59 protein-coding genes, 4 tRNA genes and 3 pseudogenes (2 of these 66 cut by a window edge) are annotated in these 54,391 nt (G+C 58.0%); 48 read left to right on the forward strand and 18 right to left on the reverse strand.

Annotated elements, in window-relative coordinates:
* A protein-coding gene (locus FCH38_RS08780; RefSeq protein ID WP_174373516.1) for a GGDEF domain-containing protein crosses the window boundary here: on the reverse strand, window positions 1-1,552 show its 5' portion. Its footprint begins 188 nt before the window's first position; only the first 1,552 of its 1,740 coding nucleotides appear in the window; it begins with the start codon at window positions 1,550-1,552; its stop codon lies off the left edge, out of view.
* A gap of 210 nt (window positions 1,553-1,762) precedes the next feature.
* Here FCH38_RS08780 and FCH38_RS08785 point away from each other — a divergent pair.
* Window positions 1,763-1,838, forward strand: a tRNA-Thr gene (locus tag FCH38_RS08785).
* Window positions 1,839-1,898: 60 nt separating this feature from the next.
* Here the strand turns inward: FCH38_RS08785 and FCH38_RS08790 are convergent.
* Window positions 1,899-2,252 (reverse strand): nuclear transport factor 2 family protein, encoded by a 354-nt coding sequence (locus FCH38_RS08790; protein WP_174373517.1) that lies wholly within the window; start codon window positions 2,250-2,252, stop codon window positions 1,899-1,901.
* Window positions 2,253-2,649: 397 nt separating this feature from the next.
* Between FCH38_RS08790 and FCH38_RS08795 the strand changes: the two genes are divergently transcribed.
* Entirely contained in the window at window positions 2,650-3,252 is a 603-nt protein-coding gene (locus FCH38_RS08795; RefSeq protein WP_149900255.1) for a J domain-containing protein, read from the forward strand.
* Between the two features lie 7 nt (window positions 3,253-3,259).
* Here FCH38_RS08795 and FCH38_RS08800 read toward each other — a convergent pair whose 3' ends face one another.
* A complete protein-coding gene (locus FCH38_RS08800) occupies window positions 3,260-3,829 on the reverse strand; it encodes a DUF922 domain-containing Zn-dependent protease (RefSeq protein WP_153515139.1) in 570 nt (189 codons plus the stop codon).
* Between the two features lie 202 nt (window positions 3,830-4,031).
* Window positions 4,032-4,487: a PRC-barrel domain-containing protein gene (locus FCH38_RS08805; protein ID WP_174373518.1), complete on the reverse strand. Its 456-nt coding sequence runs from the start codon at window positions 4,485-4,487 to the stop codon at window positions 4,032-4,034.
* A gap of 163 nt (window positions 4,488-4,650) precedes the next feature.
* Here FCH38_RS08805 and FCH38_RS08810 point away from each other — a divergent pair.
* Window positions 4,651-5,065: pseudogene (locus FCH38_RS08810) on the forward strand (DUF1801 domain-containing protein).
* Window positions 5,066-5,093: 28 nt separating this feature from the next.
* Here the strand turns inward: FCH38_RS08810 and FCH38_RS08815 are convergent.
* Both FCH38_RS08815 and uvrB read right to left on the reverse strand, forming a co-directional pair.
* A complete protein-coding gene (locus FCH38_RS08815; protein ID WP_174373519.1) occupies window positions 5,094-6,062 on the reverse strand; it encodes an alpha/beta hydrolase in 969 nt (322 codons plus the stop codon).
* Window positions 6,063-6,115: 53 nt separating this feature from the next.
* Window positions 6,116-9,076: an excinuclease ABC subunit UvrB gene (gene uvrB / locus FCH38_RS08820; protein WP_174373520.1), complete on the reverse strand. Its 2,961-nt coding sequence runs from the start codon at window positions 9,074-9,076 to the stop codon at window positions 6,116-6,118.
* 256 nt (window positions 9,077-9,332) lie between these two features.
* Here uvrB and FCH38_RS08830 point away from each other — a divergent pair, with 256 nt between their 5' ends.
* Window positions 9,333-9,686, forward strand: a complete 354-nt coding sequence (locus FCH38_RS08830) for a DMT family protein (RefSeq protein WP_003495099.1) — start codon at window positions 9,333-9,335, stop codon at window positions 9,684-9,686.
* Between the two features lie 106 nt (window positions 9,687-9,792).
* Window positions 9,793-10,215 carry a GNAT family N-acetyltransferase gene (locus FCH38_RS08835; protein ID WP_149900308.1) on the forward strand — a complete coding sequence of 141 codons (423 nt, stop codon included), beginning with the start codon at window positions 9,793-9,795 and terminating at the stop codon, window positions 10,213-10,215.
* A 36-nt stretch (window positions 10,216-10,251) separates the two neighbouring features.
* On the opposite strand, the gene FCH38_RS08840 is transcribed toward FCH38_RS08835, so the two are convergent.
* A complete protein-coding gene (locus tag FCH38_RS08840) occupies window positions 10,252-10,635 on the reverse strand; it encodes a winged helix-turn-helix transcriptional regulator (RefSeq protein WP_142840194.1) in 384 nt (127 codons plus the stop codon).
* A 155-nt stretch (window positions 10,636-10,790) separates the two neighbouring features.
* On the opposite strand from FCH38_RS08840, the gene FCH38_RS08845 reads away from it, so the two are divergent.
* Window positions 10,791-11,402 carry an NAD(P)-dependent oxidoreductase gene (locus FCH38_RS08845; protein ID WP_174373521.1) on the forward strand — a complete coding sequence of 204 codons (612 nt, stop codon included), beginning with the start codon at window positions 10,791-10,793 and terminating at the stop codon, window positions 11,400-11,402.
* Between the two features lie 12 nt (window positions 11,403-11,414).
* Window positions 11,415-11,891 carry a nuclear transport factor 2 family protein gene (locus tag FCH38_RS08850; RefSeq protein ID WP_149900261.1) on the forward strand — a complete coding sequence of 159 codons (477 nt, stop codon included), beginning with the start codon at window positions 11,415-11,417 and terminating at the stop codon, window positions 11,889-11,891.
* 75 nt (window positions 11,892-11,966) lie between these two features.
* Here the strand turns inward: FCH38_RS08850 and FCH38_RS08855 are convergent, their stop codons facing one another.
* From FCH38_RS08855 to rlmB, 5 genes are all read right to left on the reverse strand, one after another.
* Window positions 11,967-13,331 carry a PepSY-associated TM helix domain-containing protein gene (locus tag FCH38_RS08855; protein ID WP_174373522.1) on the reverse strand — a complete coding sequence of 455 codons (1,365 nt, stop codon included), beginning with the start codon at window positions 13,329-13,331 and terminating at the stop codon, window positions 11,967-11,969.
* A gap of 45 nt (window positions 13,332-13,376) precedes the next feature.
* On the reverse strand, window positions 13,377-13,778 hold the full coding sequence (locus FCH38_RS08860) for a DUF2946 family protein (RefSeq protein ID WP_174373523.1): 402 nt from the start codon (window positions 13,776-13,778) through the stop codon (window positions 13,377-13,379).
* 70 nt (window positions 13,779-13,848) lie between these two features.
* Window positions 13,849-14,442: a hypothetical protein gene (locus FCH38_RS08865; RefSeq protein ID WP_174373524.1), complete on the reverse strand. Its 594-nt coding sequence runs from the start codon at window positions 14,440-14,442 to the stop codon at window positions 13,849-13,851.
* A 5-nt stretch (window positions 14,443-14,447) separates the two neighbouring features.
* Complete coding sequence (locus tag FCH38_RS08870) at window positions 14,448-14,840, reverse strand: acyl-CoA thioesterase (RefSeq protein WP_149900265.1); 393 nt, start codon at window positions 14,838-14,840, stop codon at window positions 14,448-14,450.
* Between the two features lie 76 nt (window positions 14,841-14,916).
* A complete protein-coding gene (rlmB, locus tag FCH38_RS08875) occupies window positions 14,917-15,804 on the reverse strand; it encodes a 23S rRNA (guanosine(2251)-2'-O)-methyltransferase RlmB (RefSeq protein ID WP_153515109.1) in 888 nt (295 codons plus the stop codon).
* A 209-nt stretch (window positions 15,805-16,013) separates the two neighbouring features.
* Between rlmB and FCH38_RS08880 the strand changes: the two genes are divergently transcribed.
* The 6 genes and pseudogenes from FCH38_RS08880 to FCH38_RS08905 all read left to right on the forward strand — a co-directional run bounded on the left by FCH38_RS08880 (window position 16,014) and on the right by FCH38_RS08905 (window position 20,148).
* A tRNA-Tyr gene (locus FCH38_RS08880) sits at window positions 16,014-16,098 on the forward strand.
* Window positions 16,099-16,123: 25 nt separating this feature from the next.
* Window positions 16,124-16,197, forward strand: a tRNA-Gly gene (locus FCH38_RS08885).
* Between the two features lie 162 nt (window positions 16,198-16,359).
* A pseudogene (locus tag FCH38_RS08890) lies at window positions 16,360-16,608 on the forward strand (Arm DNA-binding domain-containing protein); the annotation flags it as partial.
* Window positions 16,609-16,635: 27 nt separating this feature from the next.
* A pseudogene (locus tag FCH38_RS08895) lies at window positions 16,636-16,818 on the forward strand (POTRA domain-containing protein); the annotation flags it as partial.
* A 40-nt stretch (window positions 16,819-16,858) separates the two neighbouring features.
* A complete protein-coding gene (locus FCH38_RS08900) occupies window positions 16,859-17,224 on the forward strand; it encodes a hypothetical protein (protein ID WP_153515110.1) in 366 nt (121 codons plus the stop codon).
* Between the two features lie 1,073 nt (window positions 17,225-18,297).
* The gene (locus tag FCH38_RS08905; RefSeq protein ID WP_174373525.1) at window positions 18,298-20,148 is read left to right on the forward strand and encodes an ABC transporter ATP-binding protein; all 1,851 of its coding nucleotides are present in this window, start codon (window positions 18,298-18,300) and stop codon (window positions 20,146-20,148) included.
* A 68-nt stretch (window positions 20,149-20,216) separates the two neighbouring features.
* Here the strand turns inward: FCH38_RS08905 and FCH38_RS08910 are convergent, their stop codons facing one another.
* Complete coding sequence (locus FCH38_RS08910) at window positions 20,217-20,543, reverse strand: BA14K family protein (RefSeq protein WP_174373526.1); 327 nt, start codon at window positions 20,541-20,543, stop codon at window positions 20,217-20,219.
* A gap of 336 nt (window positions 20,544-20,879) precedes the next feature.
* Here FCH38_RS08910 and FCH38_RS08915 point away from each other — a divergent pair, with 336 nt between their 5' ends.
* Together FCH38_RS08915 and FCH38_RS08920 are read left to right on the forward strand one after the other, a co-directional pair.
* On the forward strand, window positions 20,880-21,329 hold the full coding sequence (locus FCH38_RS08915) for a hypothetical protein (protein ID WP_149900269.1): 450 nt from the start codon (window positions 20,880-20,882) through the stop codon (window positions 21,327-21,329).
* Between the two features lie 690 nt (window positions 21,330-22,019).
* Window positions 22,020-22,388, forward strand: coding sequence for an MliC family protein (locus FCH38_RS08920; protein ID WP_174373527.1), 369 nt, complete (start codon window positions 22,020-22,022; stop codon window positions 22,386-22,388).
* 533 nt (window positions 22,389-22,921) lie between these two features.
* On the opposite strand, the gene FCH38_RS08925 is transcribed toward FCH38_RS08920, so the two are convergent.
* Window positions 22,922-23,554, reverse strand: a complete 633-nt coding sequence (locus tag FCH38_RS08925) for a TerC family protein (protein ID WP_149900272.1) — start codon at window positions 23,552-23,554, stop codon at window positions 22,922-22,924.
* 404 nt (window positions 23,555-23,958) lie between these two features.
* Between FCH38_RS08925 and tuf (FCH38_RS08930) the strand changes: the two genes are divergently transcribed.
* Entirely contained in the window at window positions 23,959-25,134 is a 1,176-nt protein-coding gene (tuf, locus tag FCH38_RS08930; protein WP_174373528.1) for an elongation factor Tu, read from the forward strand.
* A gap of 67 nt (window positions 25,135-25,201) precedes the next feature.
* Here the strand turns inward: tuf (FCH38_RS08930) and FCH38_RS08935 are convergent, their stop codons facing one another.
* Window positions 25,202-25,789, reverse strand: coding sequence for a histidine phosphatase family protein (locus FCH38_RS08935; protein WP_149901710.1), 588 nt, complete (start codon window positions 25,787-25,789; stop codon window positions 25,202-25,204).
* Between the two features lie 194 nt (window positions 25,790-25,983).
* On the opposite strand from FCH38_RS08935, the gene FCH38_RS08940 reads away from it, so the two are divergent.
* The 9 genes from FCH38_RS08940 to rpoC all read left to right on the forward strand — a co-directional run bounded on the left by FCH38_RS08940 (window position 25,984) and on the right by rpoC (window position 38,375).
* Window positions 25,984-26,059: transfer RNA gene (locus FCH38_RS08940), tRNA-Trp, on the forward strand.
* A 184-nt stretch (window positions 26,060-26,243) separates the two neighbouring features.
* The gene (gene secE / locus FCH38_RS08945) at window positions 26,244-26,444 is read left to right on the forward strand and encodes a preprotein translocase subunit SecE (protein WP_003523719.1); all 201 of its coding nucleotides are present in this window, start codon (window positions 26,244-26,246) and stop codon (window positions 26,442-26,444) included.
* A gap of 33 nt (window positions 26,445-26,477) precedes the next feature.
* Window positions 26,478-27,008, forward strand: coding sequence for a transcription termination/antitermination protein NusG (gene nusG, locus FCH38_RS08950; protein WP_149901711.1), 531 nt, complete (start codon window positions 26,478-26,480; stop codon window positions 27,006-27,008).
* Window positions 27,009-27,150: 142 nt separating this feature from the next.
* The gene (rplK, locus tag FCH38_RS08955; protein ID WP_045024949.1) at window positions 27,151-27,582 is read left to right on the forward strand and encodes a 50S ribosomal protein L11; all 432 of its coding nucleotides are present in this window, start codon (window positions 27,151-27,153) and stop codon (window positions 27,580-27,582) included.
* 2 nt (window positions 27,583-27,584) lie between these two features.
* Entirely contained in the window at window positions 27,585-28,280 is a 696-nt protein-coding gene (gene rplA, locus FCH38_RS08960) for a 50S ribosomal protein L1 (RefSeq protein WP_149901712.1), read from the forward strand.
* A 357-nt stretch (window positions 28,281-28,637) separates the two neighbouring features.
* Entirely contained in the window at window positions 28,638-29,156 is a 519-nt protein-coding gene (gene rplJ / locus FCH38_RS08965; protein ID WP_003507705.1) for a 50S ribosomal protein L10, read from the forward strand.
* Window positions 29,157-29,214: 58 nt separating this feature from the next.
* Window positions 29,215-29,589, forward strand: coding sequence for a 50S ribosomal protein L7/L12 (rplL, locus tag FCH38_RS08970; RefSeq protein ID WP_149901713.1), 375 nt, complete (start codon window positions 29,215-29,217; stop codon window positions 29,587-29,589).
* A gap of 262 nt (window positions 29,590-29,851) precedes the next feature.
* Complete coding sequence (rpoB, locus tag FCH38_RS08975; protein WP_149901714.1) at window positions 29,852-33,988, forward strand: DNA-directed RNA polymerase subunit beta; 4,137 nt, start codon at window positions 29,852-29,854, stop codon at window positions 33,986-33,988.
* Window positions 33,989-34,166: 178 nt separating this feature from the next.
* Window positions 34,167-38,375, forward strand: a complete 4,209-nt coding sequence (rpoC, locus tag FCH38_RS08980; protein ID WP_174373529.1) for a DNA-directed RNA polymerase subunit beta' — start codon at window positions 34,167-34,169, stop codon at window positions 38,373-38,375.
* 133 nt (window positions 38,376-38,508) lie between these two features.
* Here the strand turns inward: rpoC and FCH38_RS08985 are convergent, their stop codons facing one another.
* The 3 genes from FCH38_RS08985 to FCH38_RS08995 all read right to left on the reverse strand — a co-directional run bounded on the left by FCH38_RS08985 (window position 38,509) and on the right by FCH38_RS08995 (window position 40,343).
* Entirely contained in the window at window positions 38,509-39,591 is a 1,083-nt protein-coding gene (locus tag FCH38_RS08985; protein ID WP_174373530.1) for a helix-turn-helix transcriptional regulator, read from the reverse strand.
* Window positions 39,592-39,689: 98 nt separating this feature from the next.
* Window positions 39,690-40,040, reverse strand: a complete 351-nt coding sequence (locus FCH38_RS08990) for a VOC family protein (protein WP_174373531.1) — start codon at window positions 40,038-40,040, stop codon at window positions 39,690-39,692.
* A gap of 9 nt (window positions 40,041-40,049) precedes the next feature.
* Entirely contained in the window at window positions 40,050-40,343 is a 294-nt protein-coding gene (locus FCH38_RS08995) for a transcriptional regulator (RefSeq protein WP_149901718.1), read from the reverse strand.
* Between the two features lie 528 nt (window positions 40,344-40,871).
* Between FCH38_RS08995 and rpsL the strand changes: the two genes are divergently transcribed.
* From rpsL to rpsE, 23 genes are all read left to right on the forward strand, one after another.
* On the forward strand, window positions 40,872-41,243 hold the full coding sequence (gene rpsL / locus FCH38_RS09000) for a 30S ribosomal protein S12 (protein ID WP_003507760.1): 372 nt from the start codon (window positions 40,872-40,874) through the stop codon (window positions 41,241-41,243).
* 78 nt (window positions 41,244-41,321) lie between these two features.
* A complete protein-coding gene (gene rpsG / locus FCH38_RS09005; RefSeq protein WP_149901719.1) occupies window positions 41,322-41,792 on the forward strand; it encodes a 30S ribosomal protein S7 in 471 nt (156 codons plus the stop codon).
* Window positions 41,793-41,826: 34 nt separating this feature from the next.
* Window positions 41,827-43,926, forward strand: coding sequence for an elongation factor G (fusA, locus tag FCH38_RS09010; RefSeq protein WP_174373532.1), 2,100 nt, complete (start codon window positions 41,827-41,829; stop codon window positions 43,924-43,926).
* A gap of 64 nt (window positions 43,927-43,990) precedes the next feature.
* A complete protein-coding gene (gene tuf / locus FCH38_RS09015; protein ID WP_174373528.1) occupies window positions 43,991-45,166 on the forward strand; it encodes an elongation factor Tu in 1,176 nt (391 codons plus the stop codon).
* Window positions 45,167-45,476: 310 nt separating this feature from the next.
* The gene (gene rpsJ, locus FCH38_RS09020; RefSeq protein ID WP_003495158.1) at window positions 45,477-45,785 is read left to right on the forward strand and encodes a 30S ribosomal protein S10; all 309 of its coding nucleotides are present in this window, start codon (window positions 45,477-45,479) and stop codon (window positions 45,783-45,785) included.
* 168 nt (window positions 45,786-45,953) lie between these two features.
* Window positions 45,954-46,595: a 50S ribosomal protein L3 gene (gene rplC / locus FCH38_RS09025; RefSeq protein ID WP_149897259.1), complete on the forward strand. Its 642-nt coding sequence runs from the start codon at window positions 45,954-45,956 to the stop codon at window positions 46,593-46,595.
* 12 nt (window positions 46,596-46,607) lie between these two features.
* Window positions 46,608-47,228, forward strand: a complete 621-nt coding sequence (gene rplD, locus FCH38_RS09030; protein WP_010971963.1) for a 50S ribosomal protein L4 — start codon at window positions 46,608-46,610, stop codon at window positions 47,226-47,228.
* The gene (locus FCH38_RS09035; RefSeq protein ID WP_003495178.1) at window positions 47,225-47,518 is read left to right on the forward strand and encodes a 50S ribosomal protein L23; all 294 of its coding nucleotides are present in this window, start codon (window positions 47,225-47,227) and stop codon (window positions 47,516-47,518) included. Before rplD ends, FCH38_RS09035 begins: the two co-directional genes overlap by 4 nt.
* A gap of 43 nt (window positions 47,519-47,561) precedes the next feature.
* Complete coding sequence (gene rplB / locus FCH38_RS09040) at window positions 47,562-48,398, forward strand: 50S ribosomal protein L2 (protein ID WP_174373533.1); 837 nt, start codon at window positions 47,562-47,564, stop codon at window positions 48,396-48,398.
* Window positions 48,399-48,413: 15 nt separating this feature from the next.
* Window positions 48,414-48,692, forward strand: a complete 279-nt coding sequence (gene rpsS / locus FCH38_RS09045; protein ID WP_149897260.1) for a 30S ribosomal protein S19 — start codon at window positions 48,414-48,416, stop codon at window positions 48,690-48,692.
* 2 nt (window positions 48,693-48,694) lie between these two features.
* Entirely contained in the window at window positions 48,695-49,084 is a 390-nt protein-coding gene (rplV, locus tag FCH38_RS09050) for a 50S ribosomal protein L22 (protein ID WP_149897261.1), read from the forward strand.
* Window positions 49,084-49,815 carry a 30S ribosomal protein S3 gene (gene rpsC / locus FCH38_RS09055; RefSeq protein ID WP_003516138.1) on the forward strand — a complete coding sequence of 244 codons (732 nt, stop codon included), beginning with the start codon at window positions 49,084-49,086 and terminating at the stop codon, window positions 49,813-49,815. Before rplV ends, rpsC begins: the two co-directional genes overlap by 1 nt.
* 38 nt (window positions 49,816-49,853) lie before the next feature.
* On the forward strand, window positions 49,854-50,267 hold the full coding sequence (rplP, locus tag FCH38_RS09060) for a 50S ribosomal protein L16 (protein ID WP_006313973.1): 414 nt from the start codon (window positions 49,854-49,856) through the stop codon (window positions 50,265-50,267).
* A 12-nt stretch (window positions 50,268-50,279) separates the two neighbouring features.
* Complete coding sequence (gene rpmC / locus FCH38_RS09065; protein WP_003495193.1) at window positions 50,280-50,480, forward strand: 50S ribosomal protein L29; 201 nt, start codon at window positions 50,280-50,282, stop codon at window positions 50,478-50,480.
* Window positions 50,481-50,491: 11 nt separating this feature from the next.
* Window positions 50,492-50,728 carry a 30S ribosomal protein S17 gene (gene rpsQ / locus FCH38_RS09070; RefSeq protein ID WP_006313974.1) on the forward strand — a complete coding sequence of 79 codons (237 nt, stop codon included), beginning with the start codon at window positions 50,492-50,494 and terminating at the stop codon, window positions 50,726-50,728.
* A 234-nt stretch (window positions 50,729-50,962) separates the two neighbouring features.
* On the forward strand, window positions 50,963-51,331 hold the full coding sequence (gene rplN / locus FCH38_RS09075; RefSeq protein WP_003495199.1) for a 50S ribosomal protein L14: 369 nt from the start codon (window positions 50,963-50,965) through the stop codon (window positions 51,329-51,331).
* Window positions 51,332-51,343: 12 nt separating this feature from the next.
* Complete coding sequence (gene rplX, locus FCH38_RS09080; protein ID WP_149897262.1) at window positions 51,344-51,652, forward strand: 50S ribosomal protein L24; 309 nt, start codon at window positions 51,344-51,346, stop codon at window positions 51,650-51,652.
* Window positions 51,645-52,199 carry a 50S ribosomal protein L5 gene (gene rplE, locus FCH38_RS09085; protein ID WP_149897263.1) on the forward strand — a complete coding sequence of 185 codons (555 nt, stop codon included), beginning with the start codon at window positions 51,645-51,647 and terminating at the stop codon, window positions 52,197-52,199. Before rplX ends, rplE begins: the two co-directional genes overlap by 8 nt.
* A 33-nt stretch (window positions 52,200-52,232) precedes the next feature.
* Window positions 52,233-52,538, forward strand: coding sequence for a 30S ribosomal protein S14 (rpsN, locus tag FCH38_RS09090; RefSeq protein WP_003495202.1), 306 nt, complete (start codon window positions 52,233-52,235; stop codon window positions 52,536-52,538).
* Between the two features lie 12 nt (window positions 52,539-52,550).
* Window positions 52,551-52,949 carry a 30S ribosomal protein S8 gene (rpsH, locus tag FCH38_RS09095; protein WP_149897264.1) on the forward strand — a complete coding sequence of 133 codons (399 nt, stop codon included), beginning with the start codon at window positions 52,551-52,553 and terminating at the stop codon, window positions 52,947-52,949.
* A 42-nt stretch (window positions 52,950-52,991) separates the two neighbouring features.
* Window positions 52,992-53,525 carry a 50S ribosomal protein L6 gene (rplF, locus tag FCH38_RS09100; protein WP_006313979.1) on the forward strand — a complete coding sequence of 178 codons (534 nt, stop codon included), beginning with the start codon at window positions 52,992-52,994 and terminating at the stop codon, window positions 53,523-53,525.
* Window positions 53,526-53,537: 12 nt separating this feature from the next.
* On the forward strand, window positions 53,538-53,900 hold the full coding sequence (gene rplR, locus FCH38_RS09105; protein ID WP_046798170.1) for a 50S ribosomal protein L18: 363 nt from the start codon (window positions 53,538-53,540) through the stop codon (window positions 53,898-53,900).
* Between the two features lie 120 nt (window positions 53,901-54,020).
* A protein-coding gene (gene rpsE / locus FCH38_RS09110) for a 30S ribosomal protein S5 (protein WP_149897265.1) crosses the window boundary here: on the forward strand, window positions 54,021-54,391 show its 5' portion. It continues 199 nt past the right edge of the window; only the first 371 of its 570 coding nucleotides appear in the window; it begins with the start codon at window positions 54,021-54,023; the stop codon falls past the right edge of the window.

Here is a 54,391-nt window from a genome sequence, read left to right on the forward strand (position 1 = left end):
CTTCGATCAGGCGGCGAAGACGGTCGGCGGTTGCCGTCGCGGTGGCGTGGCTGACGTCCTGCAGCACGACGACGAATTCCTCACCGCCGTAACGAGCCAGAATATCGTTCTTGCGCAATGCGCTGCGCAAAAGCCCCGCGGTCTTTTGCAGCGCGAGGTCGCCCATGGCGTGGCCATAACGGTCGTTGATCGATTTGAAGTGGTCGATATCGACAATCATCACGCCGAGCGACTGATACTGTTCCTCGCCGCTCAATATGGCACGAACGGCCCTTTCCAGCGCACGGCGATTGAAGACACTCGTCAAGGCATCGGTTTCAGAGAGCGTGCGCAGCTGTTCTGCCAGTGCGCGCTGCTGGTTTTCCATTTCGCCCTTCTGGCGAAGCTGCTCACGCAGGAAATCAAGTTCCTCGAACATCTTCTTCACTTCCGGGGCAACCCTGTCTTCACAACGGGTTTCGGAAAGGTCACCGGCGGCGATCGCGGCGATCTGCGCCCGGACGGATTGCATGGGCTGGAACAGCATCGTTCGATAGACCGATGTGAGCCGCAGCAGAACCAGAACCGCGAAGGCGGCGAGCAGAAGGGATGCTCCGCCAAAGACCAGAGCCTCGTTCTTCCTTTTTTCGAGCCTTGCCCGGGTTTCGGAGAGGATGAGATCGCGCAGGGCATCGGACGAGCGCATGCCGGCAATATAGTTCCTGGAGAATTCAAGAATGCCCGGCTGGGCGGAGGGTATGGCTATCACGATCGTATTCTGCGCGTAACGCAACGCCTGACCGAAATAATAGGTCTCCATATCCTGAAACGCCTTGTCCAGTTGCGGCGTCGACAGATAGGCGGCGGTGTAGTTGATCAGCGACGCTTTCAGCGACAGCAGGCTCTGCATCTCATTATCGAATTTGGCGCGATAACCCAGCTTTTCCTGCCTGTTTGCCCGCAGGCTCATCACCACATAGGAGCCGAGTCGGCCAATCCTGTCACGCATCACGCCGGCGGTGCCGGTCATCGCGATGTCGATCGCCACGTCGGGCGTGACCTTGATGACGGCACGTGCCACTTTGCCGCGCAGCAGGTTTACGCTATCAGCCGCCTTGAACATCGATAAAATCGCGTTGGACATGGCGCTTTGGCTGCGTGTGGAAGGGGGGGACGCGGCAACGCGATCCACCGCTTCGCGGGATTGCGCCAGTTTCTGGCGGGTTTCGGCAAGTGATTTGGCGAATTCAGGCTGGGCCTTGATTTCCTCGGTGAAGGAAACTTCAAGTTCCGACAACTTGTCATCCGTCGCCTTGCGTGCAGCTGCAAGTCCCTCGACCAGCTTCGGATCGGGGGCGGGTGCGCCCATCAGATTGTTTGCAGGGCCGCGCTCGGCCGAGATCAGCCATGCGGACTGAAGGGCGGTTTCGAAACGGGTGAGCTGGGCGGCATTGGTGCGGTAACGCAGATAATTGGAGACACTTGGCACCGCGGCGAGAGTGGCCAGCAGGATTGAACTCGCGGCGATGACGATCGTGCCTGTCAGCTGTATTTTCTGTATGCTCGCGCGCATCTGAGGCGTAATTCTCACTGCAATGGTTATGTTTCATCGCCATCTTACCGGCGCTGCGTAAATACTTCGCTTATTTTCCGGGCCTTTGCCGTGATGATGGTCTTCGGACCGATGGGCGCATGTGATGTGGAAAAGATATGCACTGGTGCCGTGTCATCAGTTTTCGCTTTACACCAAGTCAGAATCTGATAGTTGGCAAGGCACTGGATTGCCCTTGTAGCTCAGTTGGTAGAGCACCTGATTTGTAATCAGGGGGTCACGAGTTCGAACCTTGTCGGGGGCACCAGTATTTTCAATAGCTTGAACCTGCCCCCATCCGCACTTTAGTTGCTTTTCCGGACCGCATTTACCGCTTGATGTGGTAAAGCTTGTGCACGATCGACCAGTTGCCGTCGTGTTCCAGCAGGGACAGGTATTCGTAAAAATCCATGCCATCGAAACTTGTCGTCAGCTTCACCGAGGCGCTGTCGCCCTCCTTGTCGATGCCGAGGATTTCGAAGGTGGGGTCGTGGTCGGGCAGGCCGCGTTCGCTTTTTCGCATCTGGTCAACGAAGTCTTCCAGAGACAGCCATTCGGTTTCGCCTTCGAAGGTGCCGACGATGTTGGCGCGTGGATCGAAAACGTCACGCATCAGGCCCTCATCGGCATAGGCCATGGCGTGTACATAGTCCGTGACGGTCTGGGTAATGGTTTGCGGCATCGGATCATCCCTCCCTTCAGATCCAAAAGCCGAGCTTACACCCGTTGGTGAGTTTCCACCATAACCTCCTGAAAACGCGCTCCTTACGCCTTCGCAAAAGTGTTTTACGGTGGCCTGCCACAAAGGCGACGCGTGGAGTGGCGGCATGTTTTGCGGTCGCTTTCCACAATTTTGTCCCGCCTGTCATTATAGTCGCCTTGGGTCCGACAAATTTCGGCATCATGGGCTTTTCCGCCGGTCGTCCTGCGGTGCGCCATGAGGCTTTTATGTGGGCTTTGCCGGTTTAACCGCCGGTGCGGGGTGCCGCGCGGGGTGGATTTGGCCTATGATCCGCCCGCAGGTCCTGTGACGGTGGTATCAGGCATGCGGGTAACAGTTTGCGTTTGAAGGTGGTTTTGTGATCGATCCCTATGTTTTGCTTGGCGTGGAGCGTGATGCCGACGAGGCGGCGATCAAGTCGGCCTATCGCAAGGTTGCCAAGGCCGCCCACCCCGACAGCGGTGGCGATACCGATCAATTCGCCCGGCTGCAGACGGCTTACGAGCTATTGAAGGACCCGGTGCGGCGCAGGGTGTTCGACGATACCGGTTACGACCCGCAGCTGGCCGACGCCAAGGACCTGAAGGGCCTGCTGATGCTGGAAACACTGGTCAACGAGTTCATTCTGGATGAGCGCGAACCGGGAAGTTTTGATCCCGTGGCGGCCATGCGCCGCAAGCTGACCGACGATATTCTCAAAAGCCGCTTCCATATTCTCGAACTCGAACGGCACCGCACGCGGGTTCGCAAACACATGGATCGTCTCGGCCGCAAGCCGGAAACCGATGTGCTGAGTTCCATGCTGCGCGCCCGCAGCCAGTCGATCGCCGAAGCCATCCGCAATGCGGAAGCTCAGATCGAGGCAATCGAGCAGGCCTATACGATGCTCGAGGGTTATTCCTATGAGCTGGAGACCATGGTGCTTTCCGAACCGCTGCTGAAAGGCGAGGCGGCGGAATAATCGCTCTTCAGGGGCCGTTGACCAGTGCGAGAATGAGCTTGTGCACCCGCCCGCCGGGGGAAAGCTCGTCGCGGTCGAAATCACGGCCGCGCTGGCGTTGCTCGTTGGAAAGCTCACCCAGCCGTTGCTGCAGGACAACGCGCACCTTCTGGCATTTCGGATCGTTTTCTGCCCTCAGACCAGTGCTGAATGCTTCGATTTTCTGCACCATGTCGAGAATATGGTCGCCATGGACGCGCTCATGGGTTTCGACGCCGGAAATGAAGGTTTTCCAGCTGGCGGCAACGGCGGATGGCAATTGCGCCGGTGCTTTCGGCCAGGTGTAGATGATGGTGAGATTGGGCCTTGCTGTGGCCAGCACACAGGCGCCATCCGGCTGCGGACGATAATCCCGACGCCAGGTCAGCTTGAAGGTCGTGTGGGCGATCGCCTGTACGCCGGCGGTCGGGCCGCGTTCGCCGATCGACTGGTACAACGCACCGCCGGTATTGCCGCTGATGGCATAGGTTTTTATCTGCTCTGCGGGTTTCCAGCCGGTCGATTGCGCGGACAGCGGAACGGCGCTTAGCAACATCATAACGGTGCTGGTGGCGAGGGCGGAGACGGTCTTGGCGGGCACGCATGGATCCTTGGTGATTTGCGAGCCGAAGATAGGCGAGAGGCGGGCTGTCAGGCAAGGGTCTGTGCGATGGGAGTGCCAGATGCCTGGGCGGAATATAACGCATGAAAAACCCCCGCGATGACGGATCGCGGGGGCAAGCTTGCGACTGCAGGGGTAATCAGTCGTCCAGCTTGTCGTAGTCGAGCTTCGGCGCGTTCTGCAGCGCTTCCTTGGTGGTGTCGACATAGGCCTTCCATGTGCCGTTGTCGTTGTGAACCGCGACGGAGGCCGGGTCGAGCACCACATAGCTCTTGTCGATGCCGAGGAAACCGCCGACGCTGGCCACAAGGCCAATCACCGACTTGCCGTCGCCAATGACGACATCCTCGATTTCGCCGATGTTTTCGTTCTGGGCGTTGTAGATGTCGAGACCGTCGAGCTGGGAGGCGGTGAGATCGGTCTTCTGGACATTCACGAACTTCAGCGGGCCGGTGGCCTTGGTGCCCATGGTGATGCCGGGGCCGGACAAAGTCGCATCCGCGCCGACGGCAGGGGCCGTGGTTGCCGTCTGGGCAAAAGCCACGGAAGAAGAGAGCACTGCCGCGGAAGCGAGCGCGATGACTTTGATTTTCATGATGTTTCTTCCCTTTGTATGCTGAACATTGCGTTCGGGGAGGAAACGGTGAAGCGCGAATTTGGTTCCGCGTGGGAGGACGTGAAAATTTGGTCTATGCTGAAAGATGAAACAGTCGCGAGGCAGGCCGGGAGCGGCGGCGCGGTGAAATCGGGAGGGTGTCATGGCAAAAACGACGGTGGCGATAGCTGCGGAGGAGATTGCAGCATCGGACTTCATTGACCGGAAGATCGTGGAGCTTGGCGACTGGCGGGGCGACATGCTCGCGCATGTCCGCGCGCTGATCAAAAAGGCTGACCCGGAGGTGATTGAAGAAGTGAAATGGCGCGGCGTGCCGGTCTGGTCGCATGCGGGCCGGTGAAACCTACAAGAATGCAGTGAAGATGACCTTTGCGAAGGGGGCTTCACTCGCCGACCCGGCGGGTCTGTTCAATTCGAGCCTTGAGGGCAATATGCGGCGGGCAATCGATTTTCACGAAGGGGACGTGGTGAATGAGGAAGCGCTGATGGCGCTGATCCGGGCGGCGGTGGAGTTGAACCTGTCGGTAAAAACCGGGAAAAAGCGGGCTGGGAAATGATCAGGCAGTAAGAAGACAAGCGGGTTCCTCAATCTTGCGCGACATCCGCCGCCTTGTCCCATTCGCTATCGATGAACTTCAGCGCGTCGATGATGGAGACCTTCCACACCGACCAGACGTGATCGCCATCGGTCACCCGCAGCTCGGATTTGCGCTTGTCGGCCTGTAGTGTCTCATGCAGGGCGATAGCGCCGCGCCAGAGGAAGAAGCCGTCATCGTCGCCGACGGTCAGATAGGTGGCGGGCAGATCCTGGCTTTCGGCGACGTGTTGTGCGACGAGGGTGAAGACGTTCTTTTCATTAAAGAGCCTTGCATCGAAAGGCGTGCCGAAGGCGCCGGAGAAATGGTCGCCGGTGGAGGGCAGCACGATGCCGCTGGTGACGGTGGTGCGGTCGATGCGATGAAAGAAGGCACTGTCCTGAATGAGCTTGAGTTCAGCGGGTGTCTTGTCGAGATCGGAGGCGGGCACGTTCTGCCAGATCGCGCCCGACAGGCTGGCGACGGCGCCATAGAGGTCTTCGTGACCATAGGCCAGATGCAATGCGCCGAAACCGCCCATGGAGAGGCCGGCAATGGCGCGGCCTTCTCGATCCTTGCGCACCGGCAGGGTTTTTTCGATCTGGTGGCGCAGATCGCCGGTCAGGGCAGTTTCGTAGTCGCCCGGACCGCCAACGGCGGCGGAATCGACATACCAGCTGTTTTTGACACCGGGCATGACAACCACCAGCGGGCGGATGGCGCCTGCCGCGATCAGGGTATCGAGCGTCTTTTCGATATTGCCAAGATCGCGCCAGCTGTTCTGGTCGCCATCATGGCCGTGCAGGAGATACAGCACCGGCCAGCCGTTTTCCGGCGGCGCGCCATCCGGGCGGTAGATGTTGACGGCAAGCGGTGCGTTGAGGGCGGCGCTGTGGAAAGTGGCATCCTCGATCTGTCCAGCAAAGGTAGGGCCGCAGAAAAGGAAGAGGCAGATGGCCGCAAGGCGTTCTCCATACATGCGCTGCTCTCCTTTGGCATTCAAATAAGATCGCTAAAGGTGGGTCGTCCGGGTCAGCGTCCCGGTCGCCCCGTCTTCCCCTTGGTCCGGCTTTTGCGTTTCTGTTCGCCGGCATCCTCGTAGGAGCCAGCGCCGATCTTGCCGCGTACCAGCGGCCTCGGATCGTCCGTCGCGCGCTCCGGCTGGCCTTCCAGCAGGGGTGAGAAACGTTTGCCGGCTTCGGTCTCGGGCTTGCCGGGAACCTCGCCGCGCATGGGTTTTTCGGTGCGGCCGACGGTCATTTCGTCCAGCGTGTTTCTGCGGAACAGCGGCTTTCCAGCGTCCGAGCCGGGACCCATCTCGTCCAGTTCGGGTTTGGCGAAGAGGGAGGTTGCGGCGCGTGGCTCATCCCCCTCTGTCCTGCCGGACATCTCTCCCTCAGGGGGGGAGATCGGCAAGCGGCTGCGTCTGTTGTTTTTTCCGCCGCCTTCAACAGCGCGCGCTTCTTCCTTGGCCATGGGGTCATCCATGGTGGCCAGTTCGGCGGCCTTGAGGCGTTTGATTTCGTCGCGCAGGCGGGCGGCTTTTTCGAAGTCGAGGTCCGCGGCGGCATCGCGCATGGATTTTTCCAGCGCGTTGAGATGGGCCTGCAGATTGTTGCCGACGAGGTGGCCGCCATCGGCGAAGCCCTTGCCGGAAACGCCTGAAATATCGGCCCTTACGTGGTCGCGCTCATAAACTGAATCAAGAATATCCGAGATCTTCGCCTTGACCGATTCCGGCGTAATGCCGTGTTCGGTGTTATAGGCCATCTGCTTTTCGCGGCGGCGGGAGGTTTCCTCCATCGCCCGCTTCATCGAGCCAGTGATGTTGTCGGCGTAGAGGATGACCTTGCCGTCGACGTTACGGGCAGCGCGGCCGATGGTCTGGATCAGCGAGGTTTCCGAGCGCAGAAAACCTTCCTTGTCGGCATCGAGGATGGCGACGAAACCGCATTCGGGAATGTCGAGGCCTTCGCGCAACAGGTTGATGCCGACGAGAACGTCGAAGGCGCCAAGGCGCAGGTCGCGGATGATCTCGATACGCTCAAGCGTGTCGATATCCGAGTGCATGTAACGCACACGCACGCCCTGTTCGTGCAGATATTCGGTGAGGTCTTCGGCCATGCGTTTGGTCAGCACGGTGCAGAGCGTGCGATAACCCTTGGCGGCGGTCTCGCGGATTTCGCCGAGAACGTCGTCCACCTGGCTGCGGGCGGAACGTACCTCTACGGGCGGATCGATGAGGCCGGTCGGGCGGATGACCTGTTCGGCGAAGACGCCGCCCGACTGCTCCATTTCCCATGAGCCGGGGGTGGCGGAAACCGCGACGGTGAGCGGGCGCATCGCGTCCCATTCCTCGAATCGCAGCGGCCGGTTGTCCATGCAGGAGGGCAGGCGGAAGCCATATTCGGCCAACGTCGCCTTGCGCCGGAAGTCGCCGCGATACATGCCGCCGATCTGGCTGACCGAGACGTGGCTTTCATCGATGAACAGCAGCGCGTTGTCAGGGATATATTCGAACAAAGTCGGTGGCGGCTCACCGGGGTTGCGGCCGGTGAGGTAACGCGAATAGTTCTCAATGCCGGCGCAGGAGCCGGTCGCTTCCAGCATCTCTATATCGTAACGGGTGCGCTGCTCCAGTCGCTGGGCTTCCAGCAGGCGACCGGCTTTCTCCAGCTCGGCGAGACGAACCCGCAGCTCTTCCTTGATCGACTTGATCGCGCCGTTCAGCGTCGGCCGCGGGGTGACATAGTGCGAATTGGCGTAAATCTTGACGGATTGCAGGTCGCCGGTCTTCTGGCCCGTCAGCGGGTCGAATTCGGTGATGGAATCGATCTCGTCGCCGAACATCGAGATGCGCCAGGCGGCATCTTCAAGGTGGGCCGGGAAGATTTCGATGGTATCGCCGCGCACGCGGAACGAACCGCGCTGGAAATCCATGTCGCGGCGCTTGTATTGCTGGGCCACCAGGTCGGCCAGAAGCTGGCGCTGGTCCAGCCGGTCGCCCACCTGCATCTGGAAGGTCATGGCGGTGTAGGTTTCCACCGAGCCGATACCGTAGATACAGGAGACCGAAGCGACGATGATGCAGTCGTCGCGCTCTAGCAGCGAGCGGGTGGCGGAGTGGCGCATCCGGTCGATCTGTTCGTTGATCGAGGATTCCTTCTCGATGAAGGTGTCGGAGCGCGGCACATAGGCTTCCGGCTGGTAATAATCGTAGTAGGAAACGAAATATTCCACAGCATTGTCGGGGAAGAAGTTCTTGAATTCGGAATAGAGCTGCGCCGCCAGCGTCTTGTTGGGGGCGAGGATGACGGCGGGGCGCTGGGTTGCCTCGATGACCTTGGCCATGGTGAAGGTCTTGCCGGAGCCGGTGACGCCGAGCAGCACCTGGCTGCGCTCGCCGGAATTGATGCCTTCCACGAGGTCTGCAATCGCGGTCGGCTGGTCGCCGGCCGGCAGGTACTCAGAGTCCATGCGGATTGTAACACCGCCTTCCGATTTCGGCGGACGGGCCGGCCGGTGCGGCGTCCACATCTTGCCGTCCTTGAACAGCGGATTGCCGCTCTCGATCAGCGCCGATAGCGCCTCGACGGTAGCCGTGACGGCGCCGGGCGCGAGGTTGGCGGCCTCCTCCAGCGACACGTCCATGCCCGCCACCGGATTGAGACCGGCCGCCGCGCGGGTTTTCGGATCACTCGATGCGCCGATGGAAACGCCGCGTGCGGTTTTGGACGCGGTGGTGTTCTTGGCGGTCTTGGAGGCTGCCTTCTCGGCTTCCTTTCGGGCCTCGATCTCGATCTTCTTGCGGTGCTTGCCGGCTTTCGAGGCGACTTCGCGCTGGGTTTCCACCGAACCCGCCTCGGCTTCCGCCTCCAGCTGCTTCACCCAATCGGCGACGCTGCCGCTGAGCGGTGCGCCTTCGAACGACGATTGCGGGGCTTCCTCAAAGCCGGAGGGCGAGGACGGGGGATTTTTCGGTGATCTGGCCATGGGCGAAATATGGAGGGAGTCACGCGCAAAGGGAAGGGGAGGCCGCGAAAAAATGAGTACAAAAAGGAAACGAAGTCCAAGGAACAAAATTCGGGCGGATGCGTTGCGTAGCGGCTGAATGCAGCTTTATCGGAACATGCCGAAAATCGATTCCGGTTTTCGCTGCGATGCGCTAGAGCAAATCCCTACCGGCAGAATGATGGTTGCGTTTTCAAACTGCCTTTCATGACATCCCTCCATATTTTCAGGAATCATCATGCCGTTCTCGATCAGTCCCGCCCACATCTGGCCTGTCCTGATGCTCGTCGCCTCAAACGTTTTCATGACTTTCGCCTGGTATGGCCACCTCAAGCACAAGGGCAGCGCGCTCTTCCTGGCGATCATCGCAAGCTGGGGCATCGCGTTCTTCGAATATATGCTCGCCGTCCCGGCGAACCGCATCGGCTCGGAGGTCTATTCCACCGCGCAGCTCAAGACCATTCAGGAAGTCATCACGCTCGCGGTTTTTGCGCTGTTCTCGATCTTCTGGCTGAAGGAGAGCATCACCATCAATCATGTGATCGGTTTTGCCCTGATCGCTTTTGGTGCGTCCTTCATTTTCCGCTCCTGATCCCGCATGGTGAGGCTGCGGCCCTGGACAATATACCAGCAGTCGCAAGTAGGAGGTTGATACATCGATGAAGATACGCCCTGCGAGAGACGATGATGCGGCTGGAATGGCGGCGGTCCAGAACGAGATATTCTCGGCAGGCCTCCGAAAGGCACCGACTGATATCGGTGAGGTGCTGGAAAATTACATCCGGCATGCCGACCGTATCGAGTGTTCGGTCGCCGAGGACGGGGACGGGCGTATTCTGGGCTTCCAGTCGCTGCGTTACGCACGGGCGGACAATCCCTACGGCGTAGCGGAAGGCTGGGGTATCATCGGCACCCATGTCAGCCCGCATGCGGCGCGAAGGGGCGTGGGGTCCGCGCTCTTTACGGCTACCGGAAAGGCGGCGGAGGCTCGTGGCCTGAAAAATATCGATGCCAGCATCGGCGCGGATAACAGGCTCGGGCAGAATTATTACGAGGCTATGGGCTTCACGACCTATCGTCAGCCGGAAGGGCTGGTCTGCAAGGTCTATCGTCTGGCCTAGGTACGGTTTGCGACCCCGCCCGTGCCGGCAATCCGATCAGCCGCGATTGTCGTTTTCGGAATATTGCAGGCGCGCCTTGCAGATACGAACGTGGTTCTCGTCGGCCCATTGCACCAGCAATTGCATCGGCACCAGAAATGAGCGGCCGAGATTCGTGAGTTCGTATTCCACACGCGGCGGCACTTCGGCATAAAGCGTGCGGCGGATGAAGCCGTCTTCTTCCAGCCGCTTCAGCGTGCGCGACAGCATCTGTTTGGAAATATCGTCGATCCTGCGATTCAGTTCGTTGAAGCGCAGCACGCCGCCCTGCAGGGCTTCCAGAACCAGCAGGCTCCACTGATCGCCGATGCGGTCCAACACGTCGCGGATCGGGCAGGGCTGCTCGAAGGTGAAGATTTCCTTTGTTTGCGTGTCCGACACTGTTCTACCCCTTGCCCTTTTTCACCCTTTAAGGTCATCGCCATGTGACCAGATCAGCCGCCGCTGACTTCTTGCGGCTATGGTTGCGATATCATAGCTCTCTGTCGCGGTCTATTATCTAGACCGTTAACGATTGTGACGAAAGGACAGAAGCCATGGCTAAAATCGCGCTCGTCGGCGCTTCCGGCAATGCCGGCTCCCGCATTTTGAAGGAACTTTCCGACCGAGGGCATCAGGTAACGGCGATTGCCCGCGCTCCTGAGAAGATCGCCAGCCTGCCGAATGTGGTGGCCCAAAAGGGCGATGTCTTCGATCAGGCGGCGCTTTCTGAGCTGCTGAGGGGTCACGATGCTGTGATAAGCTCGGTGCACTTTACTGCCAGCGATCCCTTGAAGCTCATCGAGGCGGTACGCGCTTCCGGCGTTCAGCGTTATCTCGTGGTCGGCGGTGCCGGCAGCCTTGAAATCGCGCCCGGCCAGCGCGTGGTCGATCTTCCGGATTTCCCGGCCGCCTACAAGGCCGAGGCAACCAAGGGCGCGGAATTTCTGGATCTGCTGAAACAGGAAAAGCAGCTCGACTGGACCTTCCTGTCACCCTCAGCCGAATTTGTGCCGGGGGAAAGAACCGGCAAATTCCGCATCGGCAAGGACAGCCTGCTCAGCAATGACGAAGGCAGCCGTATTTCCTTCGAAGATTATGCCATCGCGCTTGTCGATGAAATCGAGAAGCCGCAGCATTCCCGCCAGCGTTTCACCGTCGGTTATTGAGAGGTATCACCCATGAATTTCGTAACACGTCGTCTTGCCATCGCCGCTTTCGCCCTCGTGCCCGCTTTGGTGGCCGCGCCGGTTCTGGCGCAAACAGCAAACCGCGATCTGGCTCAGGAAGAAGCCAACCGCAAGCTGGTGATCGAATTTTACGACACCGTCTTCAACAAGCACGAGGTGGAGAAGGGTGCTGCCGTTGTCGTCGACAGCTACAAGCAGCACAACCCCAATGTACCTGACGGCAAGAAGCCGTTTGTCGATTATTTTACGGGGTTCTTCAAGGAAAACCCGCAGTCGAAAGCACGGATTGTCCGCAGCGCCACGGATGGCGATCTCGTCTATCTGCATATTCATTCGACGGAGAGCGACGGTGATCGCGGCAGGGCAATTGTCGACATCTTCCGCGTCACTGATGGCAAGATTACCGAGCATTGGGATGTGATCCAGCCGGTGCCGGAGACGGCGGCGAACAACAATACGATGTTCTAGATCGGGCTTTCTTTGATGTCGAGGGAAACAGCCGGGATTTTTCGCCCGGCTGTTTTCATTTTAGAGGATGCCTTTTTAAACGGCCCGCCGCTTCTGGCGAGACTGCACGATCAGGTCCAGCGCCAGCATCACCAGCAGGCTCGCACCCACCAGCGGGAAAAGGATGCCGCCGATGGCGAGCACGGCGAGGAGCCCGCGCAGCACACGTTTTTCCTGCGGCAGGGGCGGAACGCCGAGCGAGCCTTGCGGGCGGCGTTTCCACCACATGATGCCGGCGGACACGGCAAGCAGCACAATGCCGATACAGGCCACCAAAAGCACGATCTGATTTGCGACCCCGTATTGCTGGCCCAGATGCACGTTGATGCCCCATTCCAGCGCCTTGCCGAGCGGACCGTAATCGGCGTAGCTCATATCGATCAGAGGTTCGCCGCTATATTGATCGAGGTGGACGACGCGTTGCTTCGTCAGATCGTCGGGATAGGCGGAGCCGCTATAGACACCGGACGATTTGGTGGGCAGTGCGACGGCGTAACCGGCAGCGAGGCCCAAGGCGTCGAAACGCGCCATGGCCGTGTCGATCCCGATCGGTTGACCGGTGCCGGACGCACTGGATTCGGGTATTTTTGCCTGTTCCAGCGACCAGCTTGTTTTGGCCACATGATCGAGGTGGTCGCCGGACATAGGAACATCGGTGCGAACGCCGGCCGGATATCCGAAATTGCTGCCATTCGCCCATTCATTGACCTTCGCGCCCCAGACGCCCGACCAGGGCATGCCGGTGACGGCGAGGAAGACGATGAAAAAGCCGACGAAGATGCCGGTGACGGCATGGGTATCACGCCAGAAGACCCGCTTTTTCGGCGTACCGCGCACCGTTAAGACACCGCCCGTCTGTTTTCGCGGCCACCAGAGATAGATGCCGGTGGCGACGAGAAGAATGGACCAGCCGGCGGCGATCTCGATCAGATAGCGGGCATAGGTGCCGAAATATTTGAGGCTGTGGAGATAGCGGATCGTCCACATGACGGTGCCGCGATCCGGCAGGGAGCCGGCGACCTCAGCCGTATGGGGATTGACGTAGACGGCGCGCTTGCCATCCGCCGTATTGACGGTGATTTCCGTCGACGCGCCGGGATCGGCCGGGGTCGTATATTTGACGGCCGTGCCGGGAACGGCAGTCAGCGCAGCGGCAACAATTTCGGAAGGCAGCGCTTTCGGTGCGTCTTGTACCACCTCTATCCGCTTCAAATCCGAATGGATGAGGTTATCGAATTCGTCCCGGAAGAGATAGAGGGCGCCGGTGACGGCGAGCGATATCATAAAGGGCAGGACGAAGAGACCGGCATAGAAATGCCAGCGCCACACGGCGCGGTAAAGATTGATGGACGAGGAATGCGCAGGCGCGCGCTCGCCCTCGAAAGAGGTCGTAACGGACATGGATGTCTCCGCAAGAAGAGTGATTTCCGGCAGGCCGGGAGTGTTTCAGTTCTGCGGAGGGAGGGGCGGTGCGCGTGGGCGCGATTCCAGATTGGGCGGCGATGGCGGCAATGCCGCATCGAAGTTCAAAAAGGCGACTTCGTCCGTCGTAAGGATCGTGTCTGCGCGTTCGACAGGCGTAACCGGAAGAGTGGCAATGGTGGCCGATGCCAGCCGGCACAGCGTTCCGCAGCAGTCGGCGGCAATTTTGCCCGCCGGGTCCTGCTTTGCGGGGCCTTCCGGCATGTGGCTGGAACAGATGACCTCATCCGCCGCGAGCGCGGCCATCGCCATGTTGCCGCTGGTCAGGCCATTGGCAAGACCCTGCAAAAGGAAAAGCAGGACGGCCAGCGTGGCGATGGCGCCAGCTGAGCTTCGGTCCTGCATGATCCTGCGAATGTATCCCATACGGCTGGAATGCCATAGTCGCGGCGAAATGTCACCGCGACACAATGACGGCATCAGGGCGTTGTGGTCTTCAGGCCAGCAGGTCGTAGGTGCGGAAAATCCAGGCGATCTGGTAGATCAGCGCGAAGACGACGAGGAGCCGGTGGAAGCGGCGGTTGCCGATGAAGGCGGCGGACGTGAAAAGAACGACGTAAATCGCGGTACGGATGAGATATTCCGGGCCGAGCGTTGCGAGGTAGGCCTGTCCCTTCAGCAGCGTGTCACCGACATCGGTGACGAAAAGCGCTGCCAGGAAACCGAAGAACCAGCTTTTGCGGGAAAAGAAGTAGTCCTCATATCCCTTGTATTCCTTCATCTCAGTCGGAAACAGCAGCACGCAGAGGAAATAAAACAGCGAGCAGAACAGGATGAGGAACAGGAAGGCGCCGAAGCCCAGCACGTGGCCGGTGGCGGAAAGCCGGTGTTCCCACCACCAGAAATGCACCAGCATCAGAAACAGGAACGCCACCCAGCCGAGATGCAGCGGATAGATGTGTTCCTTTTTTGGATGTTGCACGAAACCGGCAAGGCCGGTCAGCAGGCGGGCGAGGCTGAGGCCGACCACCATGCCCATGACGGCACGGATGTGCGAATAGGCTTCTGCGGCGTTGACGGCGGCCTCCATCGTGCCTACTCCCCCGGAGGAATGGGCGTCGGCTGCCCGTTTTCGTCCATTGCCACCATGATGAAGGTGCCGGCGGTGACCTTTTCCAGCTTGTCGAAACGCGACCGCTGCGCCCAGGCCTCAACCGTCAATGTGATGGAGGTGCGGCCGACGCGGGCGATATCGGTATAGATGGACAAAGTATCGCCGATCTTTACCGGCAGTTCGAAGGCCATCTCCTTGACCGCCGCCGTAACCACGCGACAGCGCGAGCGTTCCGCTGCGCGGATACCGCTCGCCAAGTCCATCTGCGACATGACCCAGCCGCCGAAAATATCACCGGCCGGATTGGCGTCGGCCGGCATGGCGAGCGTCCGCAGGGTTAGCTCGCCGGTCGGTTTGATGGGCAGGTCGGTCATGTCGAGATTTGCTCCTTGCGAATGAGAAAGGCGCAGCATGCGTTGCGCTTTGCGATTTCGCAAGGAAGGGCAAGCGTCAGGACGACGCTTTGCCCAGAAATTGCTGCGTTGCGTAAAGGGCGATGGCCGCCGCATTCGACACGTTGAGCGATTTGATCTCGCCGGGCATATCGAGACGGGCGAGCGCCGAGACGGTTTCTCGCGTCTTCTGGCGCAGGCCCTTGCCTTCGGCTCCCAGCACCAGCGCAATTTTTGCGCCGCTGAAAGTCTGTTCGATGGGGCCGGGGCCTTCCGAATCCAGCCCGACCGAAAAGAAGCCAAGCTTGTGCAACTCGCCCAGCGCATCGGCCAGATTGGTGACCTGGATATAGGGAATGAGTTCCAGCGCGCCGGATGCGGATTTCGCCAGTACGCCTGACTCGGTCGGGCTGTGGCGCATGGTGGTGATGACGGCGCCGGCGTTGAAGGCGACCGCCGAGCGCATGATGGCGCCGACATTGTGCGGGTCGGTGACCTGATCGAGCACGAGGATCAGCGGGCTTTTCTTCAGCGCATCGAGCTTCTTGACCGGCAGCGGCCTGGTTTCCAGCATCACACCCTGATGGATCGCCTCGGGGCCGAGGACCTTGTCGATATCCTGTGGCGAAACCATTTCGACCGGGAAGGGCTGGGCATCCGCCTCGCCGATATCCAGACGCGCAAGCGCGTTCTGGGTGACGGAGAGCTTGACGATCTGCCGTTCGGGATTGGACAGCGCCGCACGCACGGTATGCAGGCCGTAAAGATGCACCTGATCCGGCGCAAGCTGCGGCGGCTTCCAGTCGTCCGCGCTGCGGCTTCTGCGCCTCTGCTGTGGCGGAGTGGGGATTTCGCCCCTTTCGCGTTTGGCGTCGCGCACGGCACGGCGCAGGGTGGCGTAGTGCGTGTCACGGGTGGATTTGTCGTTGGGATCGTCTTTGCTCATGCCGCCTTATATCTCCGGGAAGAGGCGCGCACCAGCCCCCGCGATAATCCACAGGGCTGTAAAGATGTTTGAATTTTTTCCCGAAAATTCGTGAAAGGGCGTGTTGACAGAAACGAACGAGGCCGTCATATACGCGCCACAGACGACGCAACGGCGCTTCGCCGCAGCGAAATCTGAAGAGCTTGGTAGCTCGATCCTAGCAGAAAGCTGGAGGGATGCCCGAGTGGTTAAAGGGGACGGACTGTAAATCCGTTGGCTACGCCTACGTTGGTTCAAATCCAACTCCCTCCACCATTCTGCACGGATCGAAATCACCACCGCGGGTATAGCTCAATGGTAGAGCAGCAGCCTTCCAAGCTGAATACGCGGGTTCGATTCCCGCTACCCGCTCCAGCGACCTTTCCAACAAGATCAATGACGTCAAAAAGCGTTGATTTTTCAGCGTTTTTGCCTCGCGCGTGCGTAAGGTCGTGCAACGGTATGCAGTGACATCCAGCACTTTTGTCGGTAAAAATTACGGTATTCGTCATCGTGGTGGAAAGCCGATACCGTAAAATGGCACTGACAGACTTTCAGGTTAAGAACGCCAAAGCCGACAGCAAGCCGCAGAAGCTATCTGATGAGAAGGGGCTTTACCTCTATATATCGGTTGCTGGCGGAAAGTCTTGGCGGTTTGATTATGATTTTTTCGGGAAACGAAAAACGCTGACGATTGGGGCGTGCCCGACGGTGGGGCTGGCGGATGCCCGACGACTGCGTGACGAGGCCAAGAAAAAACTGGCTGAGGGTTTGGACCCGTCGTTGGCTAAGAAACGCGATCACCTTACTGCCATCTCGGATATCTACCTTAACGGTCAACCGGCCGGGCGAAACGGTTCATTCGCTGCGGCTTTTCCCGGCATGAAGGGTGAGGTCGCCAATATTCGCGATATTGAGCAGGGCTTGGACCAGATCAACCGCCTGTCATCGAACGACGCGAAGACCTCGATGTTACCGGGTAAGGAAGATGGAACACAGTTCTAACTGTTGGATCGAGTAGAGAAAGGCTGGGCCGATGTTAAGCCACTATAACAATTTAGAATCGCTCATTGCTCCTGCGGATTGCAAACAATCTGTGGAGTTGGATTACGGTTCCATAGAACTCTACACAGGCAAATCGGCAGACAGGCTTTCGGCTGCAGGTCTCCTGAATTTGGTGCTACGTGAACCGACGGGTTGTCTATTAGCATGCACTCTGGCTTCAATTAAGAATACTAATCTGACGATTAAGTATCAAGAGGCAGTAAAAGAGCCAAATACCAGCGTGGTGATTGAAATTTGGTTGGAAGGGCCGGAGCTTCGTGCTCAGCATTGGGACGGATTTACATCGCGGTTTGATAAGAAGAGTATGAAACTTCTTTCACAAGAATTCACAAAATAGCCGGTCGTACACCCGGGCACCGAAACCTAGTTCGGATAGCCGGAGCGGTGTCAGCTTGATTGTTCCTGCAGTCTTCTTCCGTCTTCTTGGAACGAGCTGCGGCAGTCCGAGGAAAATGCACTTATCCGTGCTGGGCCGTTCACGGCTAAAGGGAGGCCTGTCAAGTGAAGTACAAATCGCCAGAAAACAGAACGGAAAAAGAAGTTATCGCGATTTTGTCGCGTATTGACAATGATTCAGAAGAAAGAATATCGGCATTTTTGTCTACTGTTTACTATGGAAAAACGATAAACGTTTCAGGATATATTTTGATAGAATAGTTTAAAAAGGCAAAATGTGGTAAAAGTTATGGTTAAAAAATATTTTTGAAACATTCTATGGAATGTGTCGGACAAATTATTGTATTGATGATAGTATTATTGTTTTGATGGATTTTGAAAGGCAGAATCCAGAATATAATTTGGATATTAAATCCACTATCGAAGCGCTTGTTGAGTACAAATCCATATTTAATGACGATCATAGCGAAGGGCGGTTTTGATGAAGGTTGGGGTAATTCCAATTCATTGTAGAAGACACTGCTGTAATTAATGAAGATGTTGAAATCATTCTCCTCCATTATTTTCGGATCTCTGTTCCTGACTGGACGCACCGCATTGAATCAGACATCGTCGGCCATCAACAACGCGAATGATGGTGTCGTTACTGCGATGCTGTCACCATACCGAAAACTTGCCTCCCAATGGCGAGGCAAGACACTCGCAGACTTTCAGAGCAGGTTCGGGGCACCCGCTCCATTTACTCTTCCCAGCATTATGTATCGCGTACAAAGCTTAGATTTTTAAGCGCTTTTATCGTATGTGCGGATACGCGCAGTCGTAGCCATCGGCATTTGTTTTACCGGCCGATGATCCGCATCGGCTCATCCGCACATTTGACGTTAAGTTCTGGTGCCTGGCCGCGAAGGCAGCGCCGGCCATTCTTTGCAATTGAGATCAAGGGCCGATCATGGTTCGATGCCGGGCGCGTAGCTGATTCCTCCCCGTCGATGCCAAGCTTGATCCGAGAGGCCCATGTCGATTTCAGATACGATCTTCCGCCCTTTCGAGAGGCTGATACGGCCGCTTGACATTCCTTTCCGCCCGTTGCCGTCGAAAGGCCCCGTGGCGGTGCTGCTGCATTTTATTGCGATGTTTCGCGGCGTCCTCATCGCACTTGCTTTGTCCTCCATGGCTGTGGAAGCCATCAATCTCTCCATCATCTGGGGATTGTCCGTCATCGTCGATGGTGTGACGGCGCAGGGAGCGGAGGCTTTTCTGCGCAATGAATGGCTGCTGCTCGCTGTCCTCGGACTGCTGATTTTTCCCGCCATGCCGATCGCGTCATTTCTTCTTAACACGCTCAATTCGCACACCCTTGGCATCGCGATGCCGGCGGCCATTCAGTGGCAGGGCCACAAGGCCGTGGAGCGGCAGGATCTGGCATTTTTCCATGAGCTTTATGCGGGGCAGGTCGCCTCGCGTCTTTCACAGGTGTCGTCGGCGGTCCAGCAGCAGATCATCAATGCATTCCAGACAGGACCGCGCTTCCTGTTGCAGATGGTCGGCTCTCTGGTTCTGCTGGCCGCACTATCCTGGCAACTGGCTCTGCCGGTGTTGGTCTGGATCGTGCTGAATGTGGTTCTCGCCGTTAAACTGGCTCCCGTCTTCACGGAGCGGTCACGCCGTTCGGCCAAACAAAAGAGCCTTGTCTCGGGAGCGATCACCGATCTCTACAGCAATATGCAGATGATCAAGCAATTCGCCGCTGAAGATAGCGAGGCGGGCGCAATCCGCCGCATCCTGATCAAGGCGGTGCAGACGCAGCACAGGGAGCAGCGTGTCTACCGCGCGTCCGAACTGGTCGTCGTGGCGCTCAATATGGCGTTATGGCTGGCGATTTTGTCGGTCGGTTTTTCCGGTTTGGTGAAGGGCTTCCTCACGGTCGGTGAATTTGTCGGTGCCGTCTATATTCTGCAACGCCTGTCTGGGCACACATTCACCTTCCTGCAGATGGGGCAGCAGATATTTCAGGCGATTGGCACCATCAAGGACGCCATGCCTGTCATGACGACGCCGCCCACCATCACTGACAGGGCAGGCGCTGCGGAACTGAGTGTTTCGCATGGGAACATTGATTTCGACGATATCCGCTTTGCTTATAAGTCAGGCAGGCCGGTGATTGATGATCTGTCACTGACCGTGCGCGCGGGGGAGAAAGTCGGCCTTGTGGGCCTGTCGGGAGCGGGAAAAACGACGCTGGTTAATCTGCTCCTGCGGTTTTACGACATTCAGGAGGGTGCAATTCGCATCGACGGTCAGGATATCCGTGATGTCACGCAGATGAGTCTGCGCCGTAATATCGGGGTTATCGCCCAGGATGTGGCGCTGCTGCACCGTTCCGTCGGCGACAATATTCGCTACGGGCGGCCGGAGGCGAGGCAGGAAGATATCGAGCGGGCGGCGAAAGTGGCCAAGGCCGATGCTTTCATCGCTGATCTTGCCGATAGCGAGGGGCGAAAAGGGTATCTGGCGTTTGTCGGGGACCGCGGCATCAAGCTTTCCGGCGGGCAGCGTCAGCGGGTCGCCATCGCTCGGGTACTCTTGAAAGATGCGCCCATCCTGATCCTCGATGAGGCCACATCTGCGCTGGATAGCGAGTCCGAAGCCGCTATTCAGGAAAAGCTCAATCTTGTGATGGAAGGCAAAACCGTGATCGCGATCGCGCACCGCCTGTCTACCATCGCCAGAATGGATAGGATCATCGTGCTGGATCACGGCCGGATTGTCGAAGAGGGGCGGCCGGAGGATCTGGTCGAGCGGAACGGGCTGTTTGCCCGGCTCTGGAAACGCCAGATCGGCGGCTTCATGCCGGAAGATGAGTGATCAAATCCTGCTGCCGACAACGCGTGAGATGTCACCCGTCATTTTAGGGGGCTGTTCTTACGGCCAAGTCAGTAGGGAGAAAGACATTGGGTGCGTGTCCCCGCAGGGGCCATGTAGCTGTTATCGGTCGGATGGTAGGAGGTGTATCGCGCCGCACACCATTTGACGTGGTTTATCTCCGCCTGTGACAGGGCGTAACCGTTGGACGTAGCTTCTTCACCTTTTCCCGCGGCGAAGGCGGATGCGGGGTAGCCGCGCTGGTTTGAATCCTGCGCTTGTTCCGGCGGTTCATAGGCCGGCTGTATGAGGCTCAGCGCGTGGGCGGGCATGACGGAAGCGCCAGATAATGCGACGCCAAGAGCGAGTGCGGAGATAGTCTTCGGCATCCTCAACATCGATAAATCCTCGTTATTCGTTCGGGATGCTAACGAAAATTTAGGAGATTCGTTCCCTGAGAGGGTTGACGCCACACGAACACGTGATTCTTCGGGATTGGGAAAAAGGTGAGGCGGCAGGATTGGAGAGGTTGCCTGCGACGGCTGTTGGGCATGACGCGTCCACGCGCAAAATGTGAGCCGGCATGATGCCGTCTCCATCAGGAAGATGCCGTGTCCCGTGAACGCGTTTCATTCCCTCATCAATTTGACTTTTCGTCCTTCCCGCACTGCTCGTTGACAAGCGGAAAATCCGGTCGGATAGTCGGCCGGCAATCATGCAAACGGGAGTCTTCAATGTTTAACAGGGTTGTCATTCTCTCATCCTTTGCGCTGCTGGCATCTGCAGCGTTCGTCTCCCCCGCAGCCGCACTCACCATGAAAGAGTGCAGCGTGAAATATCAGGCGGCGAAAACCGACGGGTCCGCGAAGGACGTCAAGTGGAACGACTATCGCGCCAAGTTCTGCGGCAGCGACGCGGCGGCTGAAGATGCCGCTGACAATAAGCAGGTCGCGGCCACACCCGACAAAGAACCCGAAAAAGCGACGATAAAGGCCCCGAAGGGCGTCGCTTTTCCGAGTGCTGTCGATAAGAAATACTCAAGCGAAACGCCCGGCAAGGCTCGCCTGAAGACCTGTGTCGATTCCTATCACAAGAACAAGGATGACGGCACGCTCGGCGATCTGAAGTGGATTCAGAAGGGCGGCGGCTACTGGAGCCTGTGCAACACGGCGCTGAAGAGCTGACAAGGGGCGGGGCGGCGACTGACTGCCGTCGCCCGACCATCAGGATGATTCCAAAATCATACCGGCAGGCGGGGTGCCGTTTCAGCCGGTGAGGCCGTGTTTGCGCCACCTCCGAAGTTGTGCGCCCTTATCGCTTTTTGCAGACCCTGCCGGTAATGGCGGGGTTTTGTTCGTGCACTGTCCATCGCCATCACCAGGTGGGGCAATGCCCGCATTATGATCGTGCGTAAAGGCGGGTGACTTCTTGCAGGCGGGTGCAAATCCTGGGCATCGGACAACCCCGTTTTCGGGCGGGTAAAATCTGCGAATAGTCCGTGATTCAGTATCTTGGTAGAAAGAGTTGATCCTGCGGTTCGGCCCGCATCCAGCAATTCAACGGTGAAGGCTGTCCCATGACGGCCGACCGGCAATGTGGGCGGATGACCAGACGATTTCGAAACTATCTCGCGGTGCTGACCATATCATTGCTGATGTGGGCGGTGATTCTTGGCGTCGCTTATTGGATGTATTGGTAAGGGCGGCTGTTGCGACCGCCGGCACGAACGGGCAGCGGATTGACATGTGTCGCCGATAGCTGCGGTGTGTCTCCGTCGTTTATATTCCCGGACATTCCAAAAGTGAGGACGGTTGGCCCAATTTTGGCTTTGCTGTCGTGACCTTATGTTTCGACCGGATCAGGAAAGGGTCGTCATGAGAAAATCCATCGCCGTCACGTGTCTTGCAATCTTGTCGTCACCGGTAGCTTCCAGCGCTCTGGCGGAAGATCTGGTGATTCCGCTTCCGAAGGACACGACGATTGAGAAGGTCGAGGCTGTCTATCAATGCGCTGCCGACACGGTGGAGGCCGTTTATTTTAATGCCGGCGACATCAGCCTCGTGCGACTGGGTTTGAAGGATGGCGTCATTGTTGCAGCGAATGTCATTTCAGGATCGGGGGCCAGATATCAGGGCGGCGTCCATGTCTGGTGGTCGAAGGGTGAGGAGGCCGATCTTTACGATCTGATGGCGGATCCGGAGATGAAGAAGCCGGTTCATTGCGTGGAAAAGAAGAAATCCTGATCGCCGTCGGCTGTCCTTAAAGGAGCGGCGGCAGGGCGGTCATAAAACCTTGCCATGCCGCCGGTCAGCGTTGAATTGCGCGCGCGGCGCGTTCAGCCAAGAACGAGCGACGCAAGAAGCGCCAGCAGGATGAGAGAGCTTGCGACAACGCCAAGCTTCACCCGTCTAAGGCGGCGGGTACGACCGCCGCTCCAGTCATAAGCCATTGGCAGCTTTACCTTTCTTTTTATTATTATGACTTATTACTAGCTCCCTAGGCTTGCTCGTGGCTGACCTCAATTGCCAAAAGCCATAGGCGAGAAATCATGATTTCCCTGTCTTGTCCGTATGTTGCAGCACGCGCGGTGAGTGATTCCCGTCGCTGCCGATACCTCTCGCGGTAAGTGGTTCTCAGGGCGGACGGTGCGGTGTCACGGGCGGCGAGGGCGGCTTGCGCCGTTGTGCGATTGAGGAGGTTTGATGCCCACATGTCAAAAAAAGGCCCGAAAACTTGTGTTTCCGGGCCTTTCGATAATGCGCTGCTTTAGTGGATTTCAGCCGAAATAAGGCTTGATGTATGGCAAGACTTCGATCACGCCGTGGTAGAGCATGTTAAGTGCCACGTAGATGATGACTATCAGGCCGATATAGGAAATCCAGCGATAGCGGTGCAGCAGTTTGGCGACGAAGTTGGCGGCAAGACCCATGAGGGCGATCGAGACGATAAGCCCGATCACCAGTACCGTCACATGTTCCTGTGCGGCGCCGGCAACGGCAAGAACGTTGTCCAGTGACATGGAGACGTCGGCGATGACGATCTGGATCGCGGCCTGCAGGAAGGTCTTGTGGCCTTTGGTCAGATCGGCTTCCTCGTCGGTCACCTCGTCTTCGATGGAGCCGGCCGCCTCGCGCAGTTCGGACCACATCTTCCAGCATACCCAGGCGAGCAGCAGGCCGCCGAACAATTGCAGACCGACAATGGCGAGAAGCTGTACGGTGACGGCGGCAAAGGCGATGCGCAGAACGGTGGCGGCGATGATGCCCACCAGGATCGCCTTGCGGCGAAGATGGGCGGGAAGCCCCGCAGCGGCAAGGCCGATGACGATGGCATTGTCGCCCGCCAGAACGAGATCGATCGCAATGACCTGTAAGAATGCCGTGAAACCGGCGGCTGTGAAGATTTCCATGGGATGGTCCTGAAACGGATAGACAAGGTCGCGAGGGAAAGCGACGGATCGAGATATGGCATGGGGTGGCGCCTGGCGCCGCGTTCCAATCGCCTGTCTCCCCCGGGCGATGGACTGTCCTTAAGCCATCATGGCGGTGCAGGTAAAGAAGTTGTGATGAAAATACCTTAATTAGTGATCGGCAATGGCGGGAAAGCGTTCGCCCGCGCCTCGCGTCGGTGTCCTCCTCCCGAGGGTTTAAATGTCGCAAACAACACACCATATACGGGCCTCAGGGCACGCTTGAAGCGCGTACGCAGACGCTTTCACAATTAAGTCTTGCGCATTCGCTTACAAAGCCTTAAACGGCGACACCAAACCGGTTCGCCGGGGAACCTACTTCACGTTCACAGGAAGCAATTCACATGGCAAAGAGCAAGTTTGAGCGCAATAAGCCGCACGTCAACATTGGCACGATCGGTCACGTCGACCACGGCAAGACGTCGCTGACTGCTGCGATCACGAAGTATTTTGGCGAGTTCAAGGCGTATGACCAGATCGACGCTGCGCCTGAAGAAAAGGCTCGCGGCATCACGATCTCGACGGCCCACGTCGAATATGAAACGCCTGCCCGTCACTACGCGCACGTCGACTGCCCCGGCCACGCCGACTACGTGAAGAACATGATCACCGGTGCTGCGCAGATGGACGGCGCGATCCTGGTTTGCTCGGCCGCCGACGGCCCGATGCCGCAGACCCGCGAGCACATCCTGCTTGCCCGTCAGGTTGGCGTTCCGGCAATCGTCGTGTTCCTCAACAAGGTCGACCAGGTTGACGACGCCGAGCTTCTCGAGCTCGTCGAGCTTGAAGTTCGCGAACTTCTGTCGTCCTACGACTTCCCGGGCGACGATATTCCGATCGTCAAGGGTTCGGCACTTGCCGCTCTTGAAGATTCTGACAAGAAGATCGGTGAAGACGCAATCCGCGAGCTGATGGCCGCTGTTGACGCCTACATCCCGACGCCTGAGCGTCCGATCGACCAGCCGTTCCTGATGCCGATCGAAGACGTGTTCTCGATCTCGGGCCGTGGTACGGTTGTGACGGGTCGCGTTGAGCGCGGTATCGTCAAGGTTGGTGAAGAAGTCGAGATCGTCGGCATTCGTCCGACGTCGAAGACGACGGTTACCGGCGTTGAAATGTTCCGCAAGCTGCTCGATCAGGGCCAGGCTGGCGACAACATCGGTGCGCTGGTTCGCGGCGTAACCCGTGACGGCGTCGAGCGTGGTCAGATCCTGTGCAAGCCGGGTTCGGTCAAGCCGCACAAGAAGTTCATGGCAGAAGCCTACATCCTGACGAAGGAAGAAGGCGGCCGTCATACGCCGTTCTTCACGAACTACCGTCCGCAGTTCTACTTCCGCACGACGGACGTGACCGGCATCGTTTCGCTGCCGGAAGGCACGGAAATGGTTATGCCTGGCGACAACGTCACTGTTGAAGTCGAGCTGATCGTTCCGATCGCGATGGAAGAAAAGCTGCGCTTCGCTATCCGCGAAGGCGGCCGTACCGTCGGCGCCGGCATCGTGGCTTCGATCGTCGAGTAATCTTTTCCCGCAAGGGATTTGAGAAAACCCCGCTGGAGACAGCGGGGTTTTTTATTGCGAGAAAATCTCAGCAGTCGATCCGCGCAATGTCACCATCCCTGAGATGGAAGAACGCGTCCTGTGGTACTTCGAGGCGAAGTGTTTCGTCTTTCGGGAGGCTCGCATAAACGCCGCGCAATATCCGGCTGGTGATGCCGTGGCAGATGATGATCGCATCGCGGGCCTGTCTCTGTTTGATCGTCTCAAGGCTACGGCTCACCCGGTCCGCCATTTTTTCGAACGTTTCGCCGCCAGGCGCGTGAAAAAACCATTCATGCCGATCCAGCCCGTCGCGCAGGCCGGGATATTCGTGATCGATCTCGTAATCCGTCATGCCGTCCCAAGCGCCCATACCGATTTCCATCAGGCCGGGATCAAGGGTGATGCCGTCGATCATGCCAATCTCACTCGCTATGATCTCACAGGTCTGTCTTGCCCGCCCGAGCGGACTGGAGAAAATATGCGCTTCATCGGTTCCGGTCAGCCCGGCCAGCCGGCGCCCCATGCGTGCGGCCTGTTGCCGTCCCAATTCCGTAAGGGGCGAATCGACCTGACCCTGCCAGCGCTGGGCGGCATTAAATTCGGTCTGGCCGTGACGGACGAGATAGATACTCATGGGTTTCTCCTGTGGGGGAGTATGAGGAAGATCAAAGGAGTAGGCATTGTGCCGGGTGGGGCGGGCGGCTTGTCCGTGTATTTTGCCAGACATTGTGAAAAAACGAAAAACACCCTTGCCATTCTTTTCCCTGCGCCTTAAAGGAACGCATATCGAACTGGCCAAGCGATTTTCGCGGCCGGTTACGGTGATGAAGGGGTATAGCTCAGTTGGTAGAGCGGCGGTCTCCAAAACCGCAGGTCGTAAGTTCGAGCCTTACTGCCCCTGCCACTTTCCATTCGCAAGCGCGGGTCTTCGCTGCAAGGCAGATGGATGCCGGATTTCCGGCGAATTTCGCGGAATGTCGATTTCCTCTTGTTAAAAGTGGAATCGGTGTTTATGTAGGTCAAAACAGACACGCGGTGCGTGGGGCTGATTAATTCGGCTTTACGTGCCGTAATTGCGTGGGCAGTCAATGGCATCCAAAACCAATCCGTTTACGTTTCTGCAGCAGGTTCGCGCCGAAGCGTCTAAAATTACTTGGCCGTCGCGCCGCGAGACCATGATTTCGACGGCTATGGTGCTGGTGATGGTCATTTTCGCGGCTCTGTTCTTCTTTGCTGCGGACCAGCTCATCGGCTGGCTGCTCAGCCTCGTGCTGAACGTCGGCCGGTAACGGCACGGTCAAAGGATTGAACGGAGAATAAAAATGGCAGCGCGCTGGTATATCGTTCACGCATATTCGAATTTCGAAAAGAAGGTCGCTGAGTCGATCGAAGAAAAGGCCCGCCAAAAGGGCCTTGATCATCTTTTCGAGAAAATCCTCGTGCCGACCGAAAAGGTTGTCGAGGTGCGTCGCGGCCGTAAGGTCGATAGCGAACGCAAGTTCTTTCCAGGTTACGTGCTGGTGCGCGCCAATCTGACGGATGAGGCCTATCACCTCATCAAGAACACGCCGAAGGTTACCGGTTTCCTCGGTTCGGACAATAAGCCTGTTCCGATTCCCGATTATGAAGCCGATCGTATTCTCGGTCAGGTTCAGGAAGGTGTCGAGCGTCCGAAGTCTTCGGTTTCGTTCGAGATTGGCGAGCAGGTTCGCGTTTCCGACGGTCCGTTCGCGTCGTTCAACGGCGTGGTGCAGGATGTCGACGAAGAGCGTTCGCGCCTGAAGGTGGAAGTTTCGATTTTCGGCCGCGCTACGCCGGTCGAGCTGGAATACAGTCAGGTCGAGAAGGTCTGACTGGAGGGGTGAAACCCCAAGCGCGTGGAAGGCAATCTGGCCCTTTAAGCCGGGGCAGGGCGCCGCACCACGCAACCGCAGCCGCCGGAGCGATCCGGCCAGAGAAGCCGGGTAACCGGTTTGAATTGAAAGGCAGAGAGATATGGCTAAGAAAGTTGCAGGCCAGCTCAAGTTGCAGGTAAAGGCTGGGTCGGCCAATCCGTCCCCGCCGATCGGTCCGGCACTTGGTCAGCGTGGCGTTAACATCATGGAATTCTGCAAGGCGTTCAATGCCGCCACGCAGGAAATGGAAAAGGGTATGCCGATCCCGGTCGTCATCACCTATTACCAGGACAAGTCCTTCACCTTCATCATGAAGCAGCCGCCGATGACCTATTGGCTGAAGAAGGAAGCAAAGATCACCTCCGGTTCCAAGACGCCTGGCAAGGGCGCCAAGGTCGGCTCCATCACCAAGGCTCAGGTCAAGACGATCGCAGAAGCCAAGATGAAGGATCTGAACGCAGCCGACATCGAAGGCGCAATGGCAATGGTTGAGGGCTCCGCCCGCGCCATGGGCCTGGAAGTGGTAGGTTGATCATGGCCAAGGTAGCAAAGCGCATTCAGAAGATCCGCGAAGGCGTGGATCCCAACAAGCTTTACGTTCTCACCGACGCCATTTCGATGGTCAAGGAACGTGCGGTTGCCAAGTTCGACGAAACCGTTGAAGTTTCGATGAACCTCGGCGTTGACCCGCGCCATGCGGACCAGATGGTTCGTGGCGTTGTCAATCTGCCGAACGGCACCGGCCGTGACGTTCGCGTCGCCGTTTTCGCCCGTGGGGTCAAGGCTGATGAAGCCACGGCTGCCGGTGCTGACATCGTCGGTGCGGAAGATCTGGTTGAAATCGTTCAGAGCGGCAAGATCGACTTCGATCGTTGCATCGCGACCCCGGACATGATGCCGCTCGTCGGCCGTCTCGGCAAGGTACTCGGCCCGCGTGGCATGATGCCGAACCCGAAGGTCGGTACGGTGACCATGGATGTTGCCGGCGCCGTCAAGGCGTCCAAGGGCGGCGCTGTCGAATTCCGCGTCGAAAAGGCCGGTATCGTGCACGCTGGCATTGGCAAGGCATCGTTCGACGCCAAGGCTCTTGAAGAGAACATCAAGGCTTTCGCTGACGCAGTTATCAAGGCAAAGCCGACGGGCGCCAAGGGCAACTACGTCAAGCGCGTTGCCATCTCCTCGACCATGGGTCCGGGCGTCAAGATCGACCCTTCGTCGGTTTCGGCCTAATCAATTCTCGCGCGTCTTTCGGGGCGTGTGATTAAAAGAATTTCCGGCTCTCAGGGAGCCGGAGATTTCCGGGGAAACCCGGAACTCCTGTCCGAGATTGCAGGTGGCCATGTCTTTCGGGATCTGGCCTTAATCATTCAACCTGCATGAGACGGGTGAGGCTGGATTTGAGACATCTTCAGGATGTCTGACTGTCCGGTTCGAACCTGGTGTGCCTGTGCCTGAAGCCGTTTGCGGCGACAGAGCGGGGGACAGGATCCTCGAGCGTCGCTCGGGATCTTTGTAAAAAGGTCCCCTGGGGCAAAGGCAAACCCGACGGGTTCACAATCATGTGGTCCCGTCTACTGGAGACAGACAGTGGAAAGAGCGGAAAAACGCGAATTCGTCACGGAGCTGAACGAAGTCTTCAAGGCTTCCGGTTCGGTTGTCGTGGCCCACTATGCTGGTGTCACCGTTGCGCAGATGAACGACTTCCGTTCAAAGATGCGCGCTGCCGGAGGCACCGTCAAGGTCGCGAAGAACCGCCTGGCCAAGATCGCTCTTCAGGGCACGGAGTCGGAAGGGATGACAAATCTCTTCAAGGGCCAGACGCTGATTGCATACAGCGTCGACCCGATGATCGCTCCGAAAGTCGTTATGGATTTCGCAAAGACCAACGATAAAGTCGTTGTTCTCGGCGGTTCCATGGGTGCAACCACGCTCAATGCCGAAGCAGTCAAGTCGCTTGCGACCCTGCCTTCGCTGGACGAGCTGCGCGCAAAGCTGCTGGGCCTTCTCAATGCCCCGGCAACTCGCGTTGCTACGGTTGTCGCCGCACCTGCAAGCCAGCTTGCACGCGTGTTTTCGGCTTACGCCAAGAAGGACGAAGCCGCTTAAGGCGGTTTTTCGCTGTAATTATTCAAACCGGTTCGAACCGAATTAAAGGAACTGACAAATGACTGATCTCGCAAAGATCGTAGACGACCTCTCCGCATTGACCGTTCTGGAAGCTGCAGAACTGTCCAAGCTTCTTGAAGAAAAGTGGGGCGTTTCCGCTGCTGCTCCGGTAGCTGTTGCTGCTGCTGGCGGTGGTGCTGCTGCTGTTGTTGAAGAAGAAAAGACCGAGTTCGACGTTGTCCTGGTTGACGCTGGCGCCAACAAGATCAACGTCATCAAGGAAGTCCGCGCTATCACGGGTCTCGGCCTGAAGGAAGCCAAGGACCTCGTTGAAGGTGCTCCGAAGGCTGTCAAGGAAGCTGTTTCCAAGGCTGAAGCTGCTGACCTCAAGAAGAAGCTTGAAGACGCAGGCGCCAAGGTCGACGTTAAGTAATCTTGCGATTGCTTGCGGGGGAGGCTGTCTCAGCCTTCCCCGTCTGTCATCGTTTTAAACCTTATTACCCAAAAGCCGCGTGAAAATGGCTTTTGGGTAATGGGTTCTTCAAGAGAATGGTTCCGAACCGGCTCATCTAGGCAATCCGGCCTGATCGATCCGGGATGTGGAACGAGATTGATGACACCCATTGCTTGACGGGATCGACTGGCCATCGGTTCCCGTCCGTTGCAGGCCCGGATGCAATTTTAAAGGAGCGACGATGGCTCAGACCCTTTCGTATAATGGTCGCAGGCGCGTACGCAAGTTTTTCGGCAAAATTCCAGAAGTAGCGGAAATGCCGAACCTCATTGAGGTTCAGAAGGCTTCGTATGACCAATTTCTCATGGTTGACGAGCCCAAGGGCGGTCGTCCCGACGAGGGATTGAATGCCGTATTCAAATCCGTATTCCCGATCACCGACTTCTCGGGCGCATCCATGCTCGAATTCGTATCCTACGAATTCGAAGCGCCGAAGTTCGACGTCGAGGAATGCCGTCAGCGCGATCTGACCTATGCTGCGCCGCTGAAAGTGACGCTGCGCCTCATCGTGTTCGATATTGACGAGGATACGGGCGCGAAGTCCATCAAGGACATCAAGGAACAGTCCGTCTACATGGGCGACATGCCGCTCATGACCAATAACGGCACCTTTGTCGTCAACGGCACCGAGCGCGTCATCGTTTCGCAGATGCACCGTTCGCCGGGCGTGTTCTTCGACCACGACAAGGGCAAGAGCCATTCGTCGGGCAAGCTTCTGTTTGCCGCGCGCGTGATCCCGTATCGCGGTTCCTGGCTCGACATCGAGTTCGACGCCAAGGACATCGTCTATGCGCGTATCGACCGTCGCCGCAAGCTGCCCGTGACCTCGCTCCTGATGGCGCTTGGCATGGATGGCGAAGAAATCCTGTCGACCTTCTACACCAAGGCTTCCTACGAGCGCTCCGGTGACGGCTGGCGCATTCCGTTCCAGCCCGAGACGCTGAAGAACGCCAAGGTCATCACCGACATGATCGACGCCGATACCGGCGAAGTCGTTGTCGAAGGTGGCAAGAAGCTGACCCCGCGCCTTATCCGCCAGCTCGTCGACAAGGGCCTGAAGGCGCTGAAGGCGACGGATGAGGATCTCTACGGCAACTTCCTTGCCGAAGACATCGTCAACTACGAGACGGGTGAAATCTATCTCGAAGCCGGCGACGAAATCGACGAGAAGACGCTGGGCCTTATTCTTAAGTCCGGCTTCGACGAGATTCCGGTCCTCAATATCGACCACGTCAATGTTGGCGCCTATATCCGCAACACGCTCTCTGCGGACAAGAACCAGAACCGCCAGGAAGCGCTGTTCGATATCTACCGCGTCATGCGTCCGGGTGAGCCGCCGACCATGGATTCGGCTGAAGCGATGTTCAACTCGCTGTTCTTCGATGCCGAACGTTACGACCTCTCGGCTGTTGGCCGCGTGAAGATGAACATGCGCCTCGACCTCGACGCGGAAGACACCGTGCGCACGCTGCGCAAGGAAGACATCCTCGCTGTCGTCAAGATGCTGGTCGAACTGCGCGACGGCAAGGGCGAAATCGACGACATCGACAACCTCGGCAACCGCCGTGTTCGTTCTGTCGGCGAGCTGATGGAAAACCAGTATCGTCTGGGCCTTCTGCGCATGGAACGTGCGATCAAGGAACGTATGTCCTCGATCGAAATCGACACCGTGATGCCGCAGGACCTGATCAACGCGAAGCCGGCAGCAGCCGCCGTTCGCGAATTCTTCGGTTCCTCGCAGCTGTCGCAGTTCATGGACCAGGTGAACCCGCTTTCGGAAATCACCCACAAGCGCCGTCTTTCGGCTCTTGGACCGGGTGGTCTGACCCGCGAGCGCGCCGGCTTCGAAGTCCGCGACGTTCACCCGACCCATTACGGCCGTATTTGCCCGATCGAGACGCCGGAAGGCCCGAACATCGGTCTGATCAACTCGCTCGCAACCTTTGCCCGCGTGAACAAGTACGGCTTCATCGAAAGCCCGTACCGCAAGATCATCGACGGCAAGGTGACGACTGACGTGATCTACCTCTCCGCCATGGAAGAGGCCAAGTATTACGTCGCACAGGCCAATGCCGAGCTCGATGGCGAAGGCGCCTTCACTGAAGAGTTCGTTGTTTGCCGTCACTCGGGCGAAGTTATGCTCGCACCGCGCGACAACATCAACCTGATGGACGTTTCGCCGAAGCAGCTCGTTTCGGTCGCGGCGGCTCTCATTCCGTTCCTGGAAAACGACGACGCCAACCGCGCTCTCATGGGCTCGAACATGCAGCGTCAGGCCGTGCCGCTTCTGCGCGCCGAGGCACCGTTCGTCGGTACCGGCATGGAACCGATCGTCGCTCGCGACTCCGGCGCTGCCATCGCGGCTCGCCGTGGCGGTATCGTCGACCAGGTGGATGCGACCCGTATCGTTATCCGCGCGACGGAAGACCTTGATGCCGGCAAGTCGGGCGTCGATATCTACCGTCTGCAGAAGTTCCAGCGTTCCAACCAGAACACCTGCGTCAACCAGCGTCCGCTGGTCGCCGTCGGTGACGCCATCTCCAAGGGTGACATCATCGCGGACGGTCCGTCGACCGACCTGGGCGACCTGGCACTCGGCCGCAACGCGCTCGTCGCGTTCATGCCCTGGAACGGCTACAACTACGAAGACTCGATCCTGATGTCGGAGCGTATCGTTTCCGACGACGTGTTCACCTCCATTCACATCGAAGAATTCGAAGTGATGGCGCGTGACACGAAGCTTGGTCCGGAAGAAATCACCCGCGACATTCCGAATGTTTCGGAAGAAGCGCTGAAGAACCTCGACGAAGCTGGTATCGTTTACATCGGTGCGGAAGTTCAGCCGGGCGATATTCTCGTCGGCAAGATCACGCCGAAGGGCGAAAGCCCGATGACGCCGGAAGAAAAGCTTCTGCGCGCCATCTTCGGTGAAAAGGCTTCCGACGTTCGCGACACCTCCATGCGCATGCCTCCGGGCACGTTCGGTACCGTTGTCGAAGTCCGCGTCTTCAACCGTCACGGTGTGGAGAAGGACGAGCGCGCGATGGCTATCGAGCGCGAAGAGATCGAGCGCTTGGCGAAGGACCGCGACGACGAGCAGGCCATTCTCGACCGTAACGTCTACGGTCGCCTGATCGACATGCTGCGTGGCCACGTTTCCATCGCCGGTCCGAAGGGCTTCAAGAAGGGCGTCGAGCTTTCGAATGCCGTCGTCTCCGAATATCCCCGCTCGCAGTGGTGGATGTTCGCAGTCGAGGACGAGAAGGCTCAGTCCGAGCTGGAAGCGCTTCGCGGCCAGTACGACGAATCCAAGTCGCGCCTTGAACAGCGCTTCATGGACAAGGTCGAAAAGGTCCAGCGCGGCGATGAAATGCCCCCTGGTGTCATGAAGATGGTCAAGGTCTTCGTCGCTGTGAAGCGCAAGATCCAGCCGGGCGACAAGATGGCCGGCCGTCACGGTAACAAGGGCGTCGTCTCGCGTATCGTTCCGGTCGAGGACATGCCATTCCTCGAAGACGGCACGCATGTCGACATCTGCTTGAACCCGCTCGGCGTGCCTTCGCGCATGAACGTCGGCCAGATCCTCGAAACCCACCTCGCATGGGCATGCGCCGGTATGGGCAAGAAGATCGGCGACATGCTCGAAGAGTATCGCAAGACGATGGACATCAGCGAGCTTCGCGGCGAGCTGACGGAAATCTACGCGTCTGAGGCCAATGACGAGGTTCAGCATTTCGACGACGACTCGCTGGTGAAGCTTGCCGAAGAAGCCAAGCGCGGTGTTTCCATCGCGACCCCGGTCTTCGACGGTGCGCATGAGCCTGACGTCGCCGCCATGCTGAAGAAGGCAGGTCTGCATGAATCCGGTCAGTCCGTCCTCTATGACGGTCGTACCGGTGAGCCGTTCGACCGCAAGGTCACCGTCGGCTACATGTACATGATCAAGCTGAACCACCTTGTCGACGACAAGATCCACGCTCGCTCGATCGGTCCTTACTCGCTCGTTACCCAGCAGCCGCTGGGCGGCAAGGCGCAGTTCGGCGGACAGCGCTTCGGGGAAATGGAAGTCTGGGCTCTGGAAGCATACGGCGCAGCTTACACGCTGCAGGAAATGCTGACCGTCAAGTCGGACGACGTGGCCGGCCGCACCAAGGTCTACGAAGCGATCGTCCGTGGCGACGACACCTTCGAGGCCGGTATTCCGGAGAGCTTCAACGTTCTCGTCAAGGAAATGCGGTCGCTCGGTCTGTCGGTCGAACTGGAAAACTCGAAGATCGAGAACCAGTCCGACGACCAGCTGCCCGACGCGGCGGAATAAAAATGAGAGTGGCGGGCGCCTTCCGGGCGCCTGCCGGTTTCCCGTCAGCCCGGCTGGCGTGGGACACTTTCGCCGCATTGTGCGGTTAATCCGTATTTAAAGCTTTGGACGGCGACCCGGGAAGAAGCCGGTCCAGATGCAAACAGGGGCAGCAGCTAGCCTCTCAAGGAGACAAGGCATGAACCAAGAGGTCATGAATCTTTTCAATCCTCAGGTGCCTGCGCAGCATTTCGATTCCATCCGGATTTCGATCGCTTCGCCGGAAAAAATCCTGTCGTGGTCCTACGGCGAGATCAAGAAGCCGGAAACCATCAACTACCGTACGTTCAAGCCGGAACGCGACGGCCTTTTCTGCGCGCGCATTTTCGGACCGATCAAGGACTATGAGTGCCTGTGCGGCAAGTACAAGCGCATGAAGTACAAGGGCATCATCTGCGAAAAGTGCGGCGTCGAAGTGACGCTGTCGCGCGTTCGCCGTGAGCGCATGGGCCATATCGAGCTCGCAGCGCCGGTTGCCCATATCTGGTTCCTGAAGTCGCTTCCTTCGCGTATCTCGACCTTGCTCGACATGACGCTGAAGGATGTTGAACGCGTTCTCTATTTCGAGAACTACATCGTCACGGAACCCGGCCTCACTTCTCTGAAGCAGAACCAGCTTCTGTCTGAAGAAGAGTACATGATCGCCGTTGACGAATTCGGCGAAGACCAGTTCACCGCCATGATCGGCGCTGAAGCCATCTATGAGATGCTGGCTTCGATGAACCTCGAAAAGATCGCCGGCGACCTGCGCGCCGAGCTTGCTGAAACGACTTCTGACCTCAAGCAGAAGAAGTTCATGAAGCGCCTGAAGATCGTCGAGAACTTCATGGAGAGCGGCAATCGTCCGGAATGGATGATCATGAAGGTCGTTCCGGTCATTCCGCCGGACCTGCGTCCGCTGGTTCCGCTGGATGGCGGCCGTTTTGCGACGTCCGACCTCAACGATCTCTATCGCCGCGTCATCAACCGTAACAACCGTCTGAAGCGCCTGATCGAGCTTCGCGCACCTGGTATCATCATCCGCAACGAAAAGCGTATGTTGCAGGAATCCGTCGATGCGCTGTTCGACAACGGCCGTCGCGGCCGCGTCATCACGGGTGCCAACAAGCGTCCGCTGAAGTCGTTGTCCGACATGCTCAAGGGCAAGCAGGGCCGCTTCCGCCAGAACCTTCTCGGCAAGCGCGTCGACTATTCCGGCCGTTCGGTCATCGTGACCGGTCCGGAACTGAAACTGCACCAGTGCGGCCTGCCGAAGAAGATGGCGCTCGAACTGTTCAAGCCGTTCATCTATGCCCGTCTCGACGCCAAGGGGTATTCCTCGACCGTCAAGCAGGCCAAGAAGCTGGTTGAAAAGGAAAAGCCGGAAGTCTGGGATATCCTCGACGAGGTTATCCGCGAACATCCTGTTCTTCTGAACCGCGCACCGACGCTGCACCGTCTGGGCATCCAGGCTTTCGAACCCATGCTGGTCGAAGGCAAGGCCATCCAGCTGCACCCGCTCGTCTGCACGGCCTTCAACGCCGACTTCGATGGTGACCAGATGGCTGTTCACGTGCCGCTTTCGCTGGAAGCCCAGCTGGAAGCCCGCGTGTTGATGATGTCGACCAACAACATCCTGCATCCGGCGAACGGTCACCCGATCATCGTTCCGTCGCAGGACATGGTTCTCGGCCTCTATTACCTGTCGATCATGAACCAGAACGAGCCCGGCGAAGGCATGGCCTTCTCTGACATCGGCGAATTGCATCACGCGCTTGAAAACAAGGTCGTGACGCTGCATGCCAAAATCCGTGGTCGCTTCAAGACTGTGGATGCCGACGGCAAGCCGGTTTCCAAGATTCATGAAACGACGCCTGGTCGTATGCTCATCGGCGAACTTCTGCCGAAGAACGTCAACGTGCCTTTCGACACCTGCAACCAGGAAATGACCAAGAAGAACATCTCCAAGATGATCGACACGGTCTACCGTCATTGCGGCCAGAAAGACACGGTCATCTTCTGCGACCGCATCATGCAGCTCGGCTTCAGCCACGCCTGCCGCGCCGGCATTTCGTTCGGCAAGGACGACATGGTCATTCCGGACAGCAAGGTTAAGATCGTCGGTGATACCGAAGCCTTGGTGAAGGAATACGAACAGCAGTATAATGATGGTCTCATCACCCAGGGCGAAAAGTACAACAAGGTTGTCGACGCCTGGGGCAAGGCAACCGAAAAGGTCGCCGAAGAAATGATGGCGCGCATCAAGGCTGTCGAGTTCGATCCGGAAACGGGCCGTCAGAAGCCGATGAACTCCATCTACATGATGTCGCACTCCGGCGCGCGTGGTTCTCCGAACCAGATGCGTCAGCTGGGCGGCATGCGCGGCCTGATGGCCAAGCCCTCGGGCGAAATCATCGAGACGCCGATCATCTCGAACTTCAAGGAAGGCCTGACCGTTAACGAGTACTTCAACTCGACCCACGGTGCCCGTAAGGGTCTCGCAGACACCGCCCTGAAGACCGCAAACTCCGGTTACCTGACCCGTCGTCTCGTCGACGTGGCGCAGGATTGCATCGTCAACTCCGTGGATTGCGGCACCGACAAGGGCCTCACCATGACCGCCATCGTCGATGCCGGTCAGATCGTTGCCTCGATCGGCGCCCGTATCCTCGGCCGCACGGCTCTCGACGACATCGACAACCCGGTGACTGGCGAGAACATCGTCAAGGCTGGCACGCTGATCGACGAAGCCGACGTTGCCGTCATCGAGAAGGCCGGCATCCAGTCCGTCCGCATCCGTTCGGCACTGACCTGCGAAGTGCAGATCGGCGTCTGCGGCGTCTGCTACGGTCGTGACCTTGCACGCGGTACGCCTGTCAACATGGGCGAAGCCGTTGGCGTCATCGCCGCACAGTCGATCGGTGAACCGGGCACGCAGCTCACCATGCGTACCTTCCACCTTGGCGGTACGGCAAACGTGGTCGACCAGTCGTTCCTGGAAGCATCGTATGAAGGTACGATCCAGATCAAGAACCGCAACATCCTGCGGAACTCCGAAGGCGTTCTCATCGCCATGGGCCGTAACATGTCGGTTACGATCCTTGATGAGCGCGGCGTGGAACGTTCCTCGCAGCGCGTCGCATATGGTTCGAAGATCTTCGTGGACGATGGCGACAAGGTTAAGCGCGGTCAGCGTCTTGCAGAGTGGGACCCCTACACCCGTCCGATGATGACGGAAGTGGAAGGTACCGTTCACTTCGAGGATCTGGTCGACGGTCTTTCCGTTCTGGAAGCCACCGACGAATCCACCGGCATCACCAAGCGTCAGGTCATTGACTGGCGCTCGACGCCGCGCGGTTCGGATTTGAAGCCTGCCATCATCATCAAGGACGCTTCCGGCGCTGTCGCGAAGCTTTCCCGTGGTGGCGAAGCCCGCTTCCATCTGTCCGTGGACGCCATCCTCTCGGTCGAGCCGGGTTCGAAGGTCTCCCAGGGTGACGTGCTTGCACGTTCGCCGCTGGAAAGCGCCAAGACGAAGGACATCACCGGTGGTCTGCCGCGTGTTGCCGAACTGTTCGAAGCACGTCGTCCGAAGGATCACGCCGTCATCGCAGAGATCGACGGTACCATCCGCCTCGGCCGCGACTACAAGAACAAGCGTCGCGTTCAGATCGAGCCTGCGGAAGACGGTGTCGAGCCGGTCGAATACCTGATCCCGAAGGGCAAGCCCTTCCATCTTCAGGAAGGCGACTATATCGAGAAGGGCGAATACATTCTCGACGGCAACCCGGCGCCGCACGACATTCTGGCGATCAAGGGCGTGGAGGCTTTGGCTTCCTACCTCGTGAACGAAATCCAGGAAGTCTACCGACTGCAGGGCGTTGTGATCAACGACAAGCACATCGAGGTGATCGTTCGCCAGATGCTGCAGAAGGTTGAGATCACCGATGCGGGCGACAGCCACTACATCGTTGGCGACAATGTCGATCGTATCGAACTTGACGACAACAACGACCGCCTGATCGAGGAAGGCAAGAAGCCGGCTTACGGCGATCCTGTTCTGCTCGGCATCACCAAGGCGTCGCTGCAGACGCCGTCCTTCATCTCGGCCGCATCCTTCCAGGAAACCACCAAGGTTCTCACGGAAGCTGCGATTGCCGGCAAGACGGACACGCTGCAGGGCCTCAAGGAAAACGTCATCGTCGGCCGTCTCATCCCGGCCGGTACTGGCGGCACCATGACGCAGATCCGCCGCATCGCCACCTCGCGCGACGACCTCATTCTCGAGGAACGCCGCAAGGGTACGGGCGCCGGTTCCGCGAACCAGATGCTGCAGGACATGACGGATCAGGTTCCGGCTGCCGAATAAGCTTAAGGGCAGGGGCTTTACGAAGCCCCGCCAAAATTTAGTGAAGACGCCCGGAGCAATCCGGGCGTTTTTTGTTTTGGGGCCGGGTTATTGGTTCGATCCGACCTTGCAGATCGTCAGCGCTGGCGTGTTTTCAGCCCTGTTCGCCGATGGTGTAGCGGGTCAGAACGGAAAGGCGGCGGACGAGATCTGTCTGGCCGGTACTGCCGGTCTTGGCGTAGATCGACTTGGCGTTGCTGCGTACCGTTTCGTGGGAGATCTGCAATTGCTTCGCCACGGAGGGAAGCGAAAGCCCCTTCATGATTTCCAGCGCGACGCGGGCCTCGCCCCTGGTGAGGTCATAAAGCCCCTTCAGCAGCGGCGTGACGTCGAAGACCGTGTCTGATGGTTGCGAGATCAGCACGATGGCCGAGCCGTTCGGGGACAGGTCCAGTGCATCCTTGCGCAACGGTATGACGTGCAGGATACAGGCCCTGTCTTCGGTTGGCAGGGGGAAGGAACTGACGCTATGTCCGGCAAGAGCCTTGTAGAGCAGCCGGTTTACTCTCTCGTCGGAGATGAGGATCCTGTCGCGGGCACGGGTGGAGATACATTTCTGGATTGACTGAAACAGCGTGTTGGCGGAAAGAACGCGTCCGCTTGCCTGAAGCACTGCCGCTGGCGCGCCGATGGCGTTGAGCCCGAGTGTCATCGCATTGGCCTTCTGGCGCTGTAACCCTGTTGCGAGGGTGAGGCTGCGGGCGATATGCGGCCTCAGCCCGCCAAGTGCCGCCATGGTCTCCGGACCGATGACGCCGCTGTCGAGCTTGCGTTCGAAAATTACCGTCATCTCCGGATGGTCAGGTGGAGCAATCTGGGTGGCCGCGCCATAGCCAAGCCCGCGGGGCATCAGAAAGTCACGCACGATCGGCAGTCCGGCCCATTCATCATGGGTGAACACATCGAAATCATGCACGAAGGAAAATTGTCCTTCGCGGACCGCGCGGGTGAGGCGATCATTACGGTGGTTCCAGCCGCCCTCCATGAAGGCTTGCATCAATTCCTGGAAATTGGGCGTGAAAAGCCAGGCTTCTTCCTCGCCCTTGCCCCAGGTGAGGGCGCCGCCCCAGAAATCCAGCCGTTTACCGATTGTGGCGATGACCTTCGCCCATCGGTCGGGAAAAAGCGCCGCCTCGTAAATGTCATCAATAATGTCTGCTGAAGATATATTATTCAACCCGCCACCGGAATTTCATGTCGGGACTATTCTAAGCTAACATTTTCATGTTATTCAACAAGAAATGGAATAATACTACTATAATTAAAGTATATATTCTATAAGTGACTTAATATATTGACCAGTCTGCCGAAGGGATCGCGCAGGAACAGGCGGCGCACGCCCCATGTTTCTATAGCTGGACCGTATTCGACCGGTAGTCCCGCCTTCAGGATCCTGGCATGGACCTCGTCGAAATTGTCGACTTCGATGGAGATGTCGGGAACAGGCGTGCCGGAGCCGCCTTCACGGGCAAAGCTGATATGGGCAGGTGTTTTAACCGGGCTCGCATAGGTTACGATCCAGCCGTGATCCATGGCGATGGTCATGCCGAGAATATCGCCATAAAAGACACCCGCCCGTTCAAGGTCGGGTGTCGCGATGTTGGTGACGATGCGTCTCACCGTCATGGCCGCGCCTCAGGCGAAACGGATGATGGCCACTTCGCCTTCCACCGCGCCCTGATAGGCGGAAGCGTGCGGCTCTTCATCCGGGATTTCGGTCAGCATGCCGATCTGGTCTAGGTCGGCTTCGATAAAGCCTTCCTCGGAAAGCGCATTCAGCGTTTCGCGCACGGCGGTATCTTCATCCGGCGCCCGCAAGATGACGTGGATATCTATGCCGTCTGAATTATCGGTCTCGTAAGCCTTGCCGATGACGATGAAGACCATCGGCTCGTCGCGTCCATTGTCGTTGTCGGGGAGGGTGGTCATGACGCGATTCCTTGATCTGTCGTTGCTGTGTATACGGGCCGACCGGAGCCGGTCTTGCGCGTGGCGGGCCAAGTCTGGCCGCTTGAGGGAATCAATAGACGGATTTTATGAAAAGCCAAAGGCCGGAGCGCAAAATCGCTGTTGTCGGCGGTGACTTCTGCTAAATGGAAGGGGAAATGGCCTGTCTGCGGGCTCTGCGGCCGCGGGCGCGGGTGCTAAATGCGGATTCGGCCTTGACGAAAGCTGGCTAAAACAGTAGTACGCCCGCCATCGGAGCCTCTATGCGTGCTGGCCGTTCGGGAATGTTTTTCCTGAACATCATCTCAAACGAGACTCCATTGCACGTAGAAGACACGAATGTTGCATGCAAGACGCCTCGTCGAGGTGTCCTCTGCTCTTGGTGGTCCATCCGTGAGAACGGATCGGGCCACGTTTTGCGCATGAGGATATATGCGTGCGTCGTCGCCGGCAACGGCATAGCCGCCACCCGTTCGGGTGGCTAAAGTAGTTTTTGCAAGGGATGGTTATATGCCTACCGTAAACCAGCTGATCCGTAAGCCCCGCCAGGCACAGGTAAAGCGCAACAAGGTTCCTGCTCTTCAGGAAAACCCGCAGAAGCGTGGTGTTTGCACCCGCGTTTACACGACGACCCCGAAGAAGCCGAACTCGGCTCTGCGTAAGGTTGCCAAGATCCGCCTCACCAACGGCTTCGAAGTCATCGGCTACATTCCCGGCGAAGGTCACAACCTTCAGGAACACTCCGTTGTCATGATCCGCGGCGGCCGCGTAAAGGACTTGCCAGGCGTTCGTTACCACATCATCCGCGGTGTTCTCGATACTCAGGGCGTCAAGAACCGCAAGCAGCGCCGCTCCAAGTACGGTGCGAAGCGTCCGAAGTAATTCGGGTTTAAACAAATTCCGGCGCTGCGCGAGGTTCTCCGCGTGGTAAAGCGTCAATAACATTGAGAGACAAAGAATATGTCCCGTCGCCATAGTGCAGAAAAGCGTGAGATCAACCCGGACCCGAAGTTCGGCGATCTGATCGTCACCAAGTTCATGAACGCCATCATGCTTCACGGCAAGAAGTCGGTCGCAGAAAGCATCGTTTACGGCGCGTTTGACGTCGTTCAGGGCAAGACGAAGCAGGAGCCGCTCGGCATCTTCCATTCCGCCCTCGACAACGTTGCTCCGCACGTTGAAGTGCGTTCGCGCCGCGTTGGTGGTGCTACCTATCAGGTTCCGGTCGACGTTCGTCCCGAGCGCCGTCAGGCTCTGGCCATCCGCTGGCTGATCATTGCTGCGCGCAAGCGCAACGAAACGACCATGGTCGATCGCCTTTCCGGCGAACTCATGGACGCTGCGAACAACCGCGGTTCTGCTGTCAAGAAGCGCGAAGACACGCACAAGATGGCCGACGCCAACCGCGCATTCTCGCATTACCGCTGGTAATCTTAAACGGTCGCATATCGAAAGGCAGTCCATTATGGCTCGCGAATATAAAATCGAAGACTACCGCAATTTCGGTATCATGGCGCATATCGACGCCGGCAAGACGACGACCACCGAGCGTATCCTCTATTACACCGGTAAGTCGCACAAGATCGGCGAAGTTCATGATGGCGCAGCCACGATGGACTGGATGGAGCAGGAGCAGGAACGTGGTATCACCATCACGTCCGCTGCGACCACGACCTTCTGGAAGGGTCGCGACGGCAAGATGCGCCGTTTCAACATCATCGACACCCCCGGCCACGTTGACTTCACCATTGAAGTTGAGCGTTCGCTGCGCGTTCTCGACGGTGCGATTGCCCTTCTCGACGCCAACGCCGGTGTTGAGCCGCAGACGGAAACCGTCTGGCGTCAGGCTGAGAAGTACAACGTTCCGCGTATGATCTTCTGCAACAAGATGGACAAGACCGGTGCTGACTTCTACCGCTCGGTAGAGATGATCAAGACCCGTCTCGGCGCCATCGCTGTCGTTATGCAGCTGCCGATCGGTGCGGAAACCGAGTTCAAGGGCGTTGTCGATCTGATCGAGATGAACGCACTCATCTGGCGCGACGAGTCGCTCGGCGCCCAGTGGGACGTCGTCGAGATTCCGGACGACATGAAGGCCAAGGCTGACGAATATCGCGAAAAGTTGATCGAGACCGTTGTCGAAGTCGACGAACAGGCGATGGAAGACTACCTGAACGGCATCATGCCCGACAACGACAAGATCCGTGCGCTCGTTCGTCGCGGCACCATCGATGTGAAGTTCCACCCGATGTTCTGCGGCACCGCGTTCAAGAACAAGGGCGTTCAGCCGCTTCTCGACGCCGTTTGCGATTACCTGCCTTCGCCGATGGACATTCCTGCGATCAAGGGCATCGACTTCAAGACCGAAGCCGAGATTGAGCGTCACGCTGACGACAGCGAGCCGCTTTCCATGCTCGCGTTCAAGATCATGAACGACCCCTTCGTCGGTTCGCTGACCTTTGCCCGCATCTACTCGGGCAAGCTCGAAAAGGGTACATCCGTCATCAACACGGTCAAGGACAAGCGTGAGCGCGTCGGCCGTATGCTGCAGATGCACTCCAACTCGCGCGAAGACATCGAAGAAGCCTTTGCCGGCGACATCGTTGCTCTGGCCGGCCTCAAGGAAACCACCACTGGCGATACGCTCTGCGATCCGCTGAAGCCGGTTATCCTCGAGCGCATGGAATTCCCCGAGCCGGTCATCCAGATCGCGATCGAGCCGAAGACCAAGGGCGACCAGGAAAAGATGGGCCTCGCGCTCAATCGTCTGGCTGCTGAAGATCCTTCGTTCCGCGTCAAGACGGATGAAGAATCCGGTCAGACGATCATCGCAGGCATGGGCGAACTTCACCTCGACATCCTGGTTGACCGTATGCGTCGTGAGTTCAAGGTCGAAGCAACCGTCGGCGCGCCGCAGGTTGCCTACCGCGAAACGATCACCCGTCAGCACGAAGAAGACTACACGCACAAGAAGCAGTCCGGTGGTACCGGTCAGTTCGCGCGCGTCAAGATCATCTTCGAACCGAACCCTGATGGCGAAGACTTCAAGTTCGAATCCAAGATCGTCGGTGGTGCTGTTCCGAAGGAATACATTCCGGGCGTTCAGAAGGGTATCGAAAGCGTTCTGTCTTCCGGTCCGCTCGCTGGCTTCCCGATGCTCGGCGTCAAGGCGACGCTGATCGACGGCGCATACCACGACGTTGACTCCTCGGTTCTCGCCTTCGAAATCGCATCGCGTGCCTGCTTCCGTGAAGCAGCAAAGAAGGCTGGCGCACAGCTTCTCGAGCCGATGATGAAGGTCGAAGTCGTCACCCCTGAAGATTACGTCGGTGACGTGATCGGCGATCTGAACTCGCGTCGCGGTCAGATCCAGGGCCAGGAATCGCGTGGCATCACGATCGTCATCAATGCGCATGTTCCGCTCGCGAACATGTTCAAGTACGTCGATAACCTGCGCTCCATGTCGCAGGGTCGCGCTCAGTACTCGATGACGTTCGATCACTATTCGCCGGTTCCGTCGAACGTGGCGCAGGAAATCCAGGCAAAGTACTCCGGTCAGAAGTGATCGGGGTACGCCCCAAACGATTTGAAGATTATTCCCGTCAAGGGACAAGAATGGAGAGCCACTAATGGCAAAGAGCAAGTTTGAGCGCAATAAGCCGCACGTCAACATTGGCACGATCGGTCACGTCGACCACGGCAAGACGTCGCTGACTGCTGCGATCACGAAGTATTTTGGCGAGTTCAAGGCGTATGACCAGATCGACGCTGCGCCTGAAGAAAAGGCTCGCGGCATCACGATCTCGACGGCCCACGTCGAATATGAAACGCCTGCCCGTCACTACGCGCACGTCGACTGCCCCGGCCACGCCGACTACGTGAAGAACATGATCACCGGTGCTGCGCAGATGGACGGCGCGATCCTGGTTTGCTCGGCCGCCGACGGCCCGATGCCGCAGACCCGCGAGCACATCCTGCTTGCCCGTCAGGTTGGCGTTCCGGCAATCGTCGTGTTCCTCAACAAGGTCGACCAGGTTGACGACGCCGAGCTTCTCGAGCTCGTCGAGCTTGAAGTTCGCGAACTTCTGTCGTCCTACGACTTCCCGGGCGACGATATTCCGATCGTCAAGGGTTCGGCACTTGCCGCTCTTGAAGATTCTGACAAGAAGATCGGTGAAGACGCGATCCGCGAGCTGATGGCCGCTGTTGACGCCTACATCCCGACGCCTGAGCGTCCGATCGACCAGCCGTTCCTGATGCCGATCGAAGACGTGTTCTCGATCTCGGGCCGTGGTACGGTTGTGACGGGTCGCGTTGAGCGCGGTATCGTCAAGGTTGGTGAAGAAGTCGAGATCGTCGGCATTCGTCCGACGTCGAAGACGACGGTTACCGGCGTTGAAATGTTCCGCAAGCTGCTCGATCAGGGCCAGGCCGGCGACAACATCGGTGCGCTGGTTCGCGGCGTTACCCGTGACGGCGTTGAGCGTGGTCAGATCCTGTGCAAGCCGGGTTCGGTCAAGCCGCACAAGAAGTTCATGGCAGAAGCCTACATCCTGACGAAGGAAGAAGGCGGCCGTCATACGCCGTTCTTCACGAACTACCGTCCGCAGTTCTACTTCCGCACGACGGACGTGACCGGCATCGTTTCGCTGCCGGAAGGCACGGAAATGGTTATGCCTGGCGACAACGTCACTGTTGAAGTCGAGCTGATCGTTCCGATCGCGATGGAAGAAAAGCTGCGCTTCGCTATCCGCGAAGGCGGCCGTACCGTCGGCGCCGGCATCGTGGCTTCGATCGTCGAGTAATTTCGACTTTTAAAATTCGCTCCGACGGCGGTGTCACAAACACCGCCGTCGGGCTTTTGACAAAAAGCCTGGCGGCGTTGCATTTTTAGTGCTTGAAAAATTCGGTGAAAGCGCGTAAACGCGCACTCACACTCCCCGCTGGATTCGCAAGCAACTGCGAAACGCGGTGTTTTAGCAATACAGACTACTGAAATGATTGGGGTGCGAGGCGCATCTCTCTCGATTTTTGAAAATCTGCGGCGCCACGATCAATAGAAGTTCATGTGTTTCCGCGTGCGGAAACGAATAACAAAGAACAAGGACAAGACGAATGACCGGCCAGAATATCCGTATCCGCCTCAAGGCGTTCGATCACCGGATCCTCGATGCCTCTACCCGTGAAATCGTGTCGACCGCAAAGCGCACCGGCGCCAGCGTTCGCGGCCCGGTTCCACTCCCCACACGCATCGAAAAGTTTACCGTCAACCGCTCTCCTCACGTTGACAAGAAAAGCCGTGAACAGTTCGAAATGCGGACGCACAAGCGTCTTCTCGATATCGTTGACCCCACCCCGCAGACTGTCGATGCTCTTATGAAGCTCGACCTCGCTGCTGGCGTTGACGTGGAAATCAAGCTCTAAGACCCGGCCCGACCCATCCTTGGTGAGGGCTGAAATAACAAGGAAGGTACGTGGAGAAATCCAACGACTTCCAAACCGGAGACCGGAAACATCGTGAGATGTCGAAGGGCACTCCTTAACAAAGGCCAGAGAGGGTTTTCCCTTCAAGGCTCGCAAGAGGATGAACCAATGCGTTCAGGTGTGATTGCACAGAAAGTGGGTATGACACGCGTCTATAACGACGCAGGTGAACATATCCCCGTAACAGTATTGCGACTGGATAACGTACAAGTCGTTGCCCAGCGCACGGAAGACAAGAATGGCTACACCGCAGTTCAGCTCGGTGCCGGCCAGTCCAAGGTCAAAAACACGACAAAGGCGCTTCGCGGTCATTTTGCCGCTGCCAATGTCGAACCGAAAGCTAAGCTCGTCGAGTTCCGGGTTTCCCCCGAGAACCTGATCGACATCGGTGCAACACTGACCGCAAATCATTTTCAGAACGGCCAGCTGGTCGACGTTACTGGAACCACAATCGGTAAAGGTTTTGCCGGTGCTATGAAGCGTCACAACTTCGGTGGTGGCCGCGCTTCGCACGGTAACTCCGTATCGCACCGCGCACACGGTTCGACCGGTAACAACCAGGATCCGGGCCGCGTCTGGAAGGGCAAGCGCATGGCTGGTCATATGGGCCAGACGCGCGTTACGACCCAGAACCTCGAAGTCGTTTCGACTGATGAAGACCGTGGCCTCATCCTTGTTAAGGGTGCAGTTCCCGGTTCGAAGGGTTCCTGGATCATCGTCCGCGACGCCGTCAAGTCGGCTGCGAAGTAAGGGAGCCTTATCATGGAATTGAACGTCAAGACCCTCGAGGGAAAAGACGCCGGCAAGGTTTCTCTGTCGGACGAAATTTTCGGCCTCGATCCCCGCCAGGACATCCTGGCCCGTATGGTTCGCTGGCAGCTTGCAAAGAAGCAGCAGGGAACACACAAGACGAAGAACCGGTCGGAAGTTTCCCGCACCGGTGCGAAGATGTACAAGCAGAAAGGTACGGGCCGCGCTCGTCACCATTCGGCTCGCGCACCGCAGTTCCGCGGCGGCGGCAAGGCCCACGGCCCGGTCGTTCGCAGCCACGCCCATGACCTTCCCAAGAAGGTTCGTGCGCTCGCTCTGCGTCACGCCCTGTCTGCAAAGCTGAAGGCAGAAGAACTGATCATCGTCGATCAGCTCGTTGCATCTGAAGCAAAGACCAAGGCTCTGCTGGGCAGCTTCGCTTCGCTTGGCCTGACCAACGCTCTGGTTATCGGTGGCGCTGAACTTGATGGCAACTTCAAGCTCGCAGCCCAGAACATTCCGAATGTGGACGTTCTGCCGGTACAGGGCATCAATGTTTACGACATCCTGCGTCGTGGCAAGCTGGTGCTTTCCAAGGCTGCTGTAGAGGCTCTGGAGGAGCGGTTCAAATGACGGATCTTCGCCACTACGATGTGATCGTATCTCCTTCGATCACGGAAAAGTCGACGCTGGTCTCCGAACAGAACCAGGTCGTATTCAACGTCGCCAAAAGCGCTTCCAAGCCTGAAATCAAGGCTGCCGTGGAAGCTCTCTTCGGCGTCAAAGTCACGGCTGTGAACACGCTTATCCGCAAGGGTAAGACCCGTCGTTTCCGTGGGTTCGCCGGTAAGCTTAAGGACGTCAAGAAAGCCGTCGTTACGCTCGCCGAAGGTCAATCCATCGACGTGTCCACCGGACTCTAAAGGTTAGGCCCAAGCGGGCAAAGACCCAAAAGGGAACAATAAAATGGCATTGAAAAGTTTCAATCCGACCACGCCGAGCCAGCGCCAGCTGGTTATCGTGGACCGCGCTTCGCTCTACAAGGGCAAGCCGGTAAAGGCTCTGACCCAGGGCCTCAGCTCCAAGGGTGGCCGCAACAACCAGGGCCGGATCACCGTCCGGTTCCAGGGTGGCGGTCACAAGCGGACCTACCGTCTGGTGGATTTCAAGCGTCGCAAGTTCGACGTTGAAGGCACCGTTGAACGTTTGGAATACGACCCCAACCGCACCGCGTTCATCGCGCTGGTTACGTATACCGACGGCGAACAGGCTTACATTCTCGCGCCACAGCGTCTTACTGCTGGTGACAAGGTAATCGCCTCCGACAAGGCAGTGGACGTGAAGCCCGGCAACACCATGCCGCTTCAGTACATTCCGGTCGGTTCGATCATCCACAACGTCGAGATGAAGCCAGGTAAAGGCGGTCAGATTGCCCGCTCCGCCGGTACGTATGTCCAGCTCGTCGGCCGCGATGCCGGTATGGCCATCCTGCGTCTCAACTCGGGCGAACAGCGTCTGGTGCACGGCTCTTGCCTCGCATCGATCGGCGCTGTTTCGAACTCGGATCACGGCAACATCAACGACGGCAAGGCTGGTCGTTCGCGTTGGCGTGGCAAGCGTCCGCACGTTCGCGGCGTCGTCATGAACCCGGTCGACCACCCGCACGGTGGTGGTGAAGGTCGCACGTCGGGTGGTCGCCACCCGGTTACTCCGTGGGGCAAGCCCACGAAGGGCAAGCGCACCCGTTCGAACAAGTCGACCGACAAGTTCATCATGCGCTCGCGCCATCAGCGTAAGAAGTAAGAGAGGTAGTCACTAATGGCTCGTTCAGTATGGAAAGGTCCGTTTATTGACGGCTATCTTCTCACCAAGGCTGAGAAGGTGCGCGAGAGCGGACGTAATGAAGTAATCAAGATCTGGAGCCGTCGCTCCACGATCCTGCCGCAGTTCGTCGGTCTGACGTTTGGCGTGTACAACGGCAGCAAGCATGTGCCCGTCTCGGTCAACGAAGACATGGTCGGACACAAGTTCGGTGAATTCTCTCCGACGCGGACCTACTACGGTCACGGCGCGGACAAGAAGGCAAAGAGGAAGTAATCATGGCGAAGGCTAAGACCGAACGCCGGCTGAAGGACAATGAGGCTCAGGCCATTGCCCGCACGCTCCGCGTCAGCCCCCAGAAACTGAACCTGGTTGCCGCTCTTATCCGTGGCAAGAAGGTTGATCGCGCTCTCGCCGAGCTCGAATTCTCCCGCAAGCGCATTGCAGGCACCGTCAAGAAGACGCTGGAATCTGCAATTGCCAATGCGGAAAACAACCATGACCTCGACGTCGACTCTCTCGTCGTCGCCGAGGCCTATGTTGGCAAGTCCATCACCATGAAGCGTTTCCACGCCCGTGGCCGTGGTCGTGCGTCCCGCATTGAAAAGCCGTTCTCTCACCTCACGATCGTTGTTCGTGAAGTTGAAGAAAAAGGGGAGGCCGCATAATGGGTCAGAAAATCAATCCGATCGGCTTCCGCCTCGGCATCAACCGTACCTGGGATAGCCGCTGGTACGCTGACACCGCAGAATACGGCAAGCTGCTGCATGAAGATCTGAAGATCCGGGCTTACCTGATCAAGGAACTCAAGCAGGCCGGTATCGCCAAGGTGGTCATCGAGCGTCCGCACAAGAAGTGCCGCGTTACGATCCACTCGGCTCGTCCGGGTCTCATCATCGGCAAGAAGGGCGCGGACATCGAGAAGCTTCGCAAGAAGCTTTCCGAGATGACCAACTCCGAAACGCACCTCAACATCGTTGAAGTGCGCAAGCCGGAAATCGACGCAACTCTGGTTGCCCAGTCGATCGCCCAGCAGCTCGAGCGCCGCGTGGCTTTCCGCCGTGCGATGAAGCGTTCGGTTCAGTCCGCAATGCGTCTTGGCGCCGAAGGCATCAAGATCACCTGCGGCGGCCGTCTCGGCGGTGCTGAAATCGCTCGTACCGAATGGTACCGCGAAGGTCGCGTTCCGCTGCACACGCTGCGTGCGGATATCGACTACGGCACGGCTGAAGCGGAAACCGCATTCGGCATCTGCGGCATCAAGGTCTGGATCTTCAAGGGCGAAATCCTTGAGCACGATCCGATGGCTTCTGAGCGTCGCGGTCTCGAAGGCGATGCTCAAGGCCCTGCAAGCCGTGAGCGTGGCGATCGTCCCGATCGTCGTCGCGAAAACGCTTGATTGACGCTGGCGAAAGATAAGCTCGGAGAAGTAAGAAAATGTTGCAGCCAAAGCGTACTAAGTACCGTAAGCAGTTCAAGGGACGCATCAAGGGCGTCGCCAAGGGCGGCTTTGACCTGGCATTCGGTGAATTCGGCTTGAAGTCGCAGGAACCGAACCGCGTGAATGCACGCGAGATCGAAGCGGCCCGCCGCGCGATCACGCGTTACATGAAGCGCGCAGGTCGTGTGTGGATCCGCGTATTCCCCGACGTTCCGGTAACGGCCAAGCCGACCGAAGTTCGTATGGGTAAGGGCAAGGGTTCGGTCGAATACTGGGCATGCAAGGTCAAGCCCGGTCGTATGATGTTCGAGATCGACGGTGTTACCGAGGAGATCGCCCGTGAGGCGCTTCGTCTCGGCGCTGCCAAGCTCTCGGTCAAGACGCGCTTCGTACAGCGCATCGCAGAGTAAGGAGCAAGGCACATGAAAGCCGATGAAGTTCGCGGCCTCAGCGCCGACCAGCTCAAGGACAAGCTCGCCGATCTGAAGAAGGAGCAGTTCAACCTGCGCTTCCAGAAGGCGACTGGCCAGCTGGAGAAGTCCTCGCGCATCAACGAAGTCCGCAAGGACATCGCCCGCGTTAAAACCATTGCCCGCCAGAAGGCGGCAGAAGCCAAGGCCTAAGGAAAAATAATATGCCGAAACGCATTCTGCAGGGCGTCGTAGTGTCCGACAAGAACGAGAAGACTGTCGTGGTCCGGGTTGAGCGTCGATTCGCTCACCCGCTCATGCAAAAGACCGTTCGTCGTTCGAAGAAGTACAAGGCACACGACGAAAACAATCAATACAAGGTCGGCGATGTCGTTTCCATCGAGGAATGCGCACCGATCTCCAAGGACAAGCGCTGGACGGTTGTTGCCGCCCAGGCTTAATTTCATCAGAATCGCGCCAGGCATCTTGTACTTGGCGCGAATTCCTGTATGAAGCACCGCAAGGACGCTCGTGAATCGAGCGTCTTTTGCTTTGATGCGCACGGAAGGTCCCTCGGGAAACCACCCTGTCACGATTTTTCCGCGCAAAAAAAGAGATATTCATAAGCTGGGGCAGGGGGCTCACTCGAGAGAGTTTGCCCAACCGTTCCGGTAACAACAAGAAGGCGACCTGACATGATTCAGATGCAAACAAACCTCGACGTGGCGGATAATTCCGGCGCACGTCGTGTCATGTGCATCAAGGTGCTGGGCGGCTCGAAGCGCAAATATGCTTCTGTTGGCGACATTATTGTCGTTTCCATCAAGGAAGCTATTCCGCGCGGCCGCGTCAAGAAGGGCGATGTGATGAAGGCGGTTGTCGTGCGCACCGCCAAGGACATCCGTCGCGCTGACGGCAGCGTCATCCGTTTCGATAACAACGCAGCCGTTCTTATCGACAACAAGAAAGAGCCCATCGGCACCCGTATCTTCGGACCGGTTCCGCGCGAACTTCGCGCCAAGAACCATATGAAGATCATCTCGCTGGCTCCGGAAGTACTGTAAGGAGCAATTGCGATGCAGAAAATTCGTAAAGGCGACAAAGTTGTCGTATTGACCGGTAAGGACAAGGGCCGTACCGGCGAAGTAATCCAGGTTATGCCGAAGGAAGACCGTGCCGTTGTGCGTGGCGTAAACATGGTGAAGCGTCACCAGCGCCAGACCCAGGGCCAGGAAGCCGGCATCATCAACAAGGAAGCATCCTTGCACATCTCCAACATTGCCATCGCCGATAAGGATGGCAAGCCGACCCGCGTTGGCTTTTCTGTTGTAGACGGCAAGAAGGTCCGCGTGGCCAAGCGTTCGGGAGAAGTGATCGATGGCTGACAAGTACGAGCCGCGTCTCAAGGCGGAATACGTGTCGCGTATCCGTGACGCCATGCAGGAGAAGTTCTCCTACGCCAACGTAATGATGATCCCGAAGCTTGAAAAGATCGTGATCAACATGGGTGTTGGCGAAGCGACTGCCGACTCCAAGAAGCCAACGATTGCTGCCGGTGACCTGGCTGCGATTGCCGGCCAGAAGCCGGTCGTTACCCGCGCTCGTAATTCGATCGCTGGTTTCAAGCTTCGCGAAGGCATGCCGATCGGTGCGAAGGTTACCCTTCGTGGCGCACGCATGTATGAATTCCTTGATCGTCTGATCAACATCGCGCTGCCGCGCGTTCGCGACTTCCGGGGTCTGAACCCCAAGAGCTTTGACGGCCGTGGCAACTTCGCCATGGGCATCAAGGAACACATTGTGTTCCCTGAGATCAACTACGATAAGGTTGATCAGATGTGGGGCATGGACATCATCGTTTGCACGACGGCGACGTCGGACGACGAAGCTCGGGCTCTGCTTACAGAGTTCAACTTCCCGTTCCGTCACTAACCGTAACGACGAGCGTAGAAAAGGAACTCCGATATGGCGAAAACAAGCGCAGTTGAAAAGAACAAGCGCCGCCGCAAGTCGGTCGCCCAGCAGGCTACCAAGCGTGCTGCACTCAAGGCGATCGTAATGAACCAGTCCCTTCCGATCGAAGACCGGTTCAAGGCCACTCTGAAGCTCGCTTCGCTGCCGCGTGACGGTTCGAAGACGCGTATCCGCAACCGCTGCGAAGTAACGGGCCGTCCGCGCGCGTTCTATCGCAAGCTCAAGATGTCGCGTATCGCGCTTCGTGAGCTGGGCAATTCCGGCAAGGTGCCGGGCATTGTCAAGTCGAGCTGGTAAGGAGACGGGCACATGACCATGACTGATCCTTTGGGTGATATGCTCACCCGCATCCGCAATGGTGCCGCTCGCCGCAAGTCTGCGGTCAGCACGCCTGCTTCCAGCCTCCGCGCACGCGTTCTCGACGTGCTGCAGGCTGAAGGCTACATTCGCGGTTATTCCAAGGTCGATTTCGAAAACGGCAAGTCCGAATTCAGCATCGAACTGAAGTACTACGAAGGCGCGTCCGTGATCCGTGAGATCGGCCGCGTTTCCAAGCCGGGCCGCCGAGTCTATGTCTCGGTAAAGTCCATTCCGCAGGTCGCGAACGGCCTCGGCATCACCATCCTTTCGACTCCGAAGGGTGTGATGGCCGATCACCAGGCTCGCGAACAGAACGTTGGTGGCGAGGTTCTTTGCTCGGTCTTCTAAGATCGAGCACGGATCTCCATAACGAACAGACAGGATTGAACAATGTCTCGTATCGGTAAAAAGCCCGTTCCGGTTCCCGCAGGTGTGACGGCCAATGTCGACGGCCAGAAGGTCACTGCGAAGGGCCCGAAGGGTGAACTGTTTTTCGTCGCTAACGACGATATTCAGCTGAAACTCGAAGATAACGGCGTTTCCGTAACGCCGGCCAATGGCACCAAGGAAGCTCGCTCGAAGTGGGGCATGTCCCGCACGATGATCGAGAACATCTTCAAGGGTGTTAAGGACGGTTACGAACGCAAGCTCGAAATCAACGGCGTTGGTTATCGTGCCGCTCTGCAGGGCAAGAACCTGCAGCTGGCGCTCGGTTTCTCCCACGACGTGGTTTACGAGCCGCCGGTCGGCATCACCATTGCCGTGCCGAAGCCGACGGAAATCATCGTTTCCGGTATCAACAAGCAGCAGGTCGGTCAGGTTGCCGCGGAAATCCGCGAATACCGTGGTCCCGAGCCCTACAAGGGCAAGGGCGTGAAGTACGCTGAAGAGCGTATCGTCCGCAAAGAAGGCAAGAAGAAGTAAGGATCACGCGAAATGGCTAGCAGGAAAGAAGCACTTGCACGTCGCGCGAGCCGTGTGCGCCGCCAGATCAAGGCGGTTGCCAATGGCCGCCCGCGCCTGTCGGTTCATCGCTCGTCGAAGAACATCTACGCCCAGATCATCGATGATGTTGCTGGCAAGACGCTTGCGTCTGCCTCCACGCTCGAAGCCGATCTGCGCGGCTCGCTCAAGACCGGCGCCGACGTTGCTGCGGCATCCGTCGTGGGCAAGCTGGTTGCCGAGCGCGGCGTCAAGGCTGGCGTCAAGGATGTTGTATTCGACCGTGGCGCGTTCATCTATCACGGCCGCGTCAAGGCCCTGGCAGATGCTGCCCGCGAAGGCGGTCTGAACTTTTAAATTTTATTCCGCCCGGACAACGATCCGGGCGGAATTTCACCGGACCATGCGGGTCTCTTCATCGAGGCCGGTGGTCTTTTCGTTTGCCGTTCCACCCGTAAAAGAAAAAGGACAAGGACAATGGCACAGGAAAAAAGAGGTTCTCGCGACGATCGCCAGAACCGCGAAGAACGCGATAGCGAATTCGTCGACAAGCTGGTCGCGATCAACCGCGTTGCAAAGGTTGTTAAGGGCGGCCGTCGCTTCGGCTTCGCCGCTCTCGTCGTCGTCGGCGACCAGAAGGGCCGCGTTGGCTTCGGTCACGGCAAGGCTCGTGAAGTTCCGGAAGCGATCCGCAAGGCAACTGAAAGCGCAAAGCGCGATCTGATCTTCGTTCCGCTGCGCGATGGCCGCACGCTGCATCACGACGTCAATGGCCGTCACGGCGCAGGCAAGGTTCTGCTGCGTTCGGCCAAGGCCGGTACCGGTATCATCGCCGGCGGTCCGATGCG

It is taken from the genome of Agrobacterium tumefaciens (assembly GCF_013337285.1).
GTDB classification, from domain to species: domain Bacteria; phylum Pseudomonadota; class Alphaproteobacteria; order Rhizobiales; family Rhizobiaceae; genus Agrobacterium; species Agrobacterium burrii.

What these genes read in the sequence shown, in the direction of transcription:
- FCH38_RS08790 (WP_174373517.1), bottom strand. Translation starts at nt 2,252, where the DNA reads ATGCCGCAAACCATTACCCAGACCGTCACGGACTATGTACACGCCATG.
- FCH38_RS08800 (WP_153515139.1), bottom strand. Translation starts at nt 3,829, where the DNA reads ATGATGTTGCTAAGCGCCGTTCCGCTGTCCGCGCAATCGACCGGCTGG.
- FCH38_RS08805 (WP_174373518.1), bottom strand. Translation starts at nt 4,487, where the DNA reads ATGAAAATCAAAGTCATCGCGCTCGCTTCCGCGGCAGTGCTCTCTTCT.
- FCH38_RS08815 (WP_174373519.1), bottom strand. Translation starts at nt 6,062, where the DNA reads ATGTATGGAGAACGCCTTGCGGCCATCTGCCTCTTCCTTTTCTGCGGC.
- uvrB (WP_174373520.1), bottom strand. Translation starts at nt 9,076, where the DNA reads ATGGCCAGATCACCGAAAAATCCCCCGTCCTCGCCCTCCGGCTTTGAG.
- FCH38_RS08830 (WP_003495099.1), top strand. Translation starts at nt 9,333, where the DNA reads ATGCCGTTCTCGATCAGTCCCGCCCACATCTGGCCTGTCCTGATGCTC.
- FCH38_RS08835 (WP_149900308.1), top strand. Translation starts at nt 9,793, where the DNA reads ATGGCGGCGGTCCAGAACGAGATATTCTCGGCAGGCCTCCGAAAGGCA.
- FCH38_RS08845 (WP_174373521.1), top strand. Translation starts at nt 10,791, where the DNA reads ATGGCTAAAATCGCGCTCGTCGGCGCTTCCGGCAATGCCGGCTCCCGC.
- FCH38_RS08850 (WP_149900261.1), top strand. Translation starts at nt 11,415, where the DNA reads ATGAATTTCGTAACACGTCGTCTTGCCATCGCCGCTTTCGCCCTCGTG.
- FCH38_RS08855 (WP_174373522.1), bottom strand. Translation starts at nt 13,331, where the DNA reads ATGTCCGTTACGACCTCTTTCGAGGGCGAGCGCGCGCCTGCGCATTCC.
- FCH38_RS08860 (WP_174373523.1), bottom strand. Translation starts at nt 13,778, where the DNA reads ATGGGATACATTCGCAGGATCATGCAGGACCGAAGCTCAGCTGGCGCC.
- FCH38_RS08865 (WP_174373524.1), bottom strand. Translation starts at nt 14,442, where the DNA reads ATGGAGGCCGCCGTCAACGCCGCAGAAGCCTATTCGCACATCCGTGCC.
- FCH38_RS08870 (WP_149900265.1), bottom strand. Translation starts at nt 14,840, where the DNA reads ATGACCGACCTGCCCATCAAACCGACCGGCGAGCTAACCCTGCGGACG.
- rlmB (WP_153515109.1), bottom strand. Translation starts at nt 15,804, where the DNA reads ATGAGCAAAGACGATCCCAACGACAAATCCACCCGTGACACGCACTAC.
- FCH38_RS08900 (WP_153515110.1), top strand. Translation starts at nt 16,859, where the DNA reads ATGTTAAGCCACTATAACAATTTAGAATCGCTCATTGCTCCTGCGGAT.
- FCH38_RS08905 (WP_174373525.1), top strand. Translation starts at nt 18,298, where the DNA reads ATGTCGATTTCAGATACGATCTTCCGCCCTTTCGAGAGGCTGATACGG.
- FCH38_RS08910 (WP_174373526.1), bottom strand. Translation starts at nt 20,543, where the DNA reads ATGTTGAGGATGCCGAAGACTATCTCCGCACTCGCTCTTGGCGTCGCA.
- FCH38_RS08915 (WP_149900269.1), top strand. Translation starts at nt 20,880, where the DNA reads ATGTTTAACAGGGTTGTCATTCTCTCATCCTTTGCGCTGCTGGCATCT.
- FCH38_RS08920 (WP_174373527.1), top strand. Translation starts at nt 22,020, where the DNA reads ATGAGAAAATCCATCGCCGTCACGTGTCTTGCAATCTTGTCGTCACCG.
- FCH38_RS08925 (WP_149900272.1), bottom strand. Translation starts at nt 23,554, where the DNA reads ATGGAAATCTTCACAGCCGCCGGTTTCACGGCATTCTTACAGGTCATT.
- tuf (WP_174373528.1), top strand. Translation starts at nt 23,959, where the DNA reads ATGGCAAAGAGCAAGTTTGAGCGCAATAAGCCGCACGTCAACATTGGC.
- FCH38_RS08935 (WP_149901710.1), bottom strand. Translation starts at nt 25,789, where the DNA reads ATGAGTATCTATCTCGTCCGTCACGGCCAGACCGAATTTAATGCCGCC.
- secE (WP_003523719.1), top strand. Translation starts at nt 26,244, where the DNA reads ATGGCATCCAAAACCAATCCGTTTACGTTTCTGCAGCAGGTTCGCGCC.
- nusG (WP_149901711.1), top strand. Translation starts at nt 26,478, where the DNA reads ATGGCAGCGCGCTGGTATATCGTTCACGCATATTCGAATTTCGAAAAG.
- rplK (WP_045024949.1), top strand. Translation starts at nt 27,151, where the DNA reads ATGGCTAAGAAAGTTGCAGGCCAGCTCAAGTTGCAGGTAAAGGCTGGG.
- rplA (WP_149901712.1), top strand. Translation starts at nt 27,585, where the DNA reads ATGGCCAAGGTAGCAAAGCGCATTCAGAAGATCCGCGAAGGCGTGGAT.
- rplL (WP_149901713.1), top strand. Translation starts at nt 29,215, where the DNA reads ATGACTGATCTCGCAAAGATCGTAGACGACCTCTCCGCATTGACCGTT.
- rpoB (WP_149901714.1), top strand. Translation starts at nt 29,852, where the DNA reads ATGGCTCAGACCCTTTCGTATAATGGTCGCAGGCGCGTACGCAAGTTT.
- rpoC (WP_174373529.1), top strand. Translation starts at nt 34,167, where the DNA reads ATGAACCAAGAGGTCATGAATCTTTTCAATCCTCAGGTGCCTGCGCAG.
- FCH38_RS08990 (WP_174373531.1), bottom strand. Translation starts at nt 40,040, where the DNA reads ATGACGGTGAGACGCATCGTCACCAACATCGCGACACCCGACCTTGAA.
- FCH38_RS08995 (WP_149901718.1), bottom strand. Translation starts at nt 40,343, where the DNA reads ATGACCACCCTCCCCGACAACGACAATGGACGCGACGAGCCGATGGTC.
- rpsL (WP_003507760.1), top strand. Translation starts at nt 40,872, where the DNA reads ATGCCTACCGTAAACCAGCTGATCCGTAAGCCCCGCCAGGCACAGGTA.
- rpsG (WP_149901719.1), top strand. Translation starts at nt 41,322, where the DNA reads ATGTCCCGTCGCCATAGTGCAGAAAAGCGTGAGATCAACCCGGACCCG.
- fusA (WP_174373532.1), top strand. Translation starts at nt 41,827, where the DNA reads ATGGCTCGCGAATATAAAATCGAAGACTACCGCAATTTCGGTATCATG.
- tuf (WP_174373528.1), top strand. Translation starts at nt 43,991, where the DNA reads ATGGCAAAGAGCAAGTTTGAGCGCAATAAGCCGCACGTCAACATTGGC.
- rpsJ (WP_003495158.1), top strand. Translation starts at nt 45,477, where the DNA reads ATGACCGGCCAGAATATCCGTATCCGCCTCAAGGCGTTCGATCACCGG.
- rplC (WP_149897259.1), top strand. Translation starts at nt 45,954, where the DNA reads ATGCGTTCAGGTGTGATTGCACAGAAAGTGGGTATGACACGCGTCTAT.
- rplD (WP_010971963.1), top strand. Translation starts at nt 46,608, where the DNA reads ATGGAATTGAACGTCAAGACCCTCGAGGGAAAAGACGCCGGCAAGGTT.
- FCH38_RS09035 (WP_003495178.1), top strand. Translation starts at nt 47,225, where the DNA reads ATGACGGATCTTCGCCACTACGATGTGATCGTATCTCCTTCGATCACG.
- rplB (WP_174373533.1), top strand. Translation starts at nt 47,562, where the DNA reads ATGGCATTGAAAAGTTTCAATCCGACCACGCCGAGCCAGCGCCAGCTG.
- rpsS (WP_149897260.1), top strand. Translation starts at nt 48,414, where the DNA reads ATGGCTCGTTCAGTATGGAAAGGTCCGTTTATTGACGGCTATCTTCTC.
- rplV (WP_149897261.1), top strand. Translation starts at nt 48,695, where the DNA reads ATGGCGAAGGCTAAGACCGAACGCCGGCTGAAGGACAATGAGGCTCAG.
- rpsC (WP_003516138.1), top strand. Translation starts at nt 49,084, where the DNA reads ATGGGTCAGAAAATCAATCCGATCGGCTTCCGCCTCGGCATCAACCGT.
- rplP (WP_006313973.1), top strand. Translation starts at nt 49,854, where the DNA reads ATGTTGCAGCCAAAGCGTACTAAGTACCGTAAGCAGTTCAAGGGACGC.
- rpmC (WP_003495193.1), top strand. Translation starts at nt 50,280, where the DNA reads ATGAAAGCCGATGAAGTTCGCGGCCTCAGCGCCGACCAGCTCAAGGAC.
- rpsQ (WP_006313974.1), top strand. Translation starts at nt 50,492, where the DNA reads ATGCCGAAACGCATTCTGCAGGGCGTCGTAGTGTCCGACAAGAACGAG.
- rplN (WP_003495199.1), top strand. Translation starts at nt 50,963, where the DNA reads ATGATTCAGATGCAAACAAACCTCGACGTGGCGGATAATTCCGGCGCA.
- rplX (WP_149897262.1), top strand. Translation starts at nt 51,344, where the DNA reads ATGCAGAAAATTCGTAAAGGCGACAAAGTTGTCGTATTGACCGGTAAG.
- rplE (WP_149897263.1), top strand. Translation starts at nt 51,645, where the DNA reads ATGGCTGACAAGTACGAGCCGCGTCTCAAGGCGGAATACGTGTCGCGT.
- rpsN (WP_003495202.1), top strand. Translation starts at nt 52,233, where the DNA reads ATGGCGAAAACAAGCGCAGTTGAAAAGAACAAGCGCCGCCGCAAGTCG.
- rpsH (WP_149897264.1), top strand. Translation starts at nt 52,551, where the DNA reads ATGACCATGACTGATCCTTTGGGTGATATGCTCACCCGCATCCGCAAT.
- rplF (WP_006313979.1), top strand. Translation starts at nt 52,992, where the DNA reads ATGTCTCGTATCGGTAAAAAGCCCGTTCCGGTTCCCGCAGGTGTGACG.
- rplR (WP_046798170.1), top strand. Translation starts at nt 53,538, where the DNA reads ATGGCTAGCAGGAAAGAAGCACTTGCACGTCGCGCGAGCCGTGTGCGC.